This is a genomic window from Aliidiomarina quisquiliarum (assembly GCF_023922585.1).
GTDB classification, from domain to species: domain Bacteria; phylum Pseudomonadota; class Gammaproteobacteria; order Enterobacterales; family Alteromonadaceae; genus Aliidiomarina; species Aliidiomarina quisquiliarum.
On record NZ_JAMFTN010000017.1, the window covers coordinates 171,274 to 228,715 of the forward strand.

Below are 57,442 nucleotides of genomic sequence, written 5' to 3' on the forward strand. Positions count from 1 at the left end.
CATAGCGCGCCTATCAAAAATTTCGCAAACCATGCCAGGTATGATCTATGAGTATCGTTTGTGTGCCAACGGACAAAGCTCTTTCCCATTTTGTAGCGATGGCGTAACAGGCATTTATGGGCTGACCCCAGAACAGGTGGCTGACGACGCCAGTGTTGTATTTGATTTAATTCATCCGAACGACTTGGACAGTTTAAAGTCGTCAATTATTGATTCTGCTGAAACCTTCGACGAATGGTTTGTGGAGTATCGGATAGTAGTGAATGGAGAAGAAAAGTGGGTAACGGAGCATTCTATTCCAGAGCGAAACAGTGACGGAAGTACCTCGTGGTTTGGGCAACTGATTGACACCACAGAAGAAAAAAAACAGGCTCAAGCTTGAGCGTTATCAAGCCGACTTAGAGCGGGCGCAGCGTATTGGTCAGCTTGGTTATTGGCAGGCTAATTTGATCACTGGCGAATTGTTTTGGTCGGACATGATTTATGAGATATTTGGTGTGCACAAGCGTGAATTTGAGCCTTCAATTGAGGCCTTTAACAGCGTTGTACACCCTGACGATTTAGCCTAGTACATGCAAGTGAAGAGCAAGCAAAAATTACAGGCGTGCATGACGTGGTGCATCGGATTGTTCGACCCAATGGAGAAATACGGTGGGTGCATGAGTTAGCCGACTTTAATGACAACGACAAAAATACCATGCTAGTAGGCACAGTAAGGGATATAACCCAGCAAAAAATATATGAATTAGACCTTGAACGGTTAAGTTTAACCGATGAACTAACGGGGGCTTATAATCGCCGTTATTGTTATAACCGTTTAGACCAATTACTGGGTTCTGCTGTGAAAAGGGGGTTCCAGTGGCTTTGGCCGTGCTTGATATCGATTTTTTCAAAAAAGGTTAATGATACGTACGGCCATGACATTGGTGACTCGGTGCTTAAGCAGTTTGCCAACCAAGTAAAGAAATTAAGCCGTAGTACAGATGTTTTTGCCCGTTATGGTGGTGAAGAGTTTGTGCTAATTATGGAGAACTGTGACTTAATTGGCGCGTATAGGCGGGTTGAGCGTATACGGCAAGCTATAGAAGAGTTTAAAATGTTGACTACAGCAGGAGAGCTTACGGTTACTGTAACAGCTGGAGTGGCAAAAATTAATGCACAAGACAGCAGCGTGGAAGATGTATTTAAAAGAGCAGATCAAGCCTTATATTTAGGTAAGAAGCAAGGTCGCAACCAAGTGGTTTTAGCGGAACAAAGCAACTGAAAAGAGACCCACAGTTATGGCAAGCATAGACCATACGGCGTATGAAAAAGACCACCAAGTAAGCTTAATCAAGTCAATTCTGCTGGTTGTAATTGGCTTTTCGCTCTTTGCAGGTTTAACCAACTTTGCTTTTTTTGATTCGTATCTGCTTGGCTCGTTAAATGTTGTAAGTGTTATTCTTTCGTTGTTGGTGGCATTTTATTATCACCGTAGTGCTAATGTTAAGGTAACGTCTTGGTTACTATGCGGCATTGTAGTTTTTAATATGCTCTCTCTTATAGGTATTACTAAGGGCTCTTCTTACACATTAATATGGATGACAATACTGCCGCCTATTTGCTTTTTTTTACTGGGTCGTAAGGGTGGTAGTTGGGCTGTAGGGCTTAGTTTTGGAATTGTAGCTGGCTATGTTTTTTATATGCGCACAGAAAAAATAACTAGCTCGTTCACTAATGGTGCATTTCTTAATATATTTTGTGCATTTGTAGTGTTGTGGTTGCTTTTTAGGCACTACGAAGAGTCGCGGGAAAATGCTTATTCAGCGTTGGAACGCTTATCAATTACCGACAAGTTAACAGGTTTGAATAATCGCAGTAGGTTAGACGAAATACTAACGGAGCAGTTGGGTATAGCGAACCGTATGAAGCAGCCCATGGTAGTGGTGCTAGCAGACTGTGACCATTTTAAAGTGGTTAACGATAAGTATGGCCACTTATACGGCGACTATGTGCTGAAAACCCTCGCCGAAATACTCGTTTCACATGTTCGAGAAGGCGACTTTGTCGGCCGCTGGGGCGGAGAAGAATTTTTAATTGTTTGCCCCGACACCACCATAAAGGAAGCAGAAATATTAATTGAGCGACTACGAGAAAAAATAGCGTCATTTCCGCTACGGCTGAAACGGAATGTAACCATGACGTTTGGAATAGCAGGAAAAAAAGAAAATGACGATATGACCAACATAGTAAACCGTGCGGATAAAGCTTTATACCAAGGAAAAAAGGCAGGCCGTAACACAGTAAAAGTGTATGAATAAAGCGTGAAAGAATAATTATTAGCCTTATTAAATATTTTTTTGTTCTGTATCATACTCAAACAGGCAAAAGTGGTTATATTACATACTACCTTTGATTAGTTAACAGCATGTAATGAGGGAAGGATTTTGAATCAACAATGGTCGTGGTTTAACCGTTTAAATATTGGTACCAAGCTGGTTTCCAGTTTTGGAGTGCTTGTTGCGTTAATGGTTATGGTGACATTGCTTATTCACTCAGGCTTAGCCAGTGTGAATAAGTCGTCGGCTGATGCTCGCGAACAACTAAATACATCAATGCTGCAAGTTGAACGCGAGGTAGACCATGTTGTTTGGGCCAATCGGCTGGCAAACAGCTTGCTACTAGACTCGCCATTTGAAGAGCAGCTTGATCCTACTCAGTGCGCCTTCGGCCGTTGGTATAACGCCTTTCGTAACTCAGACGTATATAAGCAAAGCTCGCCGGCACTTAAGCAGGCTTTCGACGCGTTGAATCAGCCTCATATTGACTTGCATGCAACGGCTACAGACATTACCACAGCAAGAAGTGCAGCAGAAAAGCATCGCATTTACGAACAAAAAACCTTAGGTAATTTGGGTGAAATGCGCGTGGGTATAGACCGCGTACGGCGCATTTTAAATGACGAAAGCAATGCTCAAGTAGAGCAAGCCGCACAGGCATCGTCGCGGGCGTTATTCATTATTTGGTTAACCATGCTGGTGTCTATTGTTGCAGCTATTGTAATGGCATTTATTTTACGCTCGAATATTTCAAGCCCAATGCAGCGCTTGCAAGCGCGCGCAGAAGATATTGCAAATGGCGACTTGCGTGGAAAGGCTTTGCCGGTAACCAGCGGTGATGAAATTGGCTTAGCAACACGTTCTTTTAATAGCATGCAAAAACGTTTGCACGAATTAGTGACTACATTAAATGTGAACGCCACCCAGCTTGCTAAAAGCGCTACCCACTCTTCTGAAGTAGCTGCCCGTGCCGACTCGGCGCTAAACATTCAAGCGAATGAAATTGAGCAGTTGGCAACAGCGATGAATGAAATGTCGGCAACTATTTCTGAGGTGGCTCAGCATGCTCAAATGACATCGGAAGCTTCAGAAAACTCACGTAAAAACACTGACCATGGCCAGCAAGTGGTGCAAGAAGTGATTAGCGCTATTAATGCGCTGGCTAAAGAAGTGAGCTTCGCAAGTGACAAAATTACCATGTTAAAAGACGAAAGTATTAGCATAGGTGGCATTTTAGATACCATTGAAAGCATTGCCGAGCAAACCAACTTACTTGCCCTGAACGCTGCCATTGAAGCGGCCCGTGCCGGTGAGCAAGGACGTGGCTTTGCAGTGGTCGCCGACGAAGTTCGAACTTTAGCGGCACGAACTGCAGCGGCAACCACAGAAATACAAACCATGATAAACCGTTTGCAAGCTACGGCCGAAGAGTCGGTACACACCATGAATGCGGGTGTTTCTCTGGCTAGCGATGGGGTAGAAAAAGCCGATGCAGCAGAAAAATCGTTACTAGAAATACGCCAGTCGGTACTTTCTATTACTGATATGACACACCAAATTGCTAGTGCAACAGAAGAGCAAGCGGCCGTAGTTCAAGAAATGGACCGTAATTTGTCTAAGGTAAATGAGTTAACGGAAGACACTCGAGACGGTTCACGTGAAGCAGATCAAGTGTCTGCCTTAGTAGATGAGCAAGCAAAAGAACTATTGAAGCTAGCTGGCCAGTTTAATGTTTAAATAGCATTACTTTCGACGAGCAAGGATGCGGTCGAGAGTATCTGCAAATGCTTTGCGGTCGCGCTGCCCCAAAGGAGCGGGGCCAGCATGGTGAACGCCAGAACTTCGCATGGTGTCCATAAAGTCTCGCATGTTTAATCGCTCGCGAATATTTTCTGGGGTGAATAACTCTCCTCGGGGGCTTAGTACTAAAGCCCCTTTTTCAATTGCCTCCGCAGCCAGCGGAATGTCTGCTGAAATAATTAAATCACCCACTTTGCAACGCCGCACTATTTCGTCGTCGGCCACATCGAAGCCGTCGGCTACCCGAACGCTTTGTATATAAATTGAAGGGGGGTGGTTTACAAGCCGATTAGCAATAAGAATAAGTTTAATTTGCTGGCGCTGGGCAACGCGAAATAAAATATCGCGAATAACGGCAGGGCAAGCATCGGCGTCGACATAAATATTCATTGTTGTCATTTAATGGCCGTTATCCAGCAGAGTGAGGCGCAAAGATTGCTTAAAACGCTAAGCGTACGCCGAAGCCGAACTCGTTTTTAATATCGTTCGTGTTTACGCGGTAACCTGCTTCAACAGAAAACTTGTTATTGAAATCATAACGAACGGAAGTATGTACAGAGAAGAAACCGTTGACAGCAGAGTCGTAGCTAGCTTTAACGTTGAATGGAATACCCATAATACTTGAATGGTAACCAACGCCAGCAATTGCTCCTGTAGCGCTACTAAATCCGCTGTCGTAGTGGCTTGCGCCCGCTATGGCAAAAAAATTATCGTGGAGTGCATACTCTGCTGTGGCACGTACAACAAAATCGAGGGCGTCGAGGTACTGACCATGAATAGATAACTTGTCGTTCAATGTCGTGCCGGCAGTTAAAGATAAGTCGCTATTATAAAAATCATATAAAGACAGACCTAAATAAGAGCCAGCGGTTGCTGAGCCGGATACTGCAAGTGCTGAAGTTACAGCGGCAGCAAGAACTAGTTTTCTCATAATAAGAACCTTTGTTGGTTTATGTACTTAGCCAGCTAAACCACTGGCAGCACATTAAAAGTATTGGTGTTATCGCCATTATATTAAGCGAAGCATTGTTGCTACACTGTAACCATAATGCAACGTTAGTCTGTCGCTTTTACACAAAATTTGATACAAGTTACTAAAATAAGAACATAAGGTACAGTTGATGTGCACTTTTAAGCTTTGGCAAAAGTTAATTCCCATTCTATTGTTCATTATTTCCACGAATGCTTATGCAGTTTCAGCCAGCGATGTAAGCCTTCATGAAAATGCCGACATTGAAGCACAATTAGATCAATATTTGCTGCGCTTTTCTCGCGGTGAGTCAAAGCTTTCAGAACTAGAACAGATTGTCTCACAAGTTACTCCTAATACTCCCATACTTACCCAAACACGGGCTCGTGGTTATTATATTTTAACGTCTATTAATCCGGAAAACCTTGATGAAAGCTGGCGCTTAGCAATGGAAATATTAAAAGTAGCAGAAGCCAGCGGCGTGATTGACGCTATAGTAGATGCTCGAACGGTGTTGGTAAGCTTGCATTACTATGGAGGAAACACTGAAGATGCGCTGGTTGAGCTGGAGCAAATGCAGCGCTATTTAGACCATGTGGCTTCGCCACGAGTGCGTTACTTTGCTCACAATTTAGCAGGCCGGCTATTGCGTTCGGTAGGAGATTTTGAAAAAGCCTTGGCTCATTTTTTATTAGCCGCAAATGCTGTGCGAGAAACGGATGATGTACTTACCCTGCGTAGAAGGTTGTTTATTACGGAAGGTATAGCTCGAGTGCAAGCAAGTTTGCGGCATTATGATGTAGCCCTTAACTATGCTAACCAGCTTATTGATACGGCCGAAGCAGAAGGTTTAGAAAATGAACTGGCACGCTTGTATTTGTTTAGAGGCTACCTTGAAAGCATGCTAGATCAACGTGAAAACTCAATTCATAGCCATGAATTAGCCATTACATGGGGCCGCCAGTTTGGGGCCGATGAAGTTGTTTTACTAAGCATGAACAATATTGGCTCGTCGCTGATGGAAGTTGAGCGCTACGAAGAAGCGCAGAGTATTTTACAAGAAGCGCTGCTGGAAGCACAGCGGCAAAACGATGAACGCACCATTCACTTGCTTAACTTCAATTTAAGCTATATCGACGTTATGTTAGGTAATGTGGGTCAAGGCATTGCAGGGATAGAGGATGCAGCTAAGTTAATACGAGCTGACGTGGCCGATGCAGAATATGTAGACGTATTAAAGTACCTTGCCGACGCCTATACCAAAGCGGGCATGTTGGAGCGCACTATTGAGGTGCTAAAAGAGCAGCGTGCCATGCAACAAGCATTGGCAGTAAAAGAGCGAGATAAAGCCCTAGCCGAACTTCAAACGCGTTATCGAGCAAATGAACAAGCAGCAGAAATAGAACTACTAGAGCAGCGTAACCAAGTGCAAGAAGGCGACTTGGTAAATGCTCGGTTACAACAGCGCATTTTTATTCTTCTTAGTATAGTTATTGTGCTGGCATCTATTTTATTGTTCTTAGCTTGGCGTACAGCACGGCAGGCAAACTTGCGTTTAAAGTCAGTGAATTTAGAGCTTGAGTATCAGTCGACGCATGATCCGTTAACGGGGCTATTAAACCGCCGCTCATTTCAAGCCGCAATGAATAACCATCAGCGCCAATCAGACGCTCGTATTGAAGGTCGCCACCCCGATGCACTGTTATTGTTGGATATTGATTACTTTAAGAAAATAAACGACCGCAGCGGCCATGCAGCAGGCGACAAAGTACTTGTTGAAATAGCCAGAAGACTTAATAAAGTGACTCGCAATACCGACATGGTGGTGCGCTGGGGCGGTGAAGAATTCCTGATTTATTTACGAGAAATGGATCCTGGCCATTTAGCAGAATTTACCGAGCGGGCGTTACATATACTTGGTAGCACGCCAGTGAAGTGCGGCCATCGCGACTTAGTTGTAACGGCCACCGCAGGGTTTATTACTTTGCCTTTCAGTGGTTTAAACGAAGAAGAGCTGGGGTGGGAGCGTTGTTTACAAATTGCAGATATGGCGCTTTACATTGGTAAAGTACAAGGGCGTAACCAAGGCTTGGGCGTTATGGAGTTAATGGTAGACTTCGAGCAAGCTCAGGAAGCGCTTGAGAACGATTTAACCGGAGCGATTGAAAAAGGCTGGGTCCGGGTTGTTCACATAGCCGGACCCAACGTTTAGTTTGCGTTGCTTTTGTTTACGCCATTACTCGGCGTTTACAGGAAGTGTTTCATAAAAGAACTGGGCTTTTAAAGTGCGAAAGTGCAGCGTGGTTCCTTCGCCTTCGGTAATACCATGGCTTCTATTCGGGTAGGCCATAAAGCGGAACTGCTTTTGGTGGCGTATAAGTTCGTCTTGTAGCCGTTCTGTACCTTGATAATGCACGTTGTCGTCGCCTGTGCCGTGTATAAGTAATAGCTCGCCCACTAAGTTTTTAGCGTGGCTGATGGCCGAGGTTTCTGCATAACCTGCGGCGGCTTCAGGTAATAAACCTGAATAACGCTCTTGGTAAATAGTGTCATATAGCCGCAGATCAGGTACTGGTGCCGAGGCTATGCCCACATGGAAAAGTTCAGGGTAACGAAATAAGGCGTTCAAGGTTTGTGAGCCACCGCCACTATGGCCCCAAATACCTACCCGATTTCCGTCTAACCACTGCCAACGTGCCAACATACCTTTTAATGCATCGGCTTGATCGCGCACCGTAACAATACCCAGCTTTTTATAAATAGAGTGGCGCCAAGCTTGGCCTCGCGGCGAGCGAGTTCCGCGATTATCAACAGAAGCTACCACATAGCCTAATTGTGTCATGTATTCATGCCATAACCATAAATGCCCTAGCCAGCTGTCGGACACGGTTTGCCCCCAAGGTTCGCCGTATACGAACATGATCAACGGGTATTTTTTATTTGGGTCGAAATTGGCTGGCTTCATGATGTAACCGTCGAGCATTAATCCGTCTTGAGCACTTACTTGGAAAAACTCGGTGGTGTTCGTTACTCTTTCTGCCAAGCGCTCAGCTAACCGAGTATTAAGCTCAATGTCTTGAATAACCTTGTGATCAGGCAGGCGCACCATGCGGGTTTGATTAGGTACGCCTACACGCGAAAAAGTATGAATTGCAAAGCGACCGTCTTTGGCTATTTTATAACTGTTGGTGCCTTCCCAGTTGCTAGGTGTTAAGCGTTCTGGAGCAGATTGGCCATTTAAGTTAACGCGGTATAAATAGCGCTGTAAGGGCGTGTCGGGCGAGGCAATGTAATAAGCATAGCCTTGGCCTTGTTCGTTAGCGACAATTTCAAGCAATTGCACCACATCGTGGTTGCCAGTAGTTAGTGCGGTTAACTTGCCGTTTTCAATATCGGCGTCGTAACGGTATAGGTGGCGATAGCCACTACGTTCACTTTGCCAGGTAAAGCTTTTGCCGTTGCGGAAAAAGCGCACGTCGTCGACTTGTTCAACCCAAGCGTTACTTTGCTCAGTAATTACTTGCTTAGTGTTACCTGTTGTTCGGTCGGCAATGAGCACATTTAATTTATTCTGTGCACGATTCATGTGCTGAATCATTAAGCTGTCGTTATTTCCAGCCCACTCCATGCGAACCACGTAATGTTGGCGTGGATCGCCGCTCAGCTTCATCCATTGTGTGTCACCGCCAGTGGCAGGTATAACGCCCACGCGCAAAGCCGAGTTGGTTTGGCCCACTTTCGGGTAGGGAAAAGTAGTTAGCGTGGGGTAAAGCTCCGACACGTTGTCGATCATGGTGAACACAGGAACGTCGGTGGTGTCGACCTGCCAATACGCAATGTGCTGTCCATTTGGCGACCAGCGGAAACCGTCTTGTAGGCCAAATTCTTCTTCGTTCACCCAATCGAAAGTACCATTTATAGTATGTTCGCCACCGTCGAAGGTTAATTGTGTAATGGCCTTGGTAGCTAGGTGTTGAACGTACAAATTATTGCCTTGCACATAGGCAACATGCTGGCCTTGGGGATCAAACTTGGCAAACTGCAGGCTTGACACCGGCGCATTGCCACCTAGCTTAACGAGGTTGTTGGTACTACGGTCGAGCACCCAATAGTCGCCTAGGGTGTGGGTACGCCAAGAGCGTACGGTATTGGTGAAAATAAGCACTTTGCTGCCATCGTTTGACCACTGGTAGTCTGCAACTGTAAGCGCCTTGTTGCTGCCCTTAGGCGTAAGTTGACGCACTGATACCAGCACGTCGCGCTGGCCTGTTTCAGGGTGGTAACGCACAATGGCCTGGCCTGCTTCTTGAGTACTACTAGGTTCAACGGACTTGGGCTTTTCTAATGTGGTGTAACCAGAGCCATCGTCGAGCCAGCGTGTAGCAGGTACAGCGGCAGGTTTGAAATACGAGTCTTGATAAAGCTCAGCCAAGGAAAATGTAGTGTCGTTAGGCAAAGTGGTTGAATTGCGCTGTTGGTGTTTGTGGTTCGTAGTTTGACAGCCAAGCAGTGTCATTGAAACTGCCACAGCTAACAATAAAGAGTAGCGAAAAGTCATGTGGTTTCTCATTGTTATTGATGTGTACATATTCTATCAGCCTTTTACTTTTCCGACAGGCTTTCAAGCGCACACTTGAAAAACAAGGCATGTAGCCTCATTTATGATTAATCACTTACTAAAAACGGGCAGTATATGAACCTCAAGCACAATCCATTACTGGTAGACACGGACCTACCTGCGTTTTCCCGCATTAAACCAGAGCATGTGCGCCCTGCTATTGAATATATTCTGCAGCAATGCCGTGACACAGTTGAAGCCACGGCGCAAATAACAGAGCACAGCTGGGACACATTAATTACACCCTTAGAGCAAGCCGACGATAAACTTAGCAAAGCGTGGTCGCCGGTGTCGCACATGAATGCGGTAATTAGCACAGAGGAATTGCGCGAAGCCCACGATAGCTGCTTACCTTTATTGTCAGACTACGGTACTTTTGTGGGCCAGCATGAAGGCCTATATCGGGCGTATAAAAACTATGCCGACAGTGCCGAGTTTCAAACACTGACGGCAGCCCAGCAACGTGTTATCACGGAAGCCATTAAAGACTTTCGTTTGTCGGGTGTGGCTTTAGACAAAGAAAAAAAGCAGCGCTATGGCACAATTCAGTCGCGGTTGTCTGACTTAAGCTCCTTGTTTAGTAATAATTTACTTGATGCAACCCATGCTTGGTTTTGCCATATAACCGACCAGCAACGCTTAGCTGGCTTGCCTGAAAGCGCTCAAGTAGCTGCAGCTGCTGAAGCTCAAGAGCGCAAGCTAGAAGGTTGGGTGTTTACCCTAGACATTCCGAGCTACTTACCCGTAATGATGTATGCCGATGACCGAGCGCTGCGCGAAGAAATGTATCGGGCTTTTGTTACCCGGGCTTCCGAGCTTGGGCCGAATGCGGGCGAATATGACAATACGGCAGCCATTGAAGAAACCATGGCACTTCGCCAGGAATTGGCGGAGCTATTAGGGTTTGCCAACTACGCCGAGCTGTCACTTGAATCTAAAATGGCCGAGTCGCCCGCACAAGTGGTGGGCTTTTTAGAAGACTTAGCAAAGCGTTCATTGCCGCAGGCACAACAAGAATTAGCCGAGGTGAAAGCTTTTGCTGCCGCTTTAGGCGAGCAGGGAATAAGTAAGGATGACATAGCCGCATGGGACTTGGCTTACTATTCAGAGCAGCTAAAGCAGCAATCCTATGAAGTGTCAGACGAGTTGTTACGGCCTTATTTTCCTGAACACCATGTAGTGTCGGGGTTGTTCACCGTAACAGGAAAGCTATTTGGCGTCAGCTTTGCCGAGCGTAGCGACGTTGATACCTGGCATGAGCAGGTACGTTACTTCGACGTGCTGGATGCGGATAAACAAGTTGTCGCAGGTTTCTATTTAGACTTATTCGCCCGGGCAAAAAAGCGTGGGGGTGCCTGGATGGCTGATCACGCGGTGCGCCGCCGTACTCCGTTAGGCATACAAAAACCAATTGCCTACTTAACTTGTAACTTTAATCGCCCTCAAGGTGACACCCCAGCGTTATTTACCCACGACGAGGTGGTTACGTTGTTCCATGAGTTTGGCCATGGCTTACACCACATGCTGACCAAAGTAGACATTGCGGCTATTTCAGGAATAAACGGAGTGCCATGGGACGCGGTGGAGTTACCTAGCCAGTTTTTAGAGAACTGGTGCTGGGAAAAAGAAGCATTAGCCTTTATTTCTAAACATTACCAAAGTGGCGAAACGCTGCCAGAAGACTTATTGCAAAAAATGTTGGCGGCGAAAAACTTTCAGTCGGCTATGCAAATGGTGCGGCAGTTGGAGTTCTCTTTATTTGATATGGCCATTCATATGAACCCAGCGGCAAGTGAACCAGGTGCAGTGCAAGCCATATTAAACAGTGTGCGTGAGCGTTCTGCGGTAGTGAAACCACCAGAATTCAATCGTTTCCAGCATAGTTTTGGGCACATTTTTGCCGGTGGTTATGCGGCAGGGTATTACAGCTATAAATGGGCCGAGGTACTTTCTGCCGACGCGTTTGCGCGCTTTGAAGAAGAAGGCATATTTAATGCGAATACAGGACGTGACTTTCAGCAGGCAATTTTAGAGGCGGGTGGCAGCGACGAGATTATGAATTTGTTTCGTAAATTTCGTGGTCGCGAGCCCGATATTAGTGCCCTGTTGCGCCATTCGGGTATAGGCATCAGGGCTTAATGGATTAAATGTTACAAGTCGGAGCTTATACTCCGGCTTTCATAACCACAGTTACAATGCCCACCATAATTAAAACAAATAGCAAAATAAAACTAATGCCAGCAAGAATAAAAGGTAATGGGCTACTGTGGCTAAAGTCGCGCTGCCTATTGCGTTGCGACTGAACGCCAAACATACCTGCAGCAATACTGCTAACAACTTGCAACAAATTAGGCTTCTGGTTTTTGGGGTTAGGCTTAGTCATAGCTAAAGGACAAAAAAGAACTTTTGTCGCTCTTAGTCGTTTTCTTGGCGGTATCTTTTACTTTATCGCCAAACATAAGTTCAACTAAGTCGAGGAAATGAAACTGAGTAGAGCGGCTACTACCTTGTAACCAAGCCCGCCATGTTACTGGGGTATCAATGTTACTAGCACCGCATAGGGTGTGTTGCACTCCATTGAATACGTCGGTACAGTTTTTTTGGTTTGGGGCAGCAAGTATAAAGGTGCCAGTGAGAGTAGCTAGCGCAGTAACACTTGCAATAATAAACTTTCGCATTAAACACCCGTGAGCATAAATAAAACAAATTTGGTTAAGAAATATACCACTGGTGTAGCAAAGATACTAGCCATTTACGAATGAATAGGTGAAGGAAAGTGATGGTATTGGTAGACTGTACACAACTTCAATTGTGACATTAAACCTGAGGCAGTAATCATGTCCGACTTTTTAATTGCACCGTCTATTTTGTCTGCTGACTTTGCTCGTTTAGGTGAAGACGTAGAAAGAGTAATTTCAGCCGGTGCCGACGTGGTGCACTTCGATGTAATGGACAACCACTTTGTGCCCAACTTAACTTTTGGGCCAATGATGTGTAAGGCATTACGCGATTATGGCATAACCGCACCTATTGATGTTCATTTAATGGTGTCGCCGGTTGATTCGTTAATACCTGCCTTTGCGGAAGCGGGGGCAACCATGATTACGTTCCACCCGGAAGCATCGGTGCATATTGACCGTACTTTACAATTGATTAAAGATTCTGGTTGCCAGGCGGGGTTGGTATTAAATCCTGCAACACCACTACATTACTTAGATTATGTAATGGATAAAGTAGATATTATTTTACTTATGTCGGTTAATCCTGGTTTTGGTGGCCAGTCGTTTATTCCCTCCACGTTAGAAAAATTACGTGCTGTGCGTAAACGTATCAATGACAGCGGCCGTGCTATTCGCCTTGAAGTAGACGGTGGAGTGAAAGTAGATAATATTGGTGCTATAGCAGCTGCGGGCGCAGATATGTTTGTGGCGGGTAGCGCCATTTTCAACGCGCCAGATTACGCCCAAGTCATTACCGCAATGCGAGCTGAAATAGCCAAAGCAGTAAGAGAGTAACAGCTTTACACTAAGAAAGTGGTTCACTTAAATTTTATAACTTTAACAATGGAAGATAAAACAGCATGAACAAACCTGTCGTATTAAGTGGCTGTCAGCCGTCGGGTCAGTTAACCATTGGTAACTATATGGGGGCCTTACGCCAGTGGGTTGGTATGCAAGACGATCATGACTGTTACTTTATGTTGGTAGATTTACATACTATTACGGTACGCCAAGAACCGAAAGTATTGCAGAATGCTACGCTAGACGGTCTTGCTTTATATATGGCCTGTGGGCTTGATGCTGAGCGCAGTACGTTATTTTTGCAGTCGCATGTGCCGGCCCATTCACAGTTAGCGTGGGTACTAAGTTGCTATACCCAAATGGGCGAACTTAACCGTATGACTCAGTTTAAAGACAAGTCGTTGCGCCATGAGTCGAATATTAATGCGGGCCTGTTCACTTACCCAGTATTAATGGCAGCAGATATTTTGGTGTATGGTGCGAACCAAGTACCCGTGGGCGATGACCAAAAACAGCACTTAGAATTAAGCCGCGATGTGGCTACCCGTTTCAACAATATTTATGGCGATATTTTTGTGGTGCCCGAACCTTATATTCCACAACATGGCGCGCGTATTATGAGCCTGCAAGATCCAACTAAAAAAATGTCAAAGTCGGACGAGAACCCGAACAACTATATTGGCTTGCTGGAAGACCCTAAACAGGTAGCAAAGAAAATAAAGCGTGCAGTAACCGACTCAGACGAGCAAGCACGTATTTACTTTGACCCACAGGAAAAAGCAGGGGTGTCGAACTTACTCACTTTGCTTTCAGGTGCTACGGGCCGTTCAATTGACGACCTAGTGCCTGACTATGAAGGGAAAATGTATGGTCATTTAAAAGGCGACGTAGCCGATGCCGTAGTTGCCTTTTTAGAGCCGCTGCAGGAAAAATATCATACCTTACGCGAAGATCGAGCACAGCTTGATAGTATTTTGCGGCTGGGGGCAGAAAAGGCTAGCGTGCGTGCTGAACAAACGCTGAAACAAGTATATGACGCAGTAGGTTTCGTGCCGCTGACTCGGTAGCATAAGCGACTAAAATTTTGAATTAACACAGGGACCATTTAGGTCCCTGTGTTGTTTGCACTGCTAGTGCAAGAGGCGCTTTAAATTGTAACTAAATATCACGGGTGCGATTAAAAACAATCCATTGTAGGTGTTAAGAGTTACTATTTTATTATTATTGTTATAGCTGCCTTTTCATTGCTGATCTGTAGCGAATTTGTTGGTTGGTAGAACCACTAAGCTTCCGATATGCTACTAAAATAAAACACATCGCCTAATTAGGATCGCACTGCATGAAACGTCCAATATTGTTGCCCAGCAAGCCTTTGTTGCTAGTCTCTTCTATCGCTCTTATTTTGCTGTCGGCAAGCCCAATGGTTGCAGCTGATCTTGTCACCAAGCCAAGAATTCAAGCCAACCTAACCGATATAGTTTCAATGAAAGGTCAGCCCAAGCACCGATTAGAAGTAGCCGAGCCTAGCTACTATATTGTCGAGCTAGAAGAGCCTGCGTTGGCTGCCTATGCAGGCACTATGCCGGGCTTAGCCGCAACGCAGCTAACAGAGCCGGCCAATGAGCGTTTAAACGTACATTCAATTGCCGCGCGGGAATATGGTGCTTTCTTAAATAGTCGGCAACAAAGCTTTGCTCAAGCTATGCAACGTCGCTTGCCAAGCGCTGAAATTGCTCAGCAATATACCACCGCTATTAATGCTGTAGCAGTGCGTACTTATGATCAAAATGCCATGGCCACATTGCGGTCTTTACCTGGCGTAAAGCGAGTGTATAAAAATGAAATGCGCCATGCCCAAATGGATACATCGATTGCCGCAATTTCAGCAACGCCCGTTTGGGATTTAGCCGGTGGACGAGATCGTGCCGGTGAAGGCATTCGTATTGCGGTAATTGACTCGGGAATTCGCCCAGCAAACCCTATGTTTAGTGGGCAAGGTATGGCGGCACCAACAACACGACCAGCAGACGACTATTGTGCGCTTACCGACATGTCATTTTGCAATAACAAGGTAATAGTGGCTCGATACAGTCAGCCTACCTTTACTATTAATTCGGCAGAGCACTTAAGCCCTTTAGACTATAGTGGCCATGGTTCCCATGTGGCGGGCACTGCTGCGGGAGCCTATGTAACTGCGCCGTACCAAGGCAATGACATTGCTATTTCTGGCGTTGCACCAGGGGCATATTTAATGGTGTATAAAGCATTGTTTGCTACACCAACCGAGCCGGGTTCTGGTAGTGACGTGATGCTACTGGAAGCTTTAGAACATGCAGTGCGTGACGGCGCCGACGTAATAAATAACTCGTGGGGTGGTGGCCCAGGTGTTGACGGTACCGATAGTGTGTATAACTCGGTGTTTGCCAATATTGAAAGCGCAGGAGTGCTATTAGTAACAGCGGCTGGAAACGATGGTCCAGCAGAGCAAACTATAGGCTGCCCAGGTTGTGTTGAACCGGGCATTACGGTTGCTGCAGGCGACATGGGGCGTGTTTTTGAGAATTTGGTTCAATATGGAAACAAAAGCTGGCTGGCTGTTCCTGGTGCTGGTGCGTTTAGTATTGCCACCGATTTAACGGCGAAGCTTACCTTAGCTAACCAAGTTGACGCGACAAATTCTTTAGCTTGCAGGCCCTTTGCAGAAAATAGTTTAGACGCCACAATTGTATTGGTAGACCGAGGCGAATGTACCTTTGTAGAAAAGGCGACGAATGCTCAGAATGCGGGCGCTGTAGGCCTTATTGTCGCAAATAACGAGCCAGGTACTATTAATATGGCGCTTGACGGCGTTACCCTACCTTCGGTTGCCATTAGCCAAACCGATGGGGCAGCTTTGCGCGCTAACTATATTGAAAATGCGCCTATTACCATAACCAAAGCCATAGCAAAAATTAACCCAGCGGCTAAAAATAGAATGGCGTCTTTTAGTTCGCGTGGGCCAAATGGCAACAGTACTTTCTTAAAGCCTGAAATTACTGCACCAGGGGTGGCTATATTGTCAGCAACGTCACCTGATCAAAGCGGAACTGACTTTGCTTTAAATAATGGTACAAGCATGGCCACTCCACAAGTTGCTGGGGCGGCAGCGTTGCTTAAACAGCTACGGCCAGAGCTTAATGCGTTGCAGTTGAAGTCTATTTTAATGGGCACGGCAGAAACTAGACGTATGTTAGGAACTGGCAGCACCGAGTATGCAACGGCATTTGCACAGGGGGCGGGCTTCTTGAATGTTGCTGCTGCAGCACAAGCAACTTTTGCCCTGAATAAACCTTCAGTAATGTTAAACGGGTGCTTAGGTAACTGCACATTTACTCGTACAATTGCAAACTTAACGAACCAGTCTTTGTATTTGGAACTTGATGTTTTAGTAGGATCTTCTCTTTTAAACACTCGCATTACTATCAATTCAGGTGCCACTTCAGCGCCAGTGACTACCTTAGAGTCGCCGGTTCAGCACGACGTTCATATACCAGCAGGTGGTAGCGCTACCTTCACTGTTGAAATTGATAGTCACTTTGCCAAAGAAGGCTGGTTGTTCCCAACTTTAATTATTAGCGACACTAATGGAAACAGTCAGGAATACCCTATTGCATTGTCTAATGAGCGTGCCGACGACGCCCGCGTACTTGCCAGTGAAGTAACTTCTGGCGAACCCTCTTGGGGAGAAAAAGTTACAGTAGCCACATTATTCAGCGGTTCGAAAGATGGCGTGGAAAACAAATTAACGGTTCACTTTCCTGAAAACTTATCCATAACGAATGTAACCGCCAATACGACAAACGCTACCGGTTCATTGGTGGCAAACAACACATTTGCCACTTGGACAGGGCGATTTGGTGCAGTGTCAGACAACAGTGTTATTCGGCAAATTCCAACGTTGGGTATGTCTTTACTTGATATGCCTGCAAATATGTTACTTGGCAGTGTGCAGTCGATTGGTTGCACTGAAGAAATATGTGACGAAATGGTTATTCCAATTACTGGGCTTGGTGATTTAGGCGGCTTACCTTATAACGGAGACGTTTATGACACGGTCACTGTTTGGGAAAACGGAATTATAGCGCCGGGCGATCAAACTGCAGTAAGTGCCACCTACTATAATTTAAGCATGCCAAATAGTGAGCGGCCGAATAATGTAATTGCCCCATTGTGGAGCGACTTTACGATCGGTGGTGACGTTGGCGGAGAAATTTATTTTGCTGCCATAACCTACGACGGTGATGAATATATAGTTATTGAATGGCACAACGCTAAACTGTGGAGTGAATCGATTTCTGCGAGTGATCCTGGTTATACCTTTGCAGTTTGGATGCGTTTTGGCGCTGGAGTTGAGCCTCGTGTGTTATTTAACTACATTGATATACCAAGCATGCCAGCTATTGCGACCATAGGAATTGAAGATATTTACGGTACGAGTGGTGTGCAGCGTTACTTTGACGGCGACGGCATTGGCGTAAGTACGGGGACCGCACTAGAAGCAATTATGGACGCTAGCGTTAGTCAAGTGGTGCTAAACTACGAAATTGCTTTAAATGAAGGACATAACTTTACGGCAACAACGGAATGGAATACCGCGGTTTCAGTAGACGTACTAGGGCAGTTACCTGCAGCGTTACAAGAAGCTTTTGGCACAGCTGTTGGAACCACAAGTAACGGCACCTTTGAGGCCTTTACCCCTATTCGCATTCAGCCTACTGGGGCGCGTAAGCTTGAAATAACTAGTAGTACCAATAATGGTAAAGTTGATGTGATAGGCGCTAAAAGTATTCGCTTTACACCAGATGTGAAGTTTACTGGAACAGAAGTTGTAAGATACCGTCTAGTAGACGAAGCTAACAATAAAACCCAAGAGTATACGGTTAGCTTTACGGTTGAAGCAAAGCCTGAAGGTAGTAAAAAATGGTATGAAGGTGGTTTAGGCGTTATATTTGGAATGGGTGTTATGGCACTAGGTTTTGTGCGCTTAAGCAAGCGGAGCAAACTGCAGAGCATGTAATAGCCTTGCCAATTTAAGCAAAGCCTGGTGTCGCGAATTGAAGTGGCCCAGGCTTTTTGCTGTTGGCTGACAAATATTATCTTGTATATGAGTTTAGCTGTATGGTGCACTTGCTGCGATGTTTTGACGAATAACTGGCCGAGGCTTTTGCAAGAATAAAGCCTTGCTATACCGCTAGCGAATAATGAATAATATGCACGACCAGTTTAAGAGGATACGTTTTGAACTATCAGCAATTCCAAGCCTTATGCGATAGTACGACGCAAGGACAGCTCACGCTGCTAGATCGGCGATTCAACAGTTTGCTTATTAGTTTAAGCTTTGCTCGAAAGCTAAATGCAAATAGTGTGGCGCTTGAAGCAGAAGAGGTTGTAAGTCAGCGGGCGTTGCTTGAAGTAGAGCGGCGCCGACAAGATGAGCGAGATCGCGCTTTAGCATCGCAACGCTATCAGCAAAAAGCAGCCAGTGCAGAGTTGCATGAGCGAATTTTTAATTTAATTCGTGACTCAATCGCGCAGCCAGAGCAATTGCGTGCTCGAGTACTCGACATTTCTGATGATGCCATTAACTTAATTGACAATTTATATACCCGCGCCGTTTCTATACGCAAGCTAGAAGAATACACGCCGAACTTACCGTGGCTTGAAGAAGATTTAATACGAGCAGTAAACTTACCACCTTTCGCCGATTCTAAAGACACTAAGCGGGTAAAAGTAACCTCGGTACGCAATGCTATGGGCTTTATTGGCTCAGAAGACTTAGGTATTTTAGTGCCCGCATATACCATGCAATACTTATTGCCGAATTCTATTGAACCATTTAATTTATTAAGCCAAAAAATTTGGGAACATGCTTTGGGTACGGCTAATACTGCACAAGTGCTTGCCGAGCTCGATGGCGACATGAATCCGAGCATGGCATTTATAATGGGCATGTTTCATGGCCTTGGGAAGGGGGCGCTGGCACGCTTGTACACCCAATGTTTCGATGATATTAAACGCAACTTATTGCAAGAATTACGGCAAGCAGGTCGTTCGGTTAGTTATAATGCTCTGTTGCAACTAGGGCCGTCTGAACTTTACTTGCGCAACTTTATGCTGCATTTTTCACATCAATATACAGCCAAATTATTTGCCAGCATGAACTTTCGCTTTATTCCATTTCAAGCTGTTTATGAAGACTTTGCTAAAGCGAAAAACGTTAACGAATTGAATGGGCTGGCCCGTAATTTGTACCAAGCACAACGCTATTCGCAATTTAGAATGATGTATAGTGCTAACTTTGCAACAGCCGAAGACGGCAAAACCTTGTGCAAAGATGCCGGCTTGCAGTTGCCCGCTTTAGACGTGTTACGCGGAGTAAACTTAAAGCGTTTACGTTTAAGACGTGGTGCAGCCGCTGACCCTAACCGCTAGCGCATAATTATGCGCTAACGGTGCAAATCTAAATTACTTTAAAACCCCTTTCGTTTCAACGGCTTACCTAGCAGACATTTGTTAATGTTCATGCGATAATGCACTCCTCATTCTAATTAGCTCGGCTACAAGCGGGGCTTATTCTTTTAACTTTGGGGAATTCAAATATGTCAGACGTAATGCCGGTTACACGTGCGCTCTTTAATGACGTGATGGTGCCAAATTATAACCCTGCTGCAATTATTCCAGTTCGTGGTGAAGGTTCACGTGTGTGGGACCAAGAAGGCCGCGAATATGTTGATTTTGCCGGTGGTATTGCAGTGAATTGTTTAGGCCATTGCCACCCTGCAATGGTTAAGGCGCTTACTGAACAAGCAAACAAGCTTTGGCATTTAAGTAACGTAATGACTAATGAGCCAGCGTTGCGTTTAGCAAAAAAATTAACCGACGCCACCTTTGCTGAGCGCGTTTACTTTGCTAACTCGGGTGCTGAAGCCAACGAAGCCGCTTTGAAATTAGCACGCCGGTGGGCGCTCGACAAATTCGGGGAAAGTAAAAACCAAATTATAGCTTTTTATAAAGGCTTCCATGGCCGAACTTTCTTTACGGTAACTGTAGGTGGGCAAGCGGCCTATTCAGACGGTTTTGGTCCTAAGCCGGGTGCCATTGAGCACGTGGTTTATAACGACTTAGCGTCGCTTGAAGCCGTTATTTCTGATAGCACTTGTGCGGTAATGATAGAGCCCTTACAGGGAGAAGGCGGCGTAGTGCCAGCCGATCGTGAGTTTTTAGCGGGTGTGCGTGCCTTATGTGATAAACACAACGCGCTGCTTATTTTCGACGAAGTACAAACAGGGTTTGGCCGTACTGGTAGTTTATATGCCTATGAACAGTGCGGTGTTACTCCCGACATACTGGCGACGGCAAAAGCGCTAGGTGGTGGCTTCCCTATTGGTGCCATGCTAACGACAGCTGCCATTGCTGAGCATTTAAAAGTGGGTACCCATGGCAGCACTTATGGTGGTAACCCACTGGCTTGTGCGGTTTCTGAAGCAGTGTTCGATGTAGTAAATACACCTGAAGTTTTAGCTGGCGTAAAACATAGAGAGCAATTGTTTAAGCAAGCACTTGCAGCCATTAATGAAAAATATAATGTATTTGAAGAAGTGCGAGGCCAAGGCTTACTGCTTGGTGCTGCACTAACAGAGGCATATAAAGGCAAAGCGCGCGACTTCTTAGTGGCCGCCGCTGAAGAAGGCTTAATGGTACTGGTGGCTGGCACAGAGGTGGTTCGCTTTACTCCTTCATTAATAATTTCAGAAAGCGATATTACTGAAGGCATGGCTCGCTTTGAAAAAGCCGTTGCCAAAGTAGTAAGCGCGCAGCAGGCCTCATAATGATTGTTGTTCGCCCTATTCGGGCAAGCGATTACGAAGCCCTTTATCAATGTGCGGTGGAGTCGGGTTTCGGCTTCACCTCGCTGCCGGTGGATGAAGAACTATTACGCCGCCGTATTGATAAGGCTGAAAGGTCTTTTGCTTTAGAGCATTTAACGGCTCCGGGTGAAGAGGGCTATTTGTTTGTTATGGAAAACTTAAACACCCAGGAAGTGCTGGGTGTGAGTGCCATAGAAGCTGGAGTAGGACTTTCAGATGCTTTTTGGCATTACCGTTTAGGCAAAGAAGCACATCATTCTGCTCAACACAGCGTTCATCGGGTGCTAGACACATTAACTCTTTGTAACGATTACACCGGTTATAGCGAGCTATGTACGCTATTTTTACGTGAGCCCTTCCGAGAAAACCGCAATGGTCGTGTGCTGTCTAAATTTCGAATGTTATTTTTAGCTCAATTCCGTGAGCGTTTTGCTAAAAACATTATTGCAGAAATGCGTGGTGTGTCAGACGCTGACGGCAACTCGCCATTTTGGGGTTGGTTGCAAAAGCACTTCTTTGGCATGGAATTTTGTAAAGTTGACTACTTAACCGGCATTGGCGACAAAACCTTTATTTCCGAGCTCATGCCGCGGCACCCTATTTATTTAAGTTTGCTTGATGAAGCAGCCCAAAAAGTAGTGGGTGTGGTGCATGAAAATACAGTGCCAGCGTTAAATTTACTTAAGTCAGAAGGCTTTTCATTTCGTGGTTATGTAGATATTTTTGATGCCGGCCCTACGATAGAAGGCCGTGTGAAGTACCTGAAAACGGTGCGCGCAAGCCGTTTGCGTACAGTAAAAATAGGCCGCGTAAGCCCCTCGGAAACGGTGTTGGCATGTAACCTTGAATTACAAAACTTTCGCGCGCTACAGGCCGAAGTTGATCTGAATGACGAGCAAGTAATGATTACACCTGAAGTTGCCGACGCTTTGCTGGTGTCGAATGGCGACAAAATTCGGGTTGCACCATTTTAAGGAGTGAAAAAGATGTCAGTAGAACAAACACATTATATTAATGGACAATGGGTTGCCGGTTTAGGTAACGAGTTTACGTCTGTTGATCCCGCTCGTAATGAAGTGATTTGGACAGGGAAAGCAGCCACAGCAGAGCAAGTCGACGCTGCTATGAAAGCTGCACGGCAAGCATTTGTGTCATGGTCTCAAAAAACTGTTGCTGACCGGCTGGTTATTATTCGCAAATTTGCCGAGTTACTGGGCGAGCGCAAACAGCAATTTGCCGAGCTTATAGCGCAAGAAACGGGTAAACCTATGTGGGAAACACTAGGTGAAGTAGGCGCTATGATGGGCAAAATAGAAATTTCTGCCCGCGCCTATGAAGAGCGCACCGGGGTAGTGGAAAATGAAATGCCTGGTGCCCAAGCGTTTATCCGCCATAAACCCCATGGTGTAGTGGCGGTATTTGGACCTTATAACTTTCCAGGTCACTTGCCGAATGGGCACATTGTACCTGCGCTTTTGGCAGGCAACACGGCAGTGTTTAAGCCAAGTGAGCTAACGCCCAAAGTAGCTGCAATGACCCTTCAAGCATGGCACGATGCAGGCTTGCCTGCGGGCGTGCTTAACTTAGTACAGGGCATGGTTGAAACGGGTAAGGCAATAACAGCACATGCTGAAATGGATGGCTTGTTCTTTACCGGTTCGTCTACCACGGGAAAATTATTACATGGTCAGTTTGCTGGCCGCCCAGATAAAATTTTAGCGCTCGAAATGGGTGGTAATAACGCCCTTATTGTTCGAGATGTTGCTGACATAGACGCGGCCGTACATAACATTATTCAATCGGCCTTTGTCACTAGTGGCCAACGCTGCACCTGTGCTCGCCGCTTGTTTATTCAAACGGGCGAACCAGGTGACCGTATTTTGGCTCGCCTTATTGAAGTAACTAAAAATATAGTGGTAGGCGACTATGCAGCCGAGCCACAACCCTTTATGGGCGCTATGATTTCCGCTAAAGCTGCCGCAGGAATGGTGGCCGCACAGCAAATGCTAATTGAGTTAGGCGCTACACCACTCATTAAAATGGTGCAAATTGATAGTGCTAAAGGCCTAGTTACACCTGGTATTCTTGATATAACCACCGTTGACAATATGCCAGATGAAGAGCATTTTGGACCACTGCTAAAAGTAGTTCGCTACAGCGACTTTGATGATGCCATTAACCAAGCGAACACCACTCGCTTTGGTTTATCAGCAGGCTTACTTGCCGACAGCCGTGCCGACTGGGACTATTTCTTTGCCCGTATTCGAGCCGGTATTGTGAATTGGAATAAGCCAATTACTGGCGCTAGTAGTGCGGCACCTTTTGGTGGTATTGGCGACAGCGGTAACCATCGTCCAAGTGCATACTATGCGGCAGACTACTGCGCTTACCCGGTAGCGTCTGTTGAAGCTGAACATTCAGAATTACCAAGCCAGTTAAATCCAGGTTTGAACTTTTAAAGTATCGTAGGCAAGAAGCAGGCTGTATTAACTCAAAATAAGGGGTCGCGATGATTTTAGAAACTGATGGCTATGTTGAGCTGATTCAGTATTTGACCGAGCACTTAAGCATTTTTACTGAGCCTGCGCCTACGGCAGAGCAGGCTGAAGAAACAGTACGTGAATGTTTTGAAGCGCAGCTAGCTAATAGTATTATTTTGGTTAACCAGCAGCATGAAATAGACACTGCCACGCGGCTAGAAATAGTGCGCGAGGCTGATGGCATATTATATGACCTAGAAGAAGTGCTCGCTTCGGTGCTCGACACCAGGCCAGGCCAGCAACAACAAGCATTTATTAAAGAGTTTGTTGGTTTGGTTAAAAACCTTTTTGATTGTGAGTTAAGTAAACAAGGGCTTTAAAATAATGGAAGCACGTGTTCAGTGGTTAAGTGACCTAACCTTTGTTGCCACCAGTGGCAGCGGTCATCAAGTAGTGATGGATGGAAATAGTGGCAAGCTTGCGGCTAGCCCTATGGAAATGGTGTTAATGGCGGCAGGTAGCTGTGCGTCGGTTGACGTAGTTAGCATTTTGCAAAAGGCCCGCCAAAATGTTCGGGCCTGTGAAGTGCAGCTTACGGCAGAGCGGGCAGATACCACACCCGCAGTATTTACTAAAATGAACCTTCACTTTGTTGTTACAGGTGAAAATGTTAGTGAAACCCATGTAGAGCGGGCAGTAAGTTTATCGGCCGATAAGTATTGCTCGGTGTCTATTATGTTAGGCCACAGCGTTGAAGTAACCCACAGCTTTGAAGTAGTTTCTAGCTAAGGCTACAGTTGGTTTGGTTAAGGCTAACGCCGCTCTATTAAGTCTTTAATGAGTGGCGTTAGAATAAGCTCCATCGCTAGCCCCATTTTACCGCCTGGTACCACCAAGGTATTGATACGCGACATAAAAGAGCCGTCGATCATTTGTAAGTAATAAGGAAAGTCGACACCCTGTACACCACGAAAGCGTATGACCACAAAACTCTCGTCCATAGAAGGAATGTCTTTGGCGCTAAAGGGATTAGAGGTGTCTACCGTTGGTACCCGCTGAAAGTTAATATGGGTGCGGCTAAACTGCGGCACTATATGGTGAATATAGTCTTCCATGCTGCGAACAATGCTTTGGGTAACCGCTTCGCGTGAATGGCCTCGTTCCGAAGTGTCGCGTAATAGTTTTTGAATCCACTCCAAGTTAACAATGGGCACCATGCCAATAAGTAAATCAACGTGTTTGCCCACATCGTAGTCTTCGCCTGCAACCCCACCATGTAACCCTTCATAAAAAAGCAAGTCGGTATTCTCCGGGATTTTTTCCCAAGGGGTAAAGGTGCCGGGCATTTGGTTATAGGGAACGGCATCGTCGAAACTATGTAGGTAACGCCTGGTTTTACCGTAACCGGCTTCGCCATACTCACGAAAAAGCTGCTCGAGCGACTCAAAGTCGTTCGCTTCTGGGCCAAAGTAGCTAATGTGTTTTCCTTTGGCTTGTGCCTTCCGAATAGCAACGTCCATTTCTGGCCGTGAATAGCGATGAAAACTGTCACCTTCAATAAATGCAGCGTTTACTTGCAGGTGCCGAAAAATATGGCGTACGGCCTGGCTGGTGGTTGTGGTACCCGAGCCAGATGAACCTGTAACGGCAATAATGGGGTGCTTGACTGACATATAATCCCTTTTTTATTATTTTGGGCAATTTTTAGTAGTGCGGTGGACGTTCATCGGCAGGGTTAAACGGCTCGCCTGGGTCTGAGTTGTCTAACGGGGCTACTTTTTCTGCTAGCAAACGCAAATAGCGTTGCATAGTTTGTAGTTCGATATTTTGTTCGCGTACTAATTGCTCCAGTGCATCTATGGTGTCGTCTTGAAACGCTAGCTTTGTTTCTAAGTCGTCGAGTCGTGTAGTCAGTTCGGTTAAGTTAAGTTTCATGTTTGTCCAAGTTCGCGGCACTACTGTTGAGGGCCATGGCAGGCCGCGGGTAATTGCCATAATTCACCAAAGCCAGCGCTAGTTTCAATAGCAATGGTTTGTGCGTTAGTGAAGCCTAAGGCAATAATAGCAGCACGAGGCGGGTGTTCACCAGCCCGGCCATTAACCCGCCATGTGCAGGCCCGATGCCCATTTTTTACCGACCATAGCTCTATTAGGCGCGATGGTGTACCTGTTAGCAACCATTTTCCGTCGGTGGAAAAAACGGCACTGCTGAACACCTTTTGCTGTGCTTTAATCGATAAGGTAGTAACCATCTCGCCGGTAACTAAATTATGAATATAAGCTTGGGTAGCCGATGACACTAACCCATATCGGCCAAAAGAGTCTATTGCTAGCTGGGTGATACGCCCTTCAATGGGAAAGCTATGGGTAATTTGAACAGGCTCTGTGCGCCATAAAATAGCTTGATGGTCGTTACCTCCGCTAAATACATATTGGCCGTTGGCAGAAATTTCCACTTGCGTAACTTTGTCGCTATGGGCTTGAAATTCAATTCTGCGACCCGTGTTAGGTTCAAAGAAAATTACGGTGCCGTCGTTTCGTGCTAGCACAATGTGTTGGCCATTATTTGATACTGCAACGTCTAGAATAAAACTTTCGTCGTTGCGCCATGCGCCCAATACCTCACCACTTTGGGTATCCCAAAGCACCAGAGTCATTCTGCTAGCAGCTAATACAACATTACTATCGTCAGAAAACTTTAAGGCTACAATTTGGCTTATGCCGCCGTCTTCTTGTTGCCAGTTATGCAACAATTCACCGGTTAAAGTGTCGAACAAGCGCAAACCTTCTTCTGTGGTAGATACCACACTGTACTGGCCATTAGTACTAACAGCTGCGGCTTGTACCCGAGAAGAAGTACGCTCGTTGCGCTCGATTAACTCGGCGGCTGGTGAGCAAGCCAACAGTGTTACGCTTAATAGAGCAATTTTTAAGGTACGGAGCATGAATCTCATTAGTCATCCTTGGTATTTGTGTTTATTATAGTGCTAATAAGCGTTCGTTGCTGGCATCAAAACAGAGCGGAACCTAAAGTTATACTAATATAATCGGAGATTTACATGAAAATTGTGGCAAAAACAGCGTTAGCTTCAGTTGTAGCCCTTGCATTAGCAGGGTGCGGCGGAGCCGAGGTAAAAACGCAGGTTGACTTAGAAACAGACTCGCACCGTCATGCTTATGCATTAGGTACTGTTTTAGGTGACGAAGTAAAGTCGAACTTAGAGCATTTAGCTTCAACGGGTATTACCTTGGACAATCAAGTTGTTCTTGCTGCATTAGCCGATGCCCTTAATGGTGAAACTCAGCTTTCCGAAGACCAAGTACAAGAAGCTGTAATGGAACTAGTAGAATTAAGCACAAGTTTAGCCGAAGCCGAAAGTGCACTGGCGGGCCAGCGTAATCTTGAAGAAGGCCTCGCTTATCAACGGGAAAATGCTGCACGAGAAGGTGTGGTAGTAACCGAAAGTGGCTTACAGTACGAAATATTAGTTGCTGGTGAAGGCGCCAGCCCTGTTGCAGAAGACACCGTAACAGTACATTACGAAGGCAAGCTAATCGACGATACAGTGTTCGATAGCTCTTACGAGCGTGGCGAGCCAATAGCATTTCCTTTAAACCGAGTTATTGTGGGCTGGTCTGAAGGCGTACAACTAATGAATGTGGGCTCAAAATACCGCTTTGTAATTCCTGCCGAGTTGGCCTATGGCGAACAACAGCGTCCTGGTAGTCCAATTCCTCCAAATGCGACACTTATTTTTGAGGTGGAACTGCTGGAAATTGAAGCGGCAGAGTAAGCTGTAAACAATGAAAAGTAAGCTCATCGCATACGCTTTTAAGTAAGTGCGATGGGCTTTTTTTATGGCAAAAGCTGAAGTGAAAAGTATAAAAATGGGTGTGTTATTATGATTTTTCCAGATCGGATGCCTCCAACGGCAACAGCAGTTTGGTGGTTAATAGTGCATGACAATCATTTGGTTGACTTGGCCAGCTCTGAGCAAAGTTTTGAGCCACCCTTTTTACCCGTCGAAGAGATACCTTTTGCCACCTACGCCTATACGGCCGAAATTGGCGAGTACCAAGGAAGCCCGGTATTTTTATTAATTCGAGAGCAGTCAATGAAACTGTTAGCGGGCTGGCAGCAGGTGCCATTACGCCTGTGCTTATTGCGTGCCGATAGCGAGTTGTTTAGTTTAGCTGCCCGTGCTTGCCAAGTGACAGGTTTTTTACAAACCCACAAATATTGTGGTACCTGTGGCGAAGAAGTGGCACAAGATCGCGAAGAATTAGCAGTGGTTTGTGGCCACTGTGGCTTGGTAAGTTATCCACGTATTTCCCCTTGTATTATTGTTGGTATTTACAAAGACGATAAAATATTACTTGCTCAAGGTGTACGGCATCCGGAAGGAATGCACTCGGTGCTGGCGGGCTTTGTTGAAAGTGGTGAGTCGTTAGAGCAATGTTTACGACGAGAAGTATACGAAGAAGCAGGTATTGAAGTAACAGATATTGAATATATAAATAGCCAGCCTTGGCCTTTTCCCCATTCGCTTATGGCCGGCTTTATTGCTCGCTACGCAGGTGGTGAATTAAGGTTAGATCCTACAGAGTTAGTAACAGGAGGTTGGTTTTCGTTCGATAACTTACCACCAACGGCACCGCCCGGATCAATCGCTTGGAATTTGATCGAAGTGGTACGAAAAAAGGTACAGGGTTAATTAACTGACAGGGCGCACCATATTTGGTAGAATTAGCGCTCTAAAATTTGAGGACAAAAGAACCAGATATGACCACAAAACTTAAAAATGATCGTTATTTACGTGCCCTTGCTAAACAACCTGTTGATCGCACACCCATTTGGATGATGCGCCAAGCGGGCCGTTACTTACCAGAATATCGTGAGGTTCGCAAAGAAGCCGGTGATTTTATGGCGTTGTGCCGTAATGCAGAGTTAGCCTGTGAAGTAACCCTGCAACCACTGCGTCGTTTTCCACTCGATGCGGCCATTTTGTTCTCAGACATTCTGACTATTCCAGACGCTATGGGGTTAGGATTGTACTTTGAAGAAGGGGAAGGCCCGCGCTTTAAGCATCCATTACGTGACATGCAAAGTATTGAAGCCCTGCCTATTCCAGATCCAGAAGACGAGCTAGGCTATGTAATGCGTGCAGTGAGTACTATTCGCCGCGAATTAAAAGGCGAAGTGCCATTAATAGGTTTTGCAGGCAGCCCGTGGACGCTGGCCACTTACATGGTGGAAGGTGGTAGTAGCAAAAACTTTTCTGAAGTAAAGAAAATGGCTTTTGCTGAGCCAAAAATGATGCACATGTTGCTCGACAAGCTGGCTCAATCGGTTACTTCGTATTTAAATGCGCAAGTAGCCAATGGTGCACAAGCGTTAATGATTTTTGATACCTGGGGTGGCGTGTTGTCGCCGCGGGCTTACCGCGAATTTTCGCTGCGTTATATGGAACAAATTATTGACGGCTTAACGCGCGAAGCAGACGGCCGGAAAGTACCAGTAACTTTGTTCACAAAAAATGGTGGCCAATGGTTAGAAGCTATGGCTGCTACGGGCTGTGACGCACTTGGTATCGACTGGACCACAGACATGGGCGAAGCAAGAACCCGTGTAGGTGACAAAGTTGCACTACAAGGAAATATGGACCCAAGCATGTTGTATGCAACGCCTGAGCGTATTCGTGAAGAAGTGGAAACCATTTTAAAAAGCTATGGCCAAGGAACCGGTCAGGTCTTTAACTTGGGACACGGCATTCACCCTGGGGTGAAACCAGAAAATGCCGGAGCATTCATTGAAGCGGTAACCGAGCTCAGCCCTAAATACCATGGCTAGTTAACTTTGCGACCAGTTCCGTTTTATTAGCGGTCAATTGTACCGTACCCGCAAGAGGAACGCGGTACAATCGGAAAGTTAATATTTTAACTTATAATAACGACGGGACTGTAAGAAGTATGGCTAAGCGCGCGTTTGTAACCCCTTTAAGTGTGGTAGCAGTTATTTTAGCTGCAATTATTGGCTGGCTCTATTTTTTTGATGGAGACCAAGCCGGTGGCCAGCGTACGATGACTGCACCCACAGTGGTGGTAACAGAAGCGCGCACTATGGAGTTCCGCGACACCATTCAGGGGTTAGGAACTGCTAAAGCAAATCAGTCAGTAAATATTATGGCACGCGTTGCACAAACGGTGCGTGAAATACATTTTACTGATGGCCAAGAAGTAGCAAAAGGCGACTTACTGATCGTTTTAAACGACAGGGAAGAGCGTGCGCGAGCTCAAGAACTTGAGTTTCGTTTGGCTGAGGCCCGCCGCCAACTTGAACGATTACGTGAGCTAGCGCGCGAAAACGCAGCTTCACGCAGCATGATAGACGAACAAGAAGTACGCGTCGAACAAACCTCAGCAGAACTTGCAGTTGCCCGTAGCCGCTTAGACGAAATGCGTATTTTAGCTCCATTTGCGGGTCGGCTTGGTATTCGCCAAGTGAGTATCGGTTCGTTAGTACGGCCCGGCGATGTAATTACCACCCTCGACGCCCTCGACCCTATTTACGTAGACTTCAGTGTACCCGAATTATACTTACCCAGCTTAGAGCCAGGGCAGCGCGTAGCTGCGCGTTCGGCTGCCTACGAAAATCGTGTGTTTGAAGGTCGTATAATGAGCTTAGCCTCGCGGGTTGATCCGGTAACCCGGTCTATTCAAGTACGTGCTCAAATTAACAATGAGTCGCGAGAGTTACGCCCTGGTATGCTTTTAAGTGTAGAGCTAGAGCGCAGCATAGACTTCACCATGATGGTGCCTGAAAGTGCAGTGATACCCATTCGGAACGAACACCATGTTTATCGTATTAGCGACGAAAATCGTGCTGAAATGACAGTAATTACCATTGGTCGACGTTTACCAGGCTGGGTTGAAGTTTTATCCGGACTCAATGAAGGCGATAAGGTGATTATTGAAGGAACGGTTCAGGTTCGAGATGGCTTGCCTGTTAACGTAACGGAGCGCTAAAACAATGTTGTTATCAGATACTTCAGTTAAGCGCCCAGTTTTTGCTACCGTTATAAATATATTACTTATTATTTTTGGGGTAGTTGCTTTTAGTTCTCTGCCTTTACGTGAATACCCTAATATTGAACCGCCAGTGGTTTCAATTAGCACTAGTTATTCTGGGGCTAACGCAGAAATTATTGAAACTCAAATTACGCAGGTAATAGAAGAGCGTATAAGCGGCATTGATGGCATTAAAAGTATTAATTCGTCGAGCCGCGACGGTCGTTCACGTATTACTATCGAATTTGAACAAAGCCGCGACATAGACTCGGCCGCAAACGACGTGCGCGAACGTGTACAGCGAGTGATGCGTAGCTTGCCGCAACAAGTAGACCCACCCGAAGTAACCAAAGCGAACTCCGACGAAGACACCGTAGTTTGGTACAGCTTGCGTAGTGAAAACATGACTACGTTAGAGCTAACTGACTATGCTAACCGCTATATTGTCGACCGTTTGTCGGTAGTAGACGGAGTGGCCAGAGTGAATATTGGTGGTGAACGCCGCTATGCCATGAAAATATGGCTAGATCGCCAAGCTATGGCTGCCCGTGGCATTACTGTCGCCGATATTGAAAATAGGCTAAGAGCTGAAAACGTAGAACTACCCGCAGGGGAAATTGAATCGCGTGATAGGGAGTTTTCGGTGCGGGTAACCCGCAACTACTTAACAGCTACAGATTTTGCTAATTTAAGTATTGTTGCCGGAAGCGATGGCTACTTGGTTCGTTTAGGTGAAGTGGCACGGGTTTCTGTGGAAGCAGAAAACGACCGTTCAGAGTTCCGTGGTAACGGTATTAACATGGTAGGCATTGGTATTATTCGTCAGTCGAATGCTAATACCTTAGATGTGGTTGATAACGTTGCACGGGAAGTTGCCCGAATGCAAAACACTTTACCGGCAAGTATGATGCTGGTGTCTAGTTACGATTCGTCTATATTTATTCGCGACTCCATCAATGAGGTTTATCAAACCTTGTTTATAGCCATGGCCATGGTGGTTTTGGTTATTTATTTCTTCCTAGGTAATATTCGAGTAACGCTGATTCCGGCGTTAACTGTACCTGTTGCGTTACTCTCTTCCTATATTGTTTTAAGTGCTATGGGCTTTTCAATTAACCTGCTGACCCTTTTAGCATTGGTACTTGCTATTGGGCTAGTGGTTGACGACTCCATTGTGGTATTAGAAAACATTTATCGCCGAGTAGAAAATGGCGATCCGCCCTTATTAGCGGCTTACCGTGGAGCCCGAGAAGTTGGCTTTGCTGTAGTGGCAACTACTTTAGTATTAATCGCAGTATTTGTGCCGTTGATTTTCATGGACGGTAACATAGGCTTACTTTTCACTGAGTTTGCTATAGCCCTTGCCGCTGCGGTTGCTTTTTCCAGTATTACCGCACTAACTTTGTCGCCCATGTTGTGTTCTAAAATGTTGAAGAAAAAAGAGCGCAACTCGCGTTTTGGGCAGGCAATTGACAATGCTTTTCAACGCATTGAATCGTCGTACGAACGTATGGTGTATAAGTCTATCAAGTGGCCAATTATTGCATTTGCAGTGGTGGTGCTTTCGGCGGGAGCATCGTACTTATTATTAGGCAAAATAGGTCAAGAATTTGTACCACCTGAAGACCGCGGAAATTTCTTTGTTATGGTGCGTAGTGCTGAAGGGGCAACCTACGAATCAAACCTTCGTAATATGAATAAAATTGAAGAAATATTGCTGCCTTATATTGATGAAGGGAAAGTAGAGCGGCTAATTATTCGAACGCCAGGTTGGGGTAACAGTGCAGGTATCGCCATTGTGGGTGCCGTGCCCTTTAGTGAGCGTGACTGGAGTTCGTTTGAATTACTGAACGAAGTTCGCACGCGCTTACAAGAAGTGCCCGACGTAATAGCTTTTGCCAATATGCGTAGTGGTATTAGTGGTGGCGGGAGTTCGCGGCCGGTGGAGTTTGTATTGCAAGGCAATACTTTCGCTGAATTGGCTCGTTACCGCGACATAGTGATAGAAAAAGCGCAAGAAAACCCTGGTTTAATACAGCTAGATAGCGACTACCGCGAAACAGTGCCGCAATTGCGAATTAAAATAGACCAGAACCGTGCTGCCGACCTTGGTGTTTCGGTAGGCGATATTGGCCGTACCCTTGAAAGCATGTTGGGCAGCCGCAGAGTGACCACTTACCAAGATAATGGTGAAGAGTACAACGTACTGCTTGAAGGGGAACGTTCTGACTTTCGTTCGCCACAAGACATAGATGCTATTTACGTTCGCTCACAAAGCACCCGTGAATTAATTCCCATGTCGAATTTAGTCACGGTAGAAGAAGGTGCCACAGCGTCCACTTTAAACCGCTATAACCGCATGCGCTCAATTACTATTAGTGCCAACTTAGCCGACGGTTACTCGCTTGGCGAAGCCTTAGCATTCTTAGAGAACATAGTGGCCAATGAATTACCAGACGACGTTTCGTACGACTACAAAGGTCAGTCGTTACTATACCAAGAAGGCGGTAGCACCATTGTCTTTATATTCGGGCTTGCCTTGGCAATAACTTTCTTAGTATTAGCTGCCCAGTTTGAAAGCTTTATACACCCTTTTGTTATTATTTTAACGGTGCCGCTGGCTATTTTTGGGGCTTTATTCGGGCTTTACGCCATGGGAATGACCATAAATATTTACAGCCAGATAGGTATTGTAATGTTAATTGGCCTGGCGGCAAAAAACGGTATTTTAATTGTTGAATTTGCTAACCAGTTGCGCGACGCCGGCATGAAGTTTGAAGACGCTTTAGCGCGGGCTTCACGGTTACGCTTGCGGCCCATTGTAATGACAGCTTTTACTACTTTAATGAGCTCTTTGCCGTTAGTATTAGCCAGTGGGCCAGGCGCTGAAAGCCGTATGGTTTTAGGTGTGGTTATCTTTAGTGGTGTGGCCTTTTCAGCCTTCTTAACAATATTTTTGGTACCCGCACTGTATGTTGGCTTAGCTCGCAACACTAGTTCGCCCATGGCGTTAGCGAATGAATTAGCTGAGCTAGAAAAACAATATCCAGATCGCCGGGCTGAAGACGATGCCCTAAAAGAAGCGCTGGCAGTAAAAGATTAATTAGCGCTGCTAGAGAAGCTTAAAAGTGGCGAATAAGGGTATGCTCGCATACGGGTAGCCCAGCCAAAATCGTCTTCGCCAATAGGGGGTGGTTGGTAAATATACCGTCCACCCCTAATTTTTTTAGCCAAGTTATATCTTGCGCCTCATCGACCGTGTAAACAAAAACAGCTAACCCCCGTTGGTGTGCATCATGCACAAAGGCTTGGTCGATTACGTTGATATCAATGTGGGCTGAATAGGCGCCAAGTTGCGTTGCATAAGCGGCATAGTCGAGGTTGTTTGTGGCAGTTAAGGCACCAATGCGAGTTTGTGGTCGGGCCGCCTTAATATCTTTTAACCAGTGGTGATTAAAGGAGGAAATAAGCAGTTGCTGCTCTGTAAAGCCGCATTGCCTAAGGGCATAGTTAAGTAACTCAGATAATTTTTCTTGTTCCACCGGAGCTTTTATTTCTATATTGAGCATGCACCTGCCCGCAATTCGGTGTAACGCTTGTTTAAGCGTAGGCACCTGATGCTGACCAAATACCGCTAGGGTTTGAACTTGTGCCGAACTTAAGTCTTGAAAGCGGCCAGGCTTAGCCGTAAGGCGATCTAAATAACGATCGTGGAAAACATACACTTCGCCGTCTACTTGGCTAATGTCGATCTCTATAGCGTCGGCTTGCGCTTCTAGTGCCTTGTCAAAGGCTGCTAGCGTGTTTTCAGGAGCAACGGCGCTAGCACCTCGGTGGGCAAAAATTAGCATGCCGTTAGCTTTGCCACTCGCCTAATATAGTACCCATGCGGGTAATTTGGCCAGGTTTTACATCGTCGTGCCAGTTTATGGCGTCTTCAGCAAAGGTCATAATTACCGTAGAGCCCAGTTTAAAGCGGCCCATTTCTTCGCCTTTTTTAAGGGTGATAGCCGCCGCACCTTTACTTGGGTACTGCCACTTGTGTACCCGTGGTCCGCGCGGTGGAGTGACAGTTCCAGCCCAAATAGTTTCAATGCTAGCAACAATAGTTGCTCCTACTAAAACCATAGAAAAAGGGCCTCGGTCGGTGTCGAAAATAGCGACCACACGTTCGTTACGGGCAAATAAATTGGGTACATTTTGGGCGGTAAGTGGATTAACCGAGAATAAATCACCAGGAATATATATCATTTCACGTAGCGTACCGTCGCATGGCATGTGTATACGGTGGTAGTCGCGTGGAGCTAAATATATGGTGGCAAAATAACCATCGTCGAACTCTTTGCCTAATGACGTGTCGCCCCCCAGCAGCTCGGTTACGCTGTAGTTGTGTCCTTTTGCCTGCACTATAGTGTCGTCGTCTATTTCGCCTATTTGGCTTACAGTGCCATCGACCGGGTGGGCAAGTTCAAGCCCTTCCGCAAGTATGGGGCGAGCGCCTGCTTTTAATTCACGGGTAAAAAAGTCGTTAAAAGTTTGGTAATCTTTAGGCTTGGGTAAGGCGGCTTCGCTCATGTCAACACTAAAGTTGCGAATGAAAGCACGAATAGCAATTTGGGTGAACCAGCCCGCACGGGCAGCGGCAAAGCGCCCCGTTAAACGTGAAAGTAAATGTTTAGGTAAAATATATTGCGTAGCAATTTTAACACGATCAACAGTAGACACTATGTACCTCAGTTTTTATCTAATGAATCAATAATGCGATGGTAATTCGCAAGCCTGCCTTCGTCTAGCTTTCCTTCTGCTACTGCTTGTTGTAAGGCACAACCAGGGTCGTTGCCATGTTTACAGTCGCGAAATTTGCAGGTGCCAAGAAATGGGTGAAAGTCAATAAACCCAAGAGTAATACGTTCGATCGCTAAGTGCCATAACCCAAATTCCCGAATGCCTGGCGAGTCTATTAATGCTCCTCCCTCGTTAAGTGGATACCAGCGGGCCACCGTTGTGGTGTGCTGGCCAAGACCAGAGCCAGTTGAAATGTCACCTATCACTAAGCTTACCTCAGGCAAAGCTTTGTCGATGAGTGAAGATTTACCCACCCCAGACTGGCCGACTAACACCGACACTTTACCCACAAAGCTGTCGCGTAAATGCTCAATACCTTCACCCGTTACAGCGCTTACCCGAATAACTTTGTAACCCATATCGACATAAACTTGTAGGCGTTGGTTAATATGTTCGGCTTCAGTGGCATCAATAAGGTCGACTTTGTTCATAACAATAATGGCTTGTATGCCAGCGTCTGCACAGGCCACTAAATAACGATCAATAATTTGGTCGGAAAAAGCCGGTTGCGACGAAGAAACAATAAAGATTTGGTCAACGTTCGCGGCTACAGGTTTTAGCCCGTCGTAAATGTCCGGCCGGCACAATTCGCTATCGCGAGGCTCTACTGCTTCAACGACCCCTTGCATTCCTTGTTCTTGAGTGGGGGCTTTACGCCACACCACCCGGTCGCCAGTAACTAGGCTTTTAACTGCTCGGCGAATATTGCACCGATAAGTTATTCCTTGGTTATCTAATATGTCTACGTGTTGGCCAAAGCGGCTTACAACACGGCCAGGTTGAAGTGGCCCGAGCTGATCGTCACTCCATTGGTCGCTTTTCGATTGTTCACTTTTGGCCAAACGCTTGCTTTGGTTAGCGTGCATACGACGCTGCTGACCTTTGGTTAATTTACGCTTTTGCCCCACGCAGTCTCCTTGGCGTTAAACGAGCATTCTTAATGGTTCTATCATACAATAAAGTGCAGTAAAGTGTGATGAAAAGCGCTAGTTGGCGCATATTGAAGAGTTAAGGTAAGGAATTAACATGACCGAACAGAATAGCCGCTTGATTTGGATAGATTTAGAAATGACCGGCTTATCGCCTGAAGAAGATGTAATTATTGAAATTGCTACCATAGTAACCGACGCGCAGTTAAATGAAATTGCCGTAGGGCCAGTGTTTGCTATTAAGCAAAGCGATGAACGCCTAGCAGGTATGGATGATTGGAATACCAAAACCCATACGGATTCAGGCTTAGTGAAGCGCATAAAAGCGGAGGGTGTTGATATTGAAGCGGCTGAAAAAGCAACCATTGAATTTCTCAAGCAACACATTGATGCCAATACGTCGCCTATGTGTGGAAATAGTATTTGCCAAGACAGGCGTTTTTTAGCCCGTTACATGCCGGAACTAGAAGCATACTTCCATTACCGTAATTTAGATGTGAGTACAGTAAAAGAACTCGCCAAACGTTGGAAGCCTAGCATTGTTAATGGTTTTGAAAAGCATAATGCCCACGAGGCTTTGGCTGATATTCGAGAGTCGATTGAAGAGTTAAAGTATTACCGTGCTCATTTTTTCAGCGAACAGTAGAAACTTGTCAAAATGAGCTTGCATTACGTAACGGAATGAGTAAAATGCATTTCGCAGTCAGGGCAGAGCACCCTGGCAATGCGAGTATAGCTCAGCTGGTAGAGCGCGACCTTGCCAAGGTCGAGGTCACGAGTTCGAACCTCGTTACTCGCTCCAAATTCACAACAACGCCACCTTCGGGTGGCGTTGTTGTTTCTGCAATTTACTTCTTGTTGTCTTCGGCTCTTAGTTAGTTCTTTTCTTCAGTAAGATAAGTCATCCATATACAGCACTTATGCGTATACTATTAAATAAAGCGTGTGGCAGGCGCTATTTTCTGCGCGGTGTTAACGCCGCAATACCTATCGGGCGAATTAGCCAAACGTAAACAATCAAATGAGGAGCACACCATGAACTACATATCCGTATTAGGAGCTGTTGTTGCGCTAGGAATGTTCACTGCGCCAGCCGCGCAGGCTGACCCCTTAGAAGCTTGTTCTGGGCCGCTGCAGGGTGAACAGCGTAGTTTGCGTTCAGAGGCAATGAGTAACCTATGTGAGCTTAGCCAAGGGAAGGTAACTTTGGTGGTTAATACGGCAAGCCAATGTGGCTATACGGGCCAATTTGAGGGGCTAGAAATGCTCTATCAAGAATATAAAGACCAAGGCTTTACTATAATTGGCTTTCCTTCCGACAGTTTTCGACAAGAGCATGCGGATGAAGAAGCTGTGGCAGAGGTATGTTTTGCAAATTTTGGGGTGACTTTTCCCATGATGTCTATTTCGGCTGTAACAGGTCGCCGAGCGAACCCTGTGTTCACTCAGCTAGCGCGTGAGCAAGGCCCTCCTGCTTGGAACTTTCACAAGTACCTGGTTGGTCGTAATGGTGAAGTTATTACGTCTTTCCCAAGCGCTGTGGCACCCATGGACGAACGCTTAACAAGCCAAATTAAACAGGCTTTAGCGAACTAGCCAAAAGTAAAATTACCTAAGCTGGGTTAGGCTGTAGCCCTTATGAAGCGTTTTAATTTTGTTGTATTTCAATAAAGAGCTTGACAAGTATTCTATAGGCCTTTATATGGTCATCTGCGTGGCATGAATGCTGCGGTTATTTAATGTTTTTGCCCCAAAGGTGGATGACTATGGCAACAATAAATCGTGAAACATTACTGCGGAAACCCTTTAATGACTTCCGTAATTATCCGTATGGATTCTCTCGCTCTGGCGACTTCTCAATTCGTGAAAGCGACGCGCTATTACACTATGGCTGTCTAATCACTGCGCTTGTAGCCGGTGAGTTAGAGCCGACCACAGATGAAGATAAAGGCTTACTTGCTGTTGCCACAGGGCAAAAAGAACCAGAAACAGTGATTGAAAAAGCATGGGTGAAATACCATAAGCGTATTAATCGCCCGCGAGTAGGCAGCATGTATGGCCGCAGCAAAATAGTTGAAGACGATAACGACTATGACAGCGCCGGTTCAACGGAAGACGACTTAGTAGTAGAAGATTAAATAAAAAGGCCTCGTTAAACGAGGCCTTTTGTTTCGGTGCTGTTATCGTTCACGAGCTATGGCGCGATAGCCAATGTCGTCGCGGTAATAGGCATCAGGCCAGTGTATTTTCTTCACTAAGGCATAAGCATTTGCTTGCGCTTCAGTTACAGTAGCACCTAAGGCGGTAACACAAAGCACACGACCACCATTGGTGTGCAATTGTTCACCCACTTGTTTCGTACCCGCTTGGAATACTTTCGCTTGCTGTTCACTGTGCTGGTTTGCAATAGCCTCAAGGCCTTCAATAGTATCGCCTTTACGAAACTGGTCTGGGTAACCGCCCGCTGCCATAACAACACCAACAGCTGCTTGCTCGGTAAACTCTATGGTTGTGGTGTCTAACTTGCCTGCCAGCGCGGCAAAGCATAATTCAACTAAGTCTGACTTTAAGCGCATCATAATCGGCTGTGTTTCAGGGTCTCCAAAACGGCAGTTATACTCAAGGGTTTTGGCTGTGCCATCGTCGCTAATCATTAAGCCAGCATAGAGAAAGCCAACGTAAGTATTGCCTTCCGCATGCATGCCGTCGACAGTGGGTTGTAAAATATTCTTAACTACCCAGTCACTGATGCTGTCGGTTAGCACTGGCGCTGGAGAATAAGCGCCCATACCGCCAGTATTAGGCCCTTTGTCGCCGTTATCCCGTGCTTTATGGTCTTGGCTAGAAGCAAAGGCAAGAATGTTTTTGCCGTCGACCATGGCAATAAAGCTAGCCTCTTCACCGACTAAAAACTCTTCTATAACAACTCGGCTACCTGCGTCACCAAACTTGTTGCCCGCTAACATGTCTTCAATAGCGGCGTCAGCTTGCGCTAAAGTTTCAGCAATAATGACACCTTTGCCGGCAGCTAGGCCGTCGGCTTTAATAACAATAGGTAAATTACCTTGGCGCACATAAGCTTTGGCAGGTGCAATGTCGGTAAAGTTTTCATACGCCGCGGTTGGAATGTTATGGCGAGCAAAGAAGTCTTTACAGAAAGCTTTCGAGCCTTCTAGTTGTGCGGCACCTTTAGTGGGACCAAAAATGGCTAGGTTGTGTTGTTGAAAGCTATCGACTACTCCCAGTACTAAAGGAACTTCAGGGCCTACAATGGTTAAAGCCACTTGATTCTCTTTGGCAAAATTAACTAAGCCATCAATATCATCAACGGCAATGTTCACATTGCTTACTTTAGCTTCATTTGCAGTACCAGCATTTCCTGGCGCCACATACACTTGGCTAACCTGGGCCGACTGCGCCACTTTCCAAGCCAATGCGTGTTCACGACCACCACTACCAATAATAAGAATGTTCATCGCATATTCCTGTGCTGTTAATGCTTGAAATGGCGCATGCCAGTAAACACCATGGCAATTCCATGCTCGTTTGCTGCTGCAATCACTTCGTCGTCACGAATAGAGCCGCCCGGCTGAATAATAGCAGTGATGCCCGCCGCTGCTGCGGCATCGATGGTATCGCGAAATGGGAAGAAAGCATCAGAGGCCATCACAGAGCCTGCAACTTCGAGGTTTTCGTCGGCCGCTTTAATGGCCGCTATTTTGGCACTATAAACGCGGCTCATTTGACCTGCGCCAACACCAATGGTCATACCGTCATTGGCATAAACAATAGCGTTCGATTTCACAAAGCGCACGACATTCCAGGCAAACATTAGGTCGTTCAGTTGCTGCTCTGTTGGCTGAGCGGTAGAAACAAACTGCAAGTCGGCTCTTGGTACAATTGCGTGGTCGCTGTCTTGAATTAATAAACCACCTTGAACGCGCTTAAAGTCGAGCTGTGCGCTTTGTGCGCCTAACTCTGAAGTCGTTAGCAAGCGCACATTAGGTTTACTCGCCACAATGGCTTGAGCACGCTTGCTAGCTCCAGGGGCAATAATAACTTCAACAAACTGGCGTGAAACTATTGCGTGAGCGGTGGTTTCGTCGAGCGGCTGGTTAAAAGCAATAATACCGCCAAAGGCTGATGTGGGATCCGTTTTATAGGCGCGCTCATAGGCTTCAAGAATGTTGCTGCCAACTGCCACGCCGCATGGGTTGGCGTGCTTCACAATAACGCAGGCCGGCGCAGTAAAGGTTTTTACACACTCAAATGCTGCGTCGGTGTCGGCAATGTTGTTGTAAGAAAGTGCTTTGCCTTGTACTTGAATAGAGGTTGCAACACTAGGGTCTTTGAATTCGGGGTCGATATAAAACGCAGCTTCTTGGTGGCTGTTTTCACCGTAACGAAGATCTTGTTTCTTTTGCACTTGCATATTAAAGGTGCGGGGAAAGCGTACGGGTTGTTCAGGGCTCGCTTGTTCATTAGTGATGTGCGGGCTGCGCTGACCTAGATAATTGGCGATCATACCGTCGTACGCAGCAGTGTGTTCAAAGGCGGCAGTAGCGAGATCTAGGCGAGTGGGGCCAGTTACGCCATCGTGTTCGTTTAATTCATTAAGCACACGGCTATAGTCAGCTGCGTTCACAATAATAGTTACGTCGGCGTGGTTTTTAGCAGCCGCACGAACCATGGTGGGTCCACCAATATCAATATTTTCAATCGCGTCGGCAAAATTACAGTCGGGGTTGGCCACGGTTTTTTTAAACGGATACAAGTTAACGGCGACTAGGTCGATAGGGCCAATATTCTGCTCAGCCATTACGTCTTGGTCTAATTCACGGCGCGCTAGAATGCCACCATGAATTTTAGGATGAAGGGTTTTAACACGACCGTCCATTATTTCTGCTTGGCCTGTGTAGTCAGACACTTCAATGACAGGAATGCTCGCTTCACGAAGTAATTTTGCCGTGCCACCGGTGGAAAGAATTTCCACTTTACGTTGGTGCAGTGCTTGGGCGAACTCAACAATTCCGGTTTTGTCTGAAACACTTAATAAAGCGCGCTGAATAGGGCGAATGTGGCTCATGGTCAGAATACTCGCTGTATAGTAGGTAATTGGCCTAAACTTGGGCCCGAAAGTAGTGTGCTTATGCGGTTCAACATTATACGCAAAACTGGCCTTTAAGCGAAGCCAGAAACGAAGAAAGCGCTACCGAAGTAGCGCTTTCCTTTGTTCTGTAATTCATTCGCTGATGAACCTAATGCTTAGTTCATGCCGTACTTTTTTAATTTCTTCCGCAGAGTGCCGCGGTTAATACCGAGCATAGTGGCGGCACGGGTTTGGTTACCACGTGTGTAAGTCATTACTTCTTCGAGTAATGGGGCTTCAACTTCAGCCAAAACTAATTCATACAACTCTTCTGGATCTTGTCCTTCTAGTTGGCTTAAGAAGCCATTCAAAGCTTGCTTCACAGAATTACGCAAAGGACGTGGGTTTGCGTTTGGAGCTTGAGTCATTAGTGGGTTAACAACAGTTTCACGATTTCCATTAGGGTCAAACATAATAGCGCTCTTTCTCTCTGCTAAATTGACGAAAAAAATTCTAAAGCGACCAACTGCTCTGCTGCCGTTTCAATTGAATTGAAAGCAGCGCGAAAGTTAGTTGGGTCGCCAATACCTTGTACATACCAGCCAATATGCTTCCTGGCTATGCGCACACCGCGGCGTTCGCCATAGAAGCTATGAAGTTGTTGTAAGTGCTGTTGCATTACAGTGGTCACCTCATGTCGACTAGGTGGTGCTAATTTTTTCCCCGTATTCAGATAATGTACGATTTCTCTGAAGATCCATGGGTTTCCTTGCGCTCCGCGACCAATCATGACTGCATCGGCACCAGTGTAAGTAAGCACAAACTTAGCTTGCTCTGGTGTTGTAATATCGCCATTGGCTATCAATGGAATACTAATGGCGCTGCGAATATCACGAATGGTGTCGTATTCAGCATTTCCCTTGTACATACATGCGCGTGTGCGGCCATGTACAGTTAACGCTGCCATTCCTTCTGCTTGAGCGATTTCGGCAATTTGCACACCATTTATATATTCTGGTGCCCAACCTGTCCGAATTTTAAGAGTGACAGGAGCTGCTACAGCTTCTCGCACAGCGCTTAAAATTTCACGCACCAGTGACGGCTCGCGAAGTAAGGCTGATCCTGCCAACTTCTTATTCACTTTCTTTGCGGGACAACCCATATTGATATCGATAATTTGTGCCCCTTCAGCAATATTATGCTGAGCGGCACGCGCCATCATTTCTGGGTCAGACCCCGCAATTTGTACTGAACGAATTCCAGGTTCATTTTCGTGCGCCATGCGGCTACGAGACTTATCCGTATCCCAAACATCGGGATTGCTCGATAACATCTCTGAAACAACTAGGCCTGCCCCAAGCTTTGTGCACAAACGCCGGAAGGGCAAATCTGTTACGCCAGCCATGGGTGCAAGGAGCACATTATTCTGTAATTGGTAATGACCAATCCGCATCGGTTAAAAACTGTTCAGCGAAAGGGGGAGAGAATTCTAGGGAATTTAGCACAAAAATAAAAGGCTAATAAGTGAACAAAAAGCTGTTTTTTTGCCTTTTTTACGCTTGACATTAATTTCCTTGAGGGCCTTCATTGCTCTAACTGTAAGTTAATTGTTAACTCTGCCGCTACACAGGCCCGAAATTAATGTCCACTCCTCCTGGAAGCGTGGCGCTGAAAACTCAATTCTTGGTAGGTAAGCGGCCATGACATCGTTGGCTTGGCGTTGCAAAATTCCAGACATGGCAATTGGACCGTCAGTTTTTAAGTAACCTAGAATTACTTTTGATAACTCAATTAATGGCGCTGCTAAAATATTTGCAATCACCAAATCAGCTTTTATGTTGGGCATTTCATGGGGCAAATACACCTCCAGTTTATCTGCAACGCCATTTATTTTTGCATTTTCACGGGTGGTTCTTAAAGCCTGCTGGTCTATGTCTGTGCCAATACAGCGAGTAGCACCTAATTTAAGTGCTGCAATAGCTAAAATACCCGAGCCGCAACCAAAGTCGACCACCGTTTTACCAGTAAGGTCTTGTTCCGTTAACCACTCTAAACATAAGGCTGTGGTAGCGTGGGTACCGGTGCCAAACGCCATGCCAGGGTCTAGCAGTAAATATGGTTGTTCAGGCTCAGGAGGCTGATGCCATGAAGGTACCACCCAAAACCGGCCGCCAAAGCAAATGGGCTTGAAGTTGTCCATCCACTCTCGTTCCCAGTCTTTGTCTTCTAGCGCATCGGTTTTGTACTGCAGTGGTTTACTGAGAAAAGCAACCTTATGTAAATTATTCAATATTGGGGCTAGGTTTGTTTCAGCAGGGTAAAGGCCAGTAACCAAGGTTTGCGACCAGAGCGGAATTTCACCCGGTGGTGGCTCAAAAATAGGTGCGTCTTTCGCATCACGATAGGTAACAGCTTGCGCCTGATTAGCCATAAGTATGTCGCCGAGTTGACGCGCGTGTTCGTCGTCAGTAGTGAGCGTCAGTTGAATCCAAGCCATAGTGGTTACCTTATTTAGCGATGCAAACTTAAAACAAAAAAGCTCAGGTGTTTTACCTGAGCTTGATTTGAAGAGCAAGGATCTTTCATTTCATTCAAGTGAAATTTAGTTGATGCCTAGCTTCTTTTCTAAATAGTGAATATTGGTGCCGCCTTTTTGGAAGTTTTGGTCGGCCATAATTGACTGGTGCAACGGAATATTGGTTTTAATACCTTCAATAATTAACTCGCCCAACGCTATTTGCATACGGGCAATAGCCACGTCGCGGGTGTCGCCGTGGGTAATGAGCTTACCGATCATAGAGTCGTAGTTAGGTGGTACTCGGTAGTCGGCATAAATATGCGAATCCCAACGTACGCCCATACCGCCTGGTGAATGGAAACGGGTAATAACACCAGGAGAAGGTATAAAAGTTTGTGGGTCTTCAGCATTAATTCGACACTCAATTGAATAGCCACGTACCACAACGTCTTCTTGGCTTATTGATAAGGGCAACCCGGCAGCAATTCGTAACTGCTCTTTCACCAAATCAATGCCAGTTACCATTTCGGTAATCGTATGTTCTACTTGAATGCGGGTGTTCATTTCAATGAAATAGAACTCGCCGTTTTCATATAAAAACTCGAAGGTACCAGCACCACGGTAGCCTATTTCTAAACAAGCTTGGGCGCAACGTTCGCCAATGCTTTTGCGAATTTCAGGTGTAATACCTGGTGCGGGAGCTTCTTCTACCACCTTTTGATGGCGGCGTTGCATGGAACAGTCGCGTTCGCCTAAATGAATAGCATTGCCTTGGCCGTCTGCTAACACTTGTATTTCAATATGGCGTGGGTTTTCAAGGAACTTCTCCATATAAACAATTGGGTTACCAAAAGCAGCGCGAGCTTCGGTTTGGGTGGCAGTAATGGACTTCAACAAGTCGGCTTCCTTACGTACCATGCGCATACCACGGCCACCGCCACCACCCGCTGCTTTAACAATGACGGGGTAACCAATGCGTTTGGCAATAGCTAAATTTTCTGCATCGTTGTCGCCTAACGGACCATCGGAGCCAGGTACACAAGGCACCCCTGCTTTTTTCATGGTGTTAATGGCTGCTACTTTGTCACCCATGGTGCGGATAACGTCTGGCGTTGGACCAATAAAAATAAACCCGGAGTTTTCCACTTGCTCAGCAAAATCAGCATTTTCAGCAAGAAAGCCATAGCCAGGGTGAATAGCTGTTGCATCAGTTACCTCTGCGGCGCTAATAATACGCGGAATATTGAGGTAACTTTCTGTTGCTGATGGTGGGCCAACACAAATAGACTCGTCGGCCAGCAACACGTGTTTTAAACTTCTATCTGCCGTGGAGTGAACCGCAACGGTTTTAATACCGAGCTCTTTACAAGCCCGTAAAATGCGCAAGGCAATTTCACCCCGGTTGGCAATGACTACTTTATCTAACATGATCTTCGCCTTTATTGGGTCGGTTATTCAATGATAAAGAGAGGCTGATCGAACTCAACCGGCGCTTCATTCTCGACCAAGATTCTTTTCACCACACCACTTACTTCAGCTTCAATGTGGTTCATCATTTTCATGGCTTCTACAATACATAGGGTTTCACCTACGTTTACACGTTGGCCAACCGTTACAAATGCTTTCACTCCAGGGGCTGGTGATTCATAGAAAGTTCCAACCATGGGTGACTTAACCACAGTACCAGACATTTCTTCTGCTACAGGTGCAGCGGGAGCTGTTGCAGCGGCCTCGGGTTGAACTTGAGGTTGAAATTGAGGAGCTGCGGCGGGCATTTGCTGTGGTACTTGATACTGTGCCATTGCGGGTACTGAGCCGGCATTAACACGGCAAATACGTACCGCTTCTTCGCCTTCAGTAACTTCTAGTTCAGCAATACCAGACTCTTGAACGAGCTCGATTAATTTTTTAATTTTACGAATATCCATAACCTGTTTAACTCACTTTTCGTCGATAAATATAGGTGTGTAATTATGTAACTAATGCTTTTCGTAATTGCTTAATTTTATTCAGGTATGCGTTTAATTAGTTGGAGTGCGGCAGTTAACGCAAGTTCATAACTTTGTGCGCCAAAGCCGCAAATAACACCTACCGCACAATCAGAAAAATACGACTGACGGCGAAAGGTTTCACGCGCGTGCACGTTCGACAAATGCACCTCAATAAATGGAATAGCAACCCCCAGCAGGGCGTCTCTTATAGCAATGCTGGTATGAGTAAATGCCGCTGGGTTGATTAAAATAAAACTATAACGGCCAGAAGCACTATGAATGGTATTAATAAGATCATGCTCAGCATTAGACTGAAAAAAAGATAATTCGCAGTGAGCTGCTTCGGCCTTGGTGCGAAGTTTATCCTCAATATCGGCCAGCGTTGCAGCTCCATAAATGCTAGGCTCGCGACTGCCGAGTAAATTAAGGTTTGGACCATTAAGTACTAAAATACGTTTTTTGTCGGCCATAATTTCGCTAAGTTGTTAGTACAAACGTAAATACCAAAGTTGCCTTACGGACAACTTTGGTGGATAGAATACACCTGCCATTATAAGAGCATTTTTAAAAATCACAGCAAAATACTGGTCGTATCAGCGACATTCGCCGAAAAAGACGACGTTTTTACTTTTTACGAAGCCAGCGCGCAAGCCAGAAACCCGCAATACTAAAAGCTAATAACACCAACCAAAGTAAATTTGGTGTCGTTTTTGTGGCTGCAAGGTTTACCGCCGTGGTATCTGGCGTGCTAATGGCTGTGGTATCTGTCACACCGGTTCCACTAGATGTACCGGCAGTGCGTCGGAGAAAAATTTGCAGGGTAGAAGGAGGATAACAAAAACCTTCGTCGGCACAGCCTTGAAAGTGAACGGTTAACACTTCGTTACGTGCTGCCGCATTCAAATCAACCATAAGCTCCACATGATGCCGATAAATAACCGTGTCACCAAAGAACTGGTCAGAATAGTTTTCGCCTGCAGGTAGCTGCAATGGCGCGCTTAGTTTTTCTGCAGGCGTGAAGTTAAAGCGATGCTGATACATATAAAAACCGTCGCTGATGTCGAAACTTACCCGAAGCTTAGCGTCTACTTGGCTATAATCGAGCTGAAATACTTGTGCGACAGGGGGAAATTTATTTGGTTGCAACGAGTCAGCAAAAGGGTTCTGCCAGGCTAGGGCGGTGAAGCTACTAAAGGCAATGCATAGAGCAGCAATTGCACCTATTCGTTTTTGTTTAAGCATCATGAGTAACGTTATTCATCCAGTTAAGGTAAGAAGGAAGCCCCTGAGTAATAGGCAGTGCTATAATTTCGGGCGTTTCATAAGGGTGTAATTCTACAATACAAGCTTCTACAGCGGTGTAATTAGCTTGCGAGCACTTTATGATAAGCAAATGCTCCGTGTCTTCGCATACCTTATCGTTCCACATATAAACTGACGTTGCTTGCGGCATAATTTGCACACAGGCAGCTAGCTGTCGAGATACTAATTGGTGTGCAATACGCTGCGCAAGTTCCATTGACGGCACTGTGCTCATAAGCACTAGGCCCTGAGTTGAGCTAAGAAAATCATTTTTTTTTGTCATAAAGCACCCTCAACGCTTGAAACTAGCATAATCATGCCCCATATCTTAACTAGAAACCAAAAAAGGCTCGTTATGTATTTATTTATACTGTTTGTCTTGGTGCCAATTATTGAGATTAGCCTGTTTATACAAGTAGGCGAAGCTATAGGTGGTTTAAGCACTATAGCCCTTATTATTCTAACTGCATTTGTTGGTGCTGCACTAGTGCGCAGCCAGGGCATTCGTACGCTGCAGTCAGCGCAATTGAAAATGGCCCAAGGTTTGCCCCCAGGCAAAGAAATGATGTCGGGATTAATGCTTTTCATTGCCGGCATACTTTTTGTAACCCCTGGTTTTTTTACCGACGGTTTAGCTATTTTATTACTTTTACCCCCGGTACAGCTAGCGGTGGGCACATGGTTCATAAAGCGTTTGCAAGTACGCACAACACATGCAGGCTTTAGGCAAGAGTTTACGCATCGAGAAACAGGCGAAAGTCATGTTTACGAGGCTGAATATGAAGAAAAAAAAGAGCCGCTTGACCAAATCAAGGAACAGCGCCCTGAAGATAGAGAGCGTTAAATTATTTTCTCTACCCCCCTTGGATTCACTCAAGTTGGCCCCATTATATAAACACTAATTTAAACAAGGGTCAGAATGGTTCTGATCTATTTTCCACCATTGACTATGGGAGTATCACAATGAAACTTCGTCCTTTATATGATCGTGTGATTGTTAAGCGTTCAGAAGCAGAAAGCAAATCACCGGGCGGTATTGTGTTGACTGGCTCAGCAGCAGAAAAATCAACCCGTGGTGAGGTTGTAGCCGTGGGCAAAGGTCGTATTCTCGAGAACGGAGAAGTGGCGCCGTTAGACGTAAAAGTTGGCGACACGGTACTGTTTAGTGAAGGTTACGGCGTGAAAACTGAAAAGCTCGACGGCGAAGATGTGCTGATAATGAGCGAGTCAGACATTCTGGCAGTTATTGAATAAGCCGAGCGCTTTTTGAATCTCTTATTCTAAGTAACCGAACCATTTTAAGGAAAGGAAAAAATCATGGCAGCTAAAGAAGTAAAGTTTGGTAATACAGCACGTCAAAAAATGCTGAAAGGTGTAAATACACTAGCCGACGCAGTAAAAGTAACTTTAGGCCCGAAAGGTCGTAACGTTATTTTAGAAAAGTCGTTTGGTGCGCCAGTAATCACCAAAGACGGCGTAAGCGTAGCTAAAGAAATCGAACTTGAAGATAAGTTTGAGAACATGGGCGCGCAAATGGTTAAACAAGTAGCGTCAAAAGCGAACGATGAAGCCGGTGACGGTACAACCACAGCGACAGTATTAGCTCAGTCTATTGTTACTGAAGGCTTAAAAGCGGTAGCTGCGGGCATGAGCCCAATGGACCTAAAACGTGGTATCGACAAAGCAGTTATTGCTGCTGTAGCAGAGTTGAAGAAGATTTCTCAACCATGTGCAGACACCAAAGCTATTGCGCAAGTTGGTACTATTTCAGCAAACTCAGACAGCACCATTGGTGAAATCATTGCTCAAGCAATGGACAAAGTGGGCAAAGAAGGCGTTATTACGGTTGAAGAAGGCCAAGCGCTAGAAGACGAGCTGGAAGTTGTTGAAGGTATGCAGTTTGACCGCGGATACCTTTCACCCTATTTCATTACCAACCAAGAAGCGGGTACGATTGAACTAGACAGCCCACATATTCTTCTGGTTGATAAGAAAATTAGCAACATTCGCGAACTACTACCTGTACTTGAAGGTGTGGCGAAATCTGGTAAGCCATTACTACTCATTGCTGAAGACGTTGAAGGCGAAGCTTTAGCAACGCTAGTAGTAAACAACATGCGCGGTATTGTTAAAGTTGCAGCGGTTAAAGCGCCAGGCTTTGGTGACCGTCGTAAAGCAATGCTGCAAGACATTGCCGTGCTAACTGGCGGTACCGTAATTTCTGAAGAAATTGGTATGGAACTAGAAAAAGCACAGCTTGAAGACCTAGGTAGCGCGAAGCGTGTTGTTATCAATAAAGACAACACTACAATTGTTGACGGTGCCGGCGAACAAACACTTATCGAAGGCCGTGTAACTCAAATTCGTCAGCAAATTGAAGAAACTTCTTCAGACTACGACCGTGAAAAGCTACAAGAGCGTTTAGCTAAGCTTGCCGGTGGTGTTGCGGTTATTAAAGTAGGCGCAGCAACCGAAGTAGAAATGAAAGAGAAGAAAACCCGTGTTGAAGACGCACTACATGCAACCCGTGCAGCAGTTGAAGAAGGTGTTGTACCCGGTGGTGGTGTAGCTTTAGTACGTGCCGCGAGCGCATTAGCAGACTTACGTGGCGACAATGAAGACCAAAATGTAGGTATTAAAGTTGCGCTACGTGCAATGGAAGCTCCTCTTCGTCAAATCGCAGATAACGCTGGCGCCGAGTCTTCAGTAGTAACTAATAAAGTGAAAGAAGGCAAAGGTAACTTCGGTTACAACGCAGGCAACGACACTTATGGCGACATGCTTGAAATGGGCATTTTAGATCCAACTAAAGTAACTCGTTCAGCGTTGCAATTTGCTTCGTCAATTGCTGGTCTAATGATTACCACTGAAGCGATGATTGCTGAAATTCCAAAGGAAGAAAGCATGGGAATGCCAGGTGGCGACATGGGTGGCATGGGCGGCATGATGTAAGCTGCTCGTAGCTGAGCAAACCTTTTTAAATCATTGGTTTACACGGCTGTGTAGACAATCATGTAATACAAAGTTAAGGGATGGAGCTAACGCTTCATCCCTTTTTTGTGTAAGTAATGCCTCCTTGTTAAAAAGGGTAATGGTAGTAGCCGCTACCGAGACTCTCTTTAAAAAGTTGCTTAACCTGCAGCTGCAAGGTGAATTCTTCTGCGCTAATGACCGTTACTAGCAGCTAACGACTTAATATTGACAAACTCTTACAAAGTAAAAAGCATTCTGACGGTAAATCCTCGAAGGTGTATGTATGCTTTCAATGTAGGTTCAAAAAGCTGAGGAATGACGATGAAAATACATGGAATACTATTACTGGTGAGCTTGGTGTCGGCTACTGCATGGGCTGGCACTGCAGAATTAACTTGGCATGAGCCTGAGAATTATCGAGATATTCGAGCAAGCAATGAAATTGAAAGCCGCTTTCATGCTCGTGTATTTAGTGAATTTGAAAAACACTTTAATTTATTGGCTGCAAAACTACCAGAGCAACACACACTAAAAATAACCGTAACAGATGTAGACTTAGCAGGTGAAGTTTTGCCCCAGTCATACCATGCATATCACGGTGGTTTCCAGGCATTACGCGTAATTAAAAGTATGGACTTCCCCCGCATGGAGTTTAGTTATGTGGTGGAAAATGAATTAGGCGAAGTAATTGCGGCGGGTGAAGAGCGCCTTCGGGGCCGCGATTTACCAGGGCAAGGCCGCACATCGCGTAGGGCCAGTTCACAACATGAATTGTTAGATTATGAGCGTGCGATGCTAGACCGTTGGTTTCAATTTAGATTTGAAACTGAACTAAAGTAAAGTACAAAACTGCCGTTACAATGAAAGCGATGTTTTTACCAAAAACATCGTTAGTTTCAGCAGTAAAAGGAGAGCCAATGGAAATTGCATCGGACGGTCCTAAAAACCTTGAGTTGGTTGCACTGCAACTGGCAAAGGGTCAACAGCAAGCGGAAGGCGCTGCAACCCTACAGTTGCTCGAGTCGGCCGCTCAAAGTGGACCAACCCAAAGCTCTACTCCAGGAGCATCGATAGGAAGTATTATTAACACTTCGGTATAAGGTATAGCAAGAAGTGTTGATAGGTGCCTTGCTCGCTTGTGGTGCTGTTTATTAACAGTTGTCGCTGGGGAGCAAGTGTACCACTTTCATTTTGAACAACGAGAGGCGACTGCTATGAAACTTAAAATATTGTTTTTATCTCTATTTATTTTTGCTAATGCAGCGGTAGCTGCTGAAGTTACCGTCGATTGGCACGAACCTAACAATTACACCGACGTAGAATCACCTTATGTAGACCGCGACAATGACTTTCTTAATGTTCGCTTTGGTCGCATTGAAAGGCATTTGGTGGCCTTGGGAAAAATGCACTTTACTGCAGGCGAAACTTTGCAGCTTAAAATTACCGATTACGATATGGCCGGTACTCTTGTGCCGCAAGCTTCAGCAAGCGGGCAGCAGCCCTTAGTGCGCCGAGAGCTGCTAAATGATCAGCCTAAAATGGTTTTGAGCTTTACCTTAACCGACGCGAACGGAAAGGTGCTTAAAGAAGGTGCCGATATTGAAATTGAAGGGCGTGCTATTCGTACCGAAGGGCGGGCACTATTCCCTAAAATTACCCGCCGTGATAAGGAAACCGTAGGTGCAGAATTAGTAATGCTGAACCGTTGGTTTAAAGAAACTTTTATAGACTAATAGTACTACTTAATTAAATATGGCGAGTGGGGTTTTGCTCTGCTCGCCGCCATTTTCACGCACCCACTTGGGCACTAAAAAACCGGGTAGCTCGCGTAATAAACCTTGCATAATCATTTGCCCTTCAGCTTCTGAAACTTCAAAATGAGCAGCTCCTTCGACCCGATCAAGTTGGTGCAAGTAATACGGCAGTACACCTGCAGCAAATAACTTTTCACTTAATTCAGTTAAAACAAATACGGAATCGTTCACTCCTTTTAGTAGCACGCTTTGGTTAAACAGCCAAATGCCATTTTTTTTCAGCACCTGCAGCCGTTGCTGCAAGTCGGCACTAAGCTCGTTGCCGTGATTAATATGCAGCACTAAAATAGTTTGTAAACGGGAGGCAGAAAGCAGTGCCGTAAGCTTGGGCGTAAGCCGTTGAGGTATAACAACGGGTAAGCGAGAGTGAATACGTAACCTAGTAATATGTGCGTGGCTTTCTATTTGCTGAATTAAGGTTGCAAGGTGGTTGTCGTTGGCCATAAGTGGGTCGCCACCACTTAAAATGACCTCGTTTACTTCGGGGTGCTGGGCTAAGTAAGTATTAATATGCTCCAGTTCGCGCTTGCTAACATTATGTTCATGGTACGGAAAGTGCCGCCGGAAACAATAGCGACAGTTCACTGCGCAGCCACCACGTAAAACAATAAGAACTCTACTTTTGTATTTGTGCAGTAAACCGGTGGGGCCCGATAGCTCTTGTTCTTCTAGTGGGTCTTGATTAAAACCCGACACTTGGTCGAACTCGACCTGTAAGGGTATGACCTGACGCAGTAAAGGGTCGTTAGGATTACCAGGCTCTATTAACGCAGCAAAAGGGCGTGGTACACGCATGGGGAATAATTTGCGCGCATTACTTTGTTGTTCAACCCAGGCTGCGTCGAGGTTTAATACCTTGCCGAGCTCTTCGGGGTTGCTATAGCTTTGCGCAAACTCGCGTTGCCAGTCATCAAGAAACGTTAAATTTGCAAAGGCCGACACAGTATTTATTTACCTCAATTTAAGTACATTATTTATTTTACCTGAAATCTTGGCGGGTTTGGTTTATTATTAGCGCGGATTTTTGCCGGTTTTAGACTGAAGAGGACATCATGGCAACTTATAGTACAAATGAGTTTAAAGGTGGTTTGAAAATAATGCTCGACGGTGAGCCATGCTCTATCGTTGAAAACGAAATGGTAAAACCGGGCAAAGGCCAGGCGTTTAACCGCGTAAAGGTTCGAAAACTTATTAGTGGGCGTGTGATTGAAAAAACGTTCAAGTCGGGCGATACAGTAGAAGCTGCCGACGTTAACGAAATTGAAATGGACTATTTGTATAACGACGGTGAATTCTGGCATTTCATGAATAATGAAACTTTCGAACAAATCGCAGCAGATAAAGACGCGGTTGGTGAAAGTATTAAATGGTTAGTTGAACAAGGACCCTCTACCTTAGTGTTGTGGAATGGTAAGCCGATAACGGTTACACCACCGAACTTTGTAGAGCTAGAAATTATTGAAACAGACCCAGGCTTAAGAGGCGACACTGCCGGTACAGGTGGTAAACCTGCAACCTTATCGACAGGCGCTGTTGTTCGCGTACCTCTGTTTGTGCAAACCGGAGAAGTTATTCGTGTTGACACCCGCAGTGGCGAGTATGTTTCACGCGCGCAAAAATAATAAACCATGCTAAATAGTGACTGGCGCCCAACTGCGTCGCGACAGGCAATAATCGCCCGGGCTGATTTGCAACATCAGATCCGGGCTTTTTTTAGAGAGCGCCAAGTACTTGAGGTTGAAACTCCTGTGCTTTGCCGTGCCGGAGTTACTGATGTTCATTTAGTGAATGCAGTGACTAGGTTGCAGGGGCAGGGTCTGGCTAAGAAAACTAACTATTACTTTCAAACGTCTCCAGAATACCCAATGAAGCGTCTGTTAGCAGCAGGTGTAGGCGACTGCTTTCAACTGTGTAAGGTTGTTCGCGATGAAGAATTAAGTGCCCGCCATAATTTCGAGTTCACAATGTTGGAGTGGTACCGATTAGGTTTTGACGACCAACAATTAATGACTGAGCTTGAAGAACTAATGATAGAGCTATTAGGTACATCAGCAGCAAACAGGTTGAGCTATCAACAGGCGTTTCTAAGTGCGCTGAATATAGACCCGCTAGTTGCAACAGCGGCAGAAGTAGCAAATGCAATTCGCGCTAAAGGCATCGATTGCGAGGTAGTGGCCGACGACCTAGACGGGCTACTTAATTTAGCCATGAGCTTAATTGTAGAGCCGCAGCTCGATCCGAACATACCTACCTTTGTATATCACTTTCCGGCTTCGCAGGCAGTTTTAGCCCGCACCAACGAACAAGACGACCGCGTAGCGCATCGATTTGAATTGTTTTACCAGGGGCTGGAGCTTGCTAATGGGTTTTGGGAATTAGCCGACGCATTTGAACAACGACAGCGCTTTGAACGAGACAATCGTCAGCGAGCAGAATTAGGTTTGCCGCAGATAGATATTGACGAGCGCCTTTTGAGTGCATTAGAGTCAGGTTTTCCTGATTGTGCAGGGGTAGCTGTTGGTGTTGACCGCTTATTAATGATTAAGCTTGGCATGAAACACATCGACGAAGTGCTTACTTTCCCAAGTTTACGCGCCTAGTAAAATTTTTATTTGCTTTTGACATGATATGTTATACTATAACAGTTCATTCAAGGAGCTTTCCCCATGCAACATAAATCATTCGACAAAGCAGGCATCTCAATAGCAATAGTTTGCGCTCTGCATTGTCTCCTTTTACCCGTTGTGTTGCCAACACTTGCCCTTATGGGTTTGTCGTTTATGGGCATGTTTTGGGTTGAGCTAGTAGTGCTTTCAACAAGCATGCTTGTTGGTGGCATTGCCGTGGTATTAGGTTTTCGTCACCACTCAAGTCCATTCCCTTTATTGGCACTGATAAGTGGCGGTGCACTTTTCTTTTTGAAACATGAAGTAACCAGCCCCTGGCTGCAAGTGGTAGCCATTGTCGCCGGTGCCTTTATGCTAATTACAGCTCATACGTTAAATTTATACCTGTGCCGTAAACGCAACAAAGTGCCGTGTGAACAAGTGCCTGAGGTTGCTAACAACCCCAAACCTATTATTTCAAGCCAAGTAAACGTTTCTACTTAGTTTCTGTTAGCTTCATACTTTTCTTTACCAAGTACACGCCAGCCTCAGTGTGTTGGGTAAATGGAAATTGATCAAATAAAGCATGGCGTACCACCATGTGTGTTTTGGTGAGCACAGCTAAATTACTCGCGAGCGTATCCGGGTTGCAGGATATGTATATAATATTGTCGAATTGTTGCACCATGGCTAAGGTTTCAGGATCGAGACCAGCCCTAGGTGGATCAACTAATACAGTTTGAAAATCGTAGCTAGCTAACTGCAGTTCATCTACTCTGCGCGACTCGAACTCTCCACGCATGGCAGCGGCTACTTCTTCTGCCGACATACGGGCAATAACAACGTTCTCAATCTGGTTAAGAGTAATATTGGTTTGAGCGGATTGAACCGATATCCGCGAAATTTCGGTTCCTAGTACTTTGTTGAAATTTTGCGCAAGTGGCAAACTGAAATTACCATTGCCACAGTAAAGCTCTAGTAAGTCGCCTTGGCTATTGTCGCTCACAGCGAGTGCCCATTGCAGCATCTTTTCATTCACATGTGCATTAGGTTGCGTAAAGCTATTTTCTATTTGCTCAAATTGAAACGCCTGATTATTTACCGTAAGTGTTTCAATAACACGATCGTTATGAACTAGTAGCTTTTGTTTTCTTGCGCGACCAATTAATTCAATGTGCCCAAAGTGTTGAAGTTCCGCGCGCATTTTTTCTGCCGCAGTTAACCACTGGTCGTCTAGCTGGCGGTGATAAAGCAATGAAATAGTCGCTTGCCCAGTTTGCGTTGCTAAGTAGTCTATCTGAAATAATCTGTGGCGCAGCTCAGGCTTGTCTTTTACGTAGGTAAGTACCGCAGGCATAAGCTCGTTAATGAGCTCGTGGGCAACAGGAAAACTGTCGACGCGATATTTATCACGAGTACCCGGATGAAACATAATGTAGAAAAGATCGTCGCCTTCATGCCAAACACGAAATTCTGCTCGCATGCGGTAGTGTTTTGCGGGCGATGTAAATATGTCGAGTTCCGCTGCGGTATCGGCAGTAATAAAAGGGGTTAATTTAAGCTTGAGCTCAGCCACTTTTTGGTCAAGTTGATTTTGGTAGTTGTTTTGGGCGTCGCTCATTAATAGTAAACCTTTCAATTGTAGCGGCAAATAGAAGGGCGGATATTAACGTTTTTTGCATTGAATGTCATGACGGGCTTTTTACACATGCTGCTCTAGCAGGCACTGTAGCGAATAATAGCCAAAAAAAACCCAGCAAACTAAAATTAGTATGCTGGGTTATGTTAGCAACTGAGCGACTATTCGTCGTCGTTATCTGGCTCAGCTTCAGAATGTGCAGCACGCACCTTAATAGTACGACCCTCGAATTCGCTGTCATTTAGTTGGGCTAAGGCAGCGTCAGCGGCGTTAGCGTCTATCTCAACAAAACCATAACCTTTTTTCCGACCAGTGCGACGATCTTTTACTAAACGCACAGCCTGCACCTGGCCATATTGAGAAAACAGTTCATTAATAGTTTCTTCATCTGTTTTAAATGGCAGGTTACCTACATAAAGAGTACGAACTTCTTCAATAGCTATAGTAGCTGAAGCGTGTTCTTGGCGAGGTCGACTTACAGCACGTTTCTTTCTAGTGGTTAGTGCATTTGCTAAGTAGGGGGTTAGTAAACCACCTAAGAAAGTACTAAGGGTAACTGAAGTAATAAGAGTGTTGTCCCATGAGCTAGTAATAAAAGCGGTTACAACGGCGGCGAGAGCAGCGAGAAGAGCGGCTATAATAACTTGAAGAGCGCTACTTGCTTGTTCCATGAACGAGTCCTTTGATTAAAAAATAAAGAGTGAACGTACGAAATTACACCTCTATCCTAGCTTGTCGTACAAGAATCGGCAAAAGAAACATTAAAAAAGCATTTGTTTACTTAAACCCCTTGACCTTATGTGGGAAATGGCTAGAATGCGCACCTCTTCGAGAGAAGTGGGTCGGCCAGAAACAAGAAAATAAATTCTTTTCGAAATATGGTAGACAAGGTAATTTGGGTGTGTATAATACGCACCTCGCTTCGGGCAGAAGCAACGCTCTTTAACAATTTATCAAGCCAAGTAATCTGTGTGGGCACTTGCAGGCGAAAGCATCGACTAAAGACCAACTTCGGTTGGCACCAGTTGAACTTTTGAATGGAAGCGCCTTACAA

At 45.6% G+C, this 57,442-nt stretch carries 57 protein-coding genes and 1 tRNA gene (1 of these 58 cut by a window edge); 34 read left to right on the plus strand and 24 right to left on the minus strand.

Annotated elements, in window-relative coordinates:
• From M1L23_RS06500 to M1L23_RS06520, 5 genes are all read left to right on the plus strand, one after another.
• Positions 1-382: the 3' portion of a PAS domain-containing protein gene (locus tag M1L23_RS06500; RefSeq protein ID WP_252626455.1), read on the plus strand. The gene continues 236 nt to the left of window position 1, outside the view; only the last 382 of its 618 coding nucleotides appear in the window; the start codon falls outside the window, past its left edge; it ends in the stop codon at positions 380-382.
• Positions 345-569: a PAS domain-containing protein gene (locus M1L23_RS06505; RefSeq protein ID WP_252626456.1), complete on the plus strand. Its 225-nt coding sequence runs from the start codon at positions 345-347 to the stop codon at positions 567-569. Before M1L23_RS06500 ends, M1L23_RS06505 begins: the two co-directional genes overlap by 38 nt.
• A 44-nt stretch (positions 570-613) precedes the next feature.
• Positions 614-1,264 (plus strand): GGDEF domain-containing protein, encoded by a 651-nt coding sequence (locus tag M1L23_RS06510; protein ID WP_252626458.1) that lies wholly within the window; start codon positions 614-616, stop codon positions 1,262-1,264.
• Between the two features lie 16 nt (positions 1,265-1,280).
• Complete coding sequence (locus M1L23_RS06515; RefSeq protein WP_252626459.1) at positions 1,281-2,300, plus strand: GGDEF domain-containing protein; 1,020 nt, start codon at positions 1,281-1,283, stop codon at positions 2,298-2,300.
• 126 nt (positions 2,301-2,426) lie between these two features.
• Complete coding sequence (locus tag M1L23_RS06520; RefSeq protein WP_252626460.1) at positions 2,427-4,055, plus strand: methyl-accepting chemotaxis protein; 1,629 nt, start codon at positions 2,427-2,429, stop codon at positions 4,053-4,055.
• 6 nt (positions 4,056-4,061) lie between these two features.
• On the opposite strand, the gene M1L23_RS06525 is transcribed toward M1L23_RS06520, so the two are convergent.
• Together M1L23_RS06525 and M1L23_RS06530 are read right to left on the minus strand one after the other, a co-directional pair.
• Entirely contained in the window at positions 4,062-4,508 is a 447-nt protein-coding gene (locus M1L23_RS06525) for a YaiI/YqxD family protein (RefSeq protein WP_252626563.1), read from the minus strand.
• Positions 4,509-4,557: 49 nt separating this feature from the next.
• Positions 4,558-5,049, minus strand: coding sequence for a porin family protein (locus M1L23_RS06530; RefSeq protein ID WP_252626462.1), 492 nt, complete (start codon positions 5,047-5,049; stop codon positions 4,558-4,560).
• A 190-nt stretch (positions 5,050-5,239) separates the two neighbouring features.
• Between M1L23_RS06530 and M1L23_RS06535 the strand changes: the two genes are divergently transcribed.
• Positions 5,240-7,300 (plus strand): tetratricopeptide repeat-containing diguanylate cyclase, encoded by a 2,061-nt coding sequence (locus tag M1L23_RS06535; RefSeq protein WP_252626467.1) that lies wholly within the window; start codon positions 5,240-5,242, stop codon positions 7,298-7,300.
• Between the two features lie 24 nt (positions 7,301-7,324).
• On the opposite strand, the gene M1L23_RS06540 is transcribed toward M1L23_RS06535, so the two are convergent.
• The gene (locus M1L23_RS06540; protein WP_252626468.1) at positions 7,325-9,646 is read right to left on the minus strand and encodes a S9 family peptidase; all 2,322 of its coding nucleotides are present in this window, start codon (positions 9,644-9,646) and stop codon (positions 7,325-7,327) included.
• 135 nt (positions 9,647-9,781) lie between these two features.
• Between M1L23_RS06540 and prlC the strand changes: the two genes are divergently transcribed.
• The gene (gene prlC / locus M1L23_RS06545) at positions 9,782-11,845 is read left to right on the plus strand and encodes an oligopeptidase A (RefSeq protein WP_252626470.1); all 2,064 of its coding nucleotides are present in this window, start codon (positions 9,782-9,784) and stop codon (positions 11,843-11,845) included.
• Positions 11,846-11,870: 25 nt separating this feature from the next.
• Here the strand turns inward: prlC and M1L23_RS06550 are convergent, their stop codons facing one another.
• Entirely contained in the window at positions 11,871-12,089 is a 219-nt protein-coding gene (locus M1L23_RS06550) for a DUF2970 domain-containing protein (RefSeq protein ID WP_252626472.1), read from the minus strand.
• Positions 12,082-12,384, minus strand: a complete 303-nt coding sequence (locus tag M1L23_RS06555) for a hypothetical protein (protein ID WP_252626473.1) — start codon at positions 12,382-12,384, stop codon at positions 12,082-12,084. The genes M1L23_RS06550 and M1L23_RS06555 overlap by 8 nt, the downstream gene beginning before the upstream one ends.
• Before the next feature lie 159 nt (positions 12,385-12,543).
• Here M1L23_RS06555 and rpe point away from each other — a divergent pair, with 159 nt between their 5' ends.
• The 9 genes from rpe (at position 12,544) to M1L23_RS06600 (ending at position 24,403) form a co-directional block, all read left to right on the plus strand.
• Complete coding sequence (rpe, locus tag M1L23_RS06560) at positions 12,544-13,221, plus strand: ribulose-phosphate 3-epimerase (protein WP_252626475.1); 678 nt, start codon at positions 12,544-12,546, stop codon at positions 13,219-13,221.
• A 65-nt stretch (positions 13,222-13,286) separates the two neighbouring features.
• A complete protein-coding gene (gene trpS / locus M1L23_RS06565) occupies positions 13,287-14,294 on the plus strand; it encodes a tryptophan--tRNA ligase (protein WP_252626477.1) in 1,008 nt (335 codons plus the stop codon).
• 272 nt (positions 14,295-14,566) lie between these two features.
• Positions 14,567-18,283 (plus strand): S8 family serine peptidase, encoded by a 3,717-nt coding sequence (locus tag M1L23_RS06570; RefSeq protein ID WP_252626479.1) that lies wholly within the window; start codon positions 14,567-14,569, stop codon positions 18,281-18,283.
• Positions 18,284-18,504: 221 nt separating this feature from the next.
• Positions 18,505-19,698 (plus strand): HDOD domain-containing protein, encoded by a 1,194-nt coding sequence (locus M1L23_RS06575; RefSeq protein WP_252626481.1) that lies wholly within the window; start codon positions 18,505-18,507, stop codon positions 19,696-19,698.
• A 179-nt stretch (positions 19,699-19,877) separates the two neighbouring features.
• Positions 19,878-21,095 (plus strand): aspartate aminotransferase family protein, encoded by a 1,218-nt coding sequence (locus M1L23_RS06580; protein WP_274707210.1) that lies wholly within the window; start codon positions 19,878-19,880, stop codon positions 21,093-21,095.
• A complete protein-coding gene (gene astA, locus M1L23_RS06585) occupies positions 21,095-22,108 on the plus strand; it encodes an arginine N-succinyltransferase (RefSeq protein ID WP_252626484.1) in 1,014 nt (337 codons plus the stop codon). The genes M1L23_RS06580 and astA overlap by 1 nt, the downstream gene beginning before the upstream one ends.
• Positions 22,109-22,120: 12 nt before the next feature.
• Positions 22,121-23,593, plus strand: coding sequence for a succinylglutamate-semialdehyde dehydrogenase (astD, locus tag M1L23_RS06590; protein ID WP_252626486.1), 1,473 nt, complete (start codon positions 22,121-22,123; stop codon positions 23,591-23,593).
• A gap of 50 nt (positions 23,594-23,643) precedes the next feature.
• Complete coding sequence (locus tag M1L23_RS06595; RefSeq protein WP_252626487.1) at positions 23,644-23,994, plus strand: DUF3802 family protein; 351 nt, start codon at positions 23,644-23,646, stop codon at positions 23,992-23,994.
• Between the two features lie 4 nt (positions 23,995-23,998).
• Positions 23,999-24,403 (plus strand): OsmC family protein, encoded by a 405-nt coding sequence (locus M1L23_RS06600; RefSeq protein ID WP_252626491.1) that lies wholly within the window; start codon positions 23,999-24,001, stop codon positions 24,401-24,403.
• A 23-nt stretch (positions 24,404-24,426) separates the two neighbouring features.
• Here the strand turns inward: M1L23_RS06600 and M1L23_RS06605 are convergent, their stop codons facing one another.
• From M1L23_RS06605 to M1L23_RS06615, 3 genes are read right to left on the minus strand one after another with little or no spacing between them, the layout of a single operon-like run.
• Positions 24,427-25,287, minus strand: a complete 861-nt coding sequence (locus M1L23_RS06605) for a phosphoribulokinase (RefSeq protein WP_252626493.1) — start codon at positions 25,285-25,287, stop codon at positions 24,427-24,429.
• Between the two features lie 31 nt (positions 25,288-25,318).
• Entirely contained in the window at positions 25,319-25,549 is a 231-nt protein-coding gene (locus M1L23_RS06610; protein WP_252626494.1) for a SlyX family protein, read from the minus strand.
• Positions 25,550-25,569: 20 nt separating this feature from the next.
• Entirely contained in the window at positions 25,570-26,568 is a 999-nt protein-coding gene (locus M1L23_RS06615; RefSeq protein WP_252626496.1) for a WD40 repeat domain-containing protein, read from the minus strand.
• A gap of 105 nt (positions 26,569-26,673) precedes the next feature.
• On the opposite strand from M1L23_RS06615, the gene M1L23_RS06620 reads away from it, so the two are divergent.
• The 5 genes from M1L23_RS06620 to M1L23_RS06640 all read left to right on the plus strand — a co-directional run bounded on the left by M1L23_RS06620 (position 26,674) and on the right by M1L23_RS06640 (position 33,785).
• Positions 26,674-27,408 (plus strand): FKBP-type peptidyl-prolyl cis-trans isomerase, encoded by a 735-nt coding sequence (locus tag M1L23_RS06620; protein WP_252626498.1) that lies wholly within the window; start codon positions 26,674-26,676, stop codon positions 27,406-27,408.
• A 108-nt stretch (positions 27,409-27,516) separates the two neighbouring features.
• The gene (gene nudC / locus M1L23_RS06625) at positions 27,517-28,329 is read left to right on the plus strand and encodes an NAD(+) diphosphatase (RefSeq protein ID WP_252626499.1); all 813 of its coding nucleotides are present in this window, start codon (positions 27,517-27,519) and stop codon (positions 28,327-28,329) included.
• A gap of 68 nt (positions 28,330-28,397) precedes the next feature.
• Entirely contained in the window at positions 28,398-29,465 is a 1,068-nt protein-coding gene (hemE, locus tag M1L23_RS06630; protein ID WP_252626501.1) for a uroporphyrinogen decarboxylase, read from the plus strand.
• A 119-nt stretch (positions 29,466-29,584) separates the two neighbouring features.
• Entirely contained in the window at positions 29,585-30,640 is a 1,056-nt protein-coding gene (locus M1L23_RS06635; protein ID WP_252626503.1) for an efflux RND transporter periplasmic adaptor subunit, read from the plus strand.
• Between the two features lie 4 nt (positions 30,641-30,644).
• The gene (locus M1L23_RS06640) at positions 30,645-33,785 is read left to right on the plus strand and encodes an efflux RND transporter permease subunit (protein ID WP_252626505.1); all 3,141 of its coding nucleotides are present in this window, start codon (positions 30,645-30,647) and stop codon (positions 33,783-33,785) included.
• Positions 33,786-33,804: 19 nt separating this feature from the next.
• On the opposite strand, the gene M1L23_RS06645 is transcribed toward M1L23_RS06640, so the two are convergent.
• The 3 genes from M1L23_RS06645 to rsgA are packed head-to-tail and all read right to left on the minus strand — an operon-like array spanning position 33,805 to position 36,435.
• Positions 33,805-34,533 (minus strand): glycerophosphodiester phosphodiesterase, encoded by a 729-nt coding sequence (locus M1L23_RS06645; RefSeq protein ID WP_252626507.1) that lies wholly within the window; start codon positions 34,531-34,533, stop codon positions 33,805-33,807.
• A gap of 4 nt (positions 34,534-34,537) precedes the next feature.
• Positions 34,538-35,407, minus strand: a complete 870-nt coding sequence (gene asd / locus M1L23_RS06650; RefSeq protein ID WP_252626510.1) for an archaetidylserine decarboxylase — start codon at positions 35,405-35,407, stop codon at positions 34,538-34,540.
• An 8-nt stretch (positions 35,408-35,415) separates the two neighbouring features.
• On the minus strand, positions 35,416-36,435 hold the full coding sequence (gene rsgA / locus M1L23_RS06655) for a small ribosomal subunit biogenesis GTPase RsgA (RefSeq protein WP_252626512.1): 1,020 nt from the start codon (positions 36,433-36,435) through the stop codon (positions 35,416-35,418).
• Between the two features lie 118 nt (positions 36,436-36,553).
• On the opposite strand from rsgA, the gene orn reads away from it, so the two are divergent.
• The 4 genes from orn to M1L23_RS06675 all read left to right on the plus strand — a co-directional run bounded on the left by orn (position 36,554) and on the right by M1L23_RS06675 (position 38,594).
• Complete coding sequence (gene orn, locus M1L23_RS06660; RefSeq protein ID WP_252626513.1) at positions 36,554-37,102, plus strand: oligoribonuclease; 549 nt, start codon at positions 36,554-36,556, stop codon at positions 37,100-37,102.
• Positions 37,103-37,182: 80 nt separating this feature from the next.
• Positions 37,183-37,258, plus strand: a tRNA-Gly gene (locus tag M1L23_RS06665).
• A gap of 233 nt (positions 37,259-37,491) precedes the next feature.
• On the plus strand, positions 37,492-38,052 hold the full coding sequence (locus tag M1L23_RS06670) for a glutathione peroxidase (protein WP_252626515.1): 561 nt from the start codon (positions 37,492-37,494) through the stop codon (positions 38,050-38,052).
• 170 nt (positions 38,053-38,222) lie between these two features.
• Complete coding sequence (locus tag M1L23_RS06675) at positions 38,223-38,594, plus strand: MaoP family protein (protein ID WP_252626517.1); 372 nt, start codon at positions 38,223-38,225, stop codon at positions 38,592-38,594.
• 42 nt (positions 38,595-38,636) lie between these two features.
• On the opposite strand, the gene purD is transcribed toward M1L23_RS06675, so the two are convergent.
• The 10 genes from purD to cutA all read right to left on the minus strand — a co-directional run bounded on the left by purD (position 38,637) and on the right by cutA (position 47,639).
• A complete protein-coding gene (gene purD, locus M1L23_RS06680) occupies positions 38,637-39,932 on the minus strand; it encodes a phosphoribosylamine--glycine ligase (RefSeq protein ID WP_252626519.1) in 1,296 nt (431 codons plus the stop codon).
• Positions 39,933-39,949: 17 nt separating this feature from the next.
• Positions 39,950-41,542, minus strand: a complete 1,593-nt coding sequence (gene purH, locus M1L23_RS06685; protein ID WP_252626520.1) for a bifunctional phosphoribosylaminoimidazolecarboxamide formyltransferase/IMP cyclohydrolase — start codon at positions 41,540-41,542, stop codon at positions 39,950-39,952.
• Positions 41,543-41,721: 179 nt separating this feature from the next.
• On the minus strand, positions 41,722-42,018 hold the full coding sequence (fis, locus tag M1L23_RS06690) for a DNA-binding transcriptional regulator Fis (protein WP_256473622.1): 297 nt from the start codon (positions 42,016-42,018) through the stop codon (positions 41,722-41,724).
• Between the two features lie 20 nt (positions 42,019-42,038).
• On the minus strand, positions 42,039-42,998 hold the full coding sequence (gene dusB / locus M1L23_RS06695) for a tRNA dihydrouridine synthase DusB (protein WP_252626522.1): 960 nt from the start codon (positions 42,996-42,998) through the stop codon (positions 42,039-42,041).
• A 150-nt stretch (positions 42,999-43,148) separates the two neighbouring features.
• Positions 43,149-44,042, minus strand: a complete 894-nt coding sequence (gene prmA / locus M1L23_RS06700; RefSeq protein WP_252626523.1) for a 50S ribosomal protein L11 methyltransferase — start codon at positions 44,040-44,042, stop codon at positions 43,149-43,151.
• A gap of 105 nt (positions 44,043-44,147) precedes the next feature.
• The gene (gene accC / locus M1L23_RS06705; RefSeq protein WP_252626525.1) at positions 44,148-45,491 is read right to left on the minus strand and encodes an acetyl-CoA carboxylase biotin carboxylase subunit; all 1,344 of its coding nucleotides are present in this window, start codon (positions 45,489-45,491) and stop codon (positions 44,148-44,150) included.
• Positions 45,492-45,514: 23 nt separating this feature from the next.
• Positions 45,515-45,991 (minus strand): acetyl-CoA carboxylase biotin carboxyl carrier protein, encoded by a 477-nt coding sequence (gene accB, locus M1L23_RS06710; RefSeq protein ID WP_252626527.1) that lies wholly within the window; start codon positions 45,989-45,991, stop codon positions 45,515-45,517.
• A gap of 77 nt (positions 45,992-46,068) precedes the next feature.
• Positions 46,069-46,524, minus strand: coding sequence for a type II 3-dehydroquinate dehydratase (gene aroQ / locus M1L23_RS06715; RefSeq protein WP_252626529.1), 456 nt, complete (start codon positions 46,522-46,524; stop codon positions 46,069-46,071).
• A 154-nt stretch (positions 46,525-46,678) separates the two neighbouring features.
• Positions 46,679-47,299 (minus strand): protein-disulfide reductase DsbD domain-containing protein, encoded by a 621-nt coding sequence (locus M1L23_RS06720; RefSeq protein ID WP_252626531.1) that lies wholly within the window; start codon positions 47,297-47,299, stop codon positions 46,679-46,681.
• Positions 47,289-47,639, minus strand: coding sequence for a divalent-cation tolerance protein CutA (cutA, locus tag M1L23_RS06725; protein WP_252626533.1), 351 nt, complete (start codon positions 47,637-47,639; stop codon positions 47,289-47,291). The genes M1L23_RS06720 and cutA overlap by 11 nt, the downstream gene beginning before the upstream one ends.
• Positions 47,640-47,711: 72 nt before the next feature.
• Between cutA and M1L23_RS06730 the strand changes: the two genes are divergently transcribed.
• The 6 genes from M1L23_RS06730 (at position 47,712) to M1L23_RS06755 (ending at position 52,062) form a co-directional block, all read left to right on the plus strand.
• The gene (locus M1L23_RS06730; protein ID WP_252626535.1) at positions 47,712-48,200 is read left to right on the plus strand and encodes an FxsA family protein; all 489 of its coding nucleotides are present in this window, start codon (positions 47,712-47,714) and stop codon (positions 48,198-48,200) included.
• Between the two features lie 119 nt (positions 48,201-48,319).
• Entirely contained in the window at positions 48,320-48,610 is a 291-nt protein-coding gene (locus M1L23_RS06735; RefSeq protein ID WP_252626536.1) for a co-chaperone GroES, read from the plus strand.
• Between the two features lie 63 nt (positions 48,611-48,673).
• Positions 48,674-50,308, plus strand: a complete 1,635-nt coding sequence (gene groL / locus M1L23_RS06740; protein WP_252626537.1) for a chaperonin GroEL — start codon at positions 48,674-48,676, stop codon at positions 50,306-50,308.
• Between the two features lie 342 nt (positions 50,309-50,650).
• Positions 50,651-51,169: a DUF3016 domain-containing protein gene (locus M1L23_RS06745; RefSeq protein ID WP_252626538.1), complete on the plus strand. Its 519-nt coding sequence runs from the start codon at positions 50,651-50,653 to the stop codon at positions 51,167-51,169.
• Positions 51,170-51,246: 77 nt separating this feature from the next.
• Positions 51,247-51,429: a hypothetical protein gene (locus M1L23_RS06750; protein ID WP_252626540.1), complete on the plus strand. Its 183-nt coding sequence runs from the start codon at positions 51,247-51,249 to the stop codon at positions 51,427-51,429.
• Between the two features lie 114 nt (positions 51,430-51,543).
• The gene (locus M1L23_RS06755) at positions 51,544-52,062 is read left to right on the plus strand and encodes a DUF3016 domain-containing protein (protein WP_252626541.1); all 519 of its coding nucleotides are present in this window, start codon (positions 51,544-51,546) and stop codon (positions 52,060-52,062) included.
• A 9-nt stretch (positions 52,063-52,071) separates the two neighbouring features.
• On the opposite strand, the gene epmB is transcribed toward M1L23_RS06755, so the two are convergent.
• Positions 52,072-53,085 carry an EF-P beta-lysylation protein EpmB gene (gene epmB, locus M1L23_RS06760; RefSeq protein ID WP_252626543.1) on the minus strand — a complete coding sequence of 338 codons (1,014 nt, stop codon included), beginning with the start codon at positions 53,083-53,085 and terminating at the stop codon, positions 52,072-52,074.
• A 110-nt stretch (positions 53,086-53,195) separates the two neighbouring features.
• Here epmB and efp point away from each other — a divergent pair, with 110 nt between their 5' ends.
• From efp to M1L23_RS06775, 3 genes are all read left to right on the plus strand, one after another.
• On the plus strand, positions 53,196-53,765 hold the full coding sequence (efp, locus tag M1L23_RS06765) for an elongation factor P (RefSeq protein ID WP_252626545.1): 570 nt from the start codon (positions 53,196-53,198) through the stop codon (positions 53,763-53,765).
• A 6-nt stretch (positions 53,766-53,771) separates the two neighbouring features.
• Positions 53,772-54,743, plus strand: a complete 972-nt coding sequence (gene epmA / locus M1L23_RS06770) for an elongation factor P--(R)-beta-lysine ligase (protein WP_252626546.1) — start codon at positions 53,772-53,774, stop codon at positions 54,741-54,743.
• A gap of 66 nt (positions 54,744-54,809) precedes the next feature.
• Entirely contained in the window at positions 54,810-55,253 is a 444-nt protein-coding gene (locus M1L23_RS06775; RefSeq protein WP_252626548.1) for a MerC domain-containing protein, read from the plus strand.
• Here the strand turns inward: M1L23_RS06775 and trmA are convergent.
• The gene (trmA, locus tag M1L23_RS06780; protein WP_252626550.1) at positions 55,246-56,370 is read right to left on the minus strand and encodes a tRNA (uridine(54)-C5)-methyltransferase TrmA; all 1,125 of its coding nucleotides are present in this window, start codon (positions 56,368-56,370) and stop codon (positions 55,246-55,248) included. The genes M1L23_RS06775 and trmA overlap by 8 nt on opposite strands.
• Positions 56,371-56,549: 179 nt before the next feature.
• On the minus strand, positions 56,550-57,059 hold the full coding sequence (locus tag M1L23_RS06785; RefSeq protein ID WP_252626552.1) for an RNA recognition motif domain-containing protein: 510 nt from the start codon (positions 57,057-57,059) through the stop codon (positions 56,550-56,552).
• Positions 57,060-57,442: the final 383 nt, after the last annotated feature.

Excerpts from the sequence above, each read along its gene's own strand:
- M1L23_RS06620 (WP_252626498.1), top strand. The coding sequence starts at position 26,674 with ATGAAAATTGTGGCAAAAACAGCGTTAGCTTCAGTTGTAGCCCTTGCA.
- M1L23_RS06645 (WP_252626507.1), bottom strand. The coding sequence starts at position 34,533 with ATGCTAATTTTTGCCCACCGAGGTGCTAGCGCCGTTGCTCCTGAAAAC.
- trmA (WP_252626550.1), bottom strand. The coding sequence starts at position 56,370 with ATGAGCGACGCCCAAAACAACTACCAAAATCAACTTGACCAAAAAGTG.
- cutA (WP_252626533.1), bottom strand. The coding sequence starts at position 47,639 with ATGACAAAAAAAAATGATTTTCTTAGCTCAACTCAGGGCCTAGTGCTT.
- fis (WP_256473622.1), bottom strand. The coding sequence starts at position 42,018 with ATGTTTGACCCTAATGGAAATCGTGAAACTGTTGTTAACCCACTAATG.
- M1L23_RS06600 (WP_252626491.1), top strand. The coding sequence starts at position 23,999 with ATGGAAGCACGTGTTCAGTGGTTAAGTGACCTAACCTTTGTTGCCACC.
- M1L23_RS06530 (WP_252626462.1), bottom strand. The coding sequence starts at position 5,049 with ATGAGAAAACTAGTTCTTGCTGCCGCTGTAACTTCAGCACTTGCAGTA.
- hemE (WP_252626501.1), top strand. The coding sequence starts at position 28,398 with ATGACCACAAAACTTAAAAATGATCGTTATTTACGTGCCCTTGCTAAA.
- M1L23_RS06720 (WP_252626531.1), bottom strand. The coding sequence starts at position 47,299 with ATGATGCTTAAACAAAAACGAATAGGTGCAATTGCTGCTCTATGCATT.
- accC (WP_252626525.1), bottom strand. The coding sequence starts at position 45,491 with ATGTTAGATAAAGTAGTCATTGCCAACCGGGGTGAAATTGCCTTGCGC.
- accB (WP_252626527.1), bottom strand. The coding sequence starts at position 45,991 with ATGGATATTCGTAAAATTAAAAAATTAATCGAGCTCGTTCAAGAGTCT.
- groL (WP_252626537.1), top strand. The coding sequence starts at position 48,674 with ATGGCAGCTAAAGAAGTAAAGTTTGGTAATACAGCACGTCAAAAAATG.
- aroQ (WP_252626529.1), bottom strand. The coding sequence starts at position 46,524 with ATGGCCGACAAAAAACGTATTTTAGTACTTAATGGTCCAAACCTTAAT.
- M1L23_RS06580 (WP_274707210.1), top strand. The coding sequence starts at position 19,878 with ATGCCGGTTACACGTGCGCTCTTTAATGACGTGATGGTGCCAAATTAT.
- nudC (WP_252626499.1), top strand. The coding sequence starts at position 27,517 with ATGATTTTTCCAGATCGGATGCCTCCAACGGCAACAGCAGTTTGGTGG.
- astD (WP_252626486.1), top strand. The coding sequence starts at position 22,121 with ATGTCAGTAGAACAAACACATTATATTAATGGACAATGGGTTGCCGGT.
- M1L23_RS06635 (WP_252626503.1), top strand. The coding sequence starts at position 29,585 with ATGGCTAAGCGCGCGTTTGTAACCCCTTTAAGTGTGGTAGCAGTTATT.
- rpe (WP_252626475.1), top strand. The coding sequence starts at position 12,544 with ATGTCCGACTTTTTAATTGCACCGTCTATTTTGTCTGCTGACTTTGCT.
- M1L23_RS06570 (WP_252626479.1), top strand. The coding sequence starts at position 14,567 with ATGAAACGTCCAATATTGTTGCCCAGCAAGCCTTTGTTGCTAGTCTCT.
- dusB (WP_252626522.1), bottom strand. The coding sequence starts at position 42,998 with ATGCGGATTGGTCATTACCAATTACAGAATAATGTGCTCCTTGCACCC.
- M1L23_RS06610 (WP_252626494.1), bottom strand. The coding sequence starts at position 25,549 with ATGAAACTTAACTTAACCGAACTGACTACACGACTCGACGACTTAGAA.
- M1L23_RS06515 (WP_252626459.1), top strand. The coding sequence starts at position 1,281 with ATGGCAAGCATAGACCATACGGCGTATGAAAAAGACCACCAAGTAAGC.
- M1L23_RS06750 (WP_252626540.1), top strand. The coding sequence starts at position 51,247 with ATGGAAATTGCATCGGACGGTCCTAAAAACCTTGAGTTGGTTGCACTG.
- M1L23_RS06555 (WP_252626473.1), bottom strand. The coding sequence starts at position 12,384 with ATGCGAAAGTTTATTATTGCAAGTGTTACTGCGCTAGCTACTCTCACT.
- prlC (WP_252626470.1), top strand. The coding sequence starts at position 9,782 with ATGAACCTCAAGCACAATCCATTACTGGTAGACACGGACCTACCTGCG.
- purD (WP_252626519.1), bottom strand. The coding sequence starts at position 39,932 with ATGAACATTCTTATTATTGGTAGTGGTGGTCGTGAACACGCATTGGCT.
- M1L23_RS06605 (WP_252626493.1), bottom strand. The coding sequence starts at position 25,287 with ATGTCAGTCAAGCACCCCATTATTGCCGTTACAGGTTCATCTGGCTCG.
- M1L23_RS06775 (WP_252626548.1), top strand. The coding sequence starts at position 54,810 with ATGCAACATAAATCATTCGACAAAGCAGGCATCTCAATAGCAATAGTT.
- M1L23_RS06755 (WP_252626541.1), top strand. The coding sequence starts at position 51,544 with ATGAAACTTAAAATATTGTTTTTATCTCTATTTATTTTTGCTAATGCA.
- orn (WP_252626513.1), top strand. The coding sequence starts at position 36,554 with ATGACCGAACAGAATAGCCGCTTGATTTGGATAGATTTAGAAATGACC.
- M1L23_RS06785 (WP_252626552.1), bottom strand. The coding sequence starts at position 57,059 with ATGGAACAAGCAAGTAGCGCTCTTCAAGTTATTATAGCCGCTCTTCTC.
- efp (WP_252626545.1), top strand. The coding sequence starts at position 53,196 with ATGGCAACTTATAGTACAAATGAGTTTAAAGGTGGTTTGAAAATAATG.
- M1L23_RS06735 (WP_252626536.1), top strand. The coding sequence starts at position 48,320 with ATGAAACTTCGTCCTTTATATGATCGTGTGATTGTTAAGCGTTCAGAA.
- epmA (WP_252626546.1), top strand. The coding sequence starts at position 53,772 with ATGCTAAATAGTGACTGGCGCCCAACTGCGTCGCGACAGGCAATAATC.
- M1L23_RS06730 (WP_252626535.1), top strand. The coding sequence starts at position 47,712 with ATGTATTTATTTATACTGTTTGTCTTGGTGCCAATTATTGAGATTAGC.
- M1L23_RS06675 (WP_252626517.1), top strand. The coding sequence starts at position 38,223 with ATGGCAACAATAAATCGTGAAACATTACTGCGGAAACCCTTTAATGAC.
- trpS (WP_252626477.1), top strand. The coding sequence starts at position 13,287 with ATGAACAAACCTGTCGTATTAAGTGGCTGTCAGCCGTCGGGTCAGTTA.
- M1L23_RS06525 (WP_252626563.1), bottom strand. The coding sequence starts at position 4,508 with ATGAATATTTATGTCGACGCCGATGCTTGCCCTGCCGTTATTCGCGAT.
- M1L23_RS06640 (WP_252626505.1), top strand. The coding sequence starts at position 30,645 with ATGTTGTTATCAGATACTTCAGTTAAGCGCCCAGTTTTTGCTACCGTT.
- M1L23_RS06540 (WP_252626468.1), bottom strand. The coding sequence starts at position 9,646 with ATGACTTTTCGCTACTCTTTATTGTTAGCTGTGGCAGTTTCAATGACA.
- M1L23_RS06595 (WP_252626487.1), top strand. The coding sequence starts at position 23,644 with ATGATTTTAGAAACTGATGGCTATGTTGAGCTGATTCAGTATTTGACC.
- M1L23_RS06670 (WP_252626515.1), top strand. The coding sequence starts at position 37,492 with ATGAACTACATATCCGTATTAGGAGCTGTTGTTGCGCTAGGAATGTTC.
- M1L23_RS06745 (WP_252626538.1), top strand. The coding sequence starts at position 50,651 with ATGAAAATACATGGAATACTATTACTGGTGAGCTTGGTGTCGGCTACT.
- M1L23_RS06535 (WP_252626467.1), top strand. The coding sequence starts at position 5,240 with ATGTGCACTTTTAAGCTTTGGCAAAAGTTAATTCCCATTCTATTGTTC.
- M1L23_RS06550 (WP_252626472.1), bottom strand. The coding sequence starts at position 12,089 with ATGACTAAGCCTAACCCCAAAAACCAGAAGCCTAATTTGTTGCAAGTT.
- M1L23_RS06615 (WP_252626496.1), bottom strand. The coding sequence starts at position 26,568 with ATGAGATTCATGCTCCGTACCTTAAAAATTGCTCTATTAAGCGTAACA.
- prmA (WP_252626523.1), bottom strand. The coding sequence starts at position 44,042 with ATGGCTTGGATTCAACTGACGCTCACTACTGACGACGAACACGCGCGT.
- purH (WP_252626520.1), bottom strand. The coding sequence starts at position 41,542 with ATGAGCCACATTCGCCCTATTCAGCGCGCTTTATTAAGTGTTTCAGAC.
- astA (WP_252626484.1), top strand. The coding sequence starts at position 21,095 with ATGATTGTTGTTCGCCCTATTCGGGCAAGCGATTACGAAGCCCTTTAT.